We start from the raw sequence: 56538 nt of genomic DNA on the forward strand, positions 1-56538 counted from the left end.
GAGGATCTCGCAGCGTGCGATGTGATCGTGCTCATGCTGCCGACCAGTCAGATTGTGCGGAGCCTGCTCGTCACCGGCGACGGCGACGATGCACGAATCGCGCTGCCACTGCGCCCGGGCACGGTCGTCGTTGACATGAGCTCGTCGAATCCGAACGACACCGTCGAAACCGGCCGGATCCTCGCGCAGAGCGACGTGCACCTCGTCGATGCCCCGGTATCGGGAGCGCGGGAACGTGCGATCTCGGGCACGCTATCGATCATGCTCGGCGGGGATTACGAGGCGGCGGTACAGCGCGCTATCCCGGTCATCGAATCGATGAGCGAGCGCATTTACCGAACCGGCAAGCTCGGCACCGGACACGCGATGAAGGCACTGAACAACTTCGTCGCCGCGGCCGCCTACACCGCCGCGAGCGAGGCGCTCATCTCTGGCGAACGATTCGGACTCGACCGGCGCACCATGGTCGACATTTTCAACACCTCGACGGGGCAGAGCTTCGTGACGCTGAACGTGCTCGGCCCACACATCGTCGACGAGCAGTTCGCTTCGGGATTCTCGCTCCCGCTCATGACGAAGGACGTCAAGATCGCCGAGGACCTACAGGCATCGGTGTCGCATGCGGCACCCGTCTGCAGCGCGGTCGTCGCCGCGCTCGACGGCGCGCTCACCGAGCTCGGAAACGTCGACCACACCGAGGCGTACAAGTTCTGGAATCTCCAGTAGCACATCCACCACCCCTTCCCTCTCGCTGAGACCACGGTGAATCACCGGTGATTCGTCGTGCGCTTCGCCACCCCGAAAGGAACCCCACATGTCCCACACACGCACACGAAACCCGCTGCGCGCGACCGCTCTCGCGGCCGGCGTGATCGGTTCGCTCTTGCTCGCAGGATGCTCCGGTGTCGCTGACGACTCGGGCGCGGAATTCACGTTCACGCTCGCGACTGCCGCGACCGCGGGCACCCCGAACGCCGCCGCTCAGGACTGGTATCTCGACCGCATCGAGGAGGCGAGCGATGGGCGCATCTCGATCGAGCGCACGACGGCGGAAGCTATCTGCGCCGCGCCCGAGGTTGTCGAATGTCTGCGCGACGGCCGAGCTGACATTGGCGTCACCATTCCCGACTACACCCCGCAGTATTTCCCGACGCTCAGCGTGGTCGGAATCCCCTTCATCAACCAAAACTCGCAGGCAGTCACGGCGGCCCTCTACGACCTGCACACGACGAACGACACCGCGATTGCGAGCATGGAGTCGACGGGGCTGCACTACGTCTCGGCCTGGCCGGTCGGTCGCCTCATCGTGGGCACGAAAACCGAGGTGAACACCGTCGCCGACCTCGCGGGGCTGCAGGCGCGCGCATCCGGTCCCGTGATTCAGGCGGTGCTGCAGGACGCGGGCATCAACATCAACGCGATCACCGCGAGCGAGAGCTACGAGGCGGTCGAGCGAGGCGTCATTGACTCTGCCGCGGGCGCGATCGACTTCCCGGTGAACTACCGGCTCATGGAGCTGCTGCCGTACTGGACCGACCCGGGAATCGGGCAGTACTCGACGTTCGGTATGTGGTTCTCGGCGAGCGCCTACGACAGCCTGCCCGACGACCTGAAGCAGGTCGTCGACGAGGTCACTGCCGAGTTCAACGGCGGCGAGGCGATCGTGGCGTTCAATGACTCCGCGGCGAACCAGTGCCAGGAAATGCTCGACTCGCCCGACGTTGATTCGTTCGACGCGTGGGATGCCGACTCGACCGAGGCATGGCAGGACGAGGTCGGCGATTCGGCCGAGTCAGCTTGGCAGGAGATCGCCGAGGGCTACGGGCTCGACGACGCCCCGTCGTTCCTCGAGGCCTACAAGGCCGCGTATGCCGAGCACGAAGACGCCGAGTACAACGACGCGACGCTCGACTGCGTTGACCAGTTCGCCAACCAGTAGTCGCTGACGGAGTGACCCACGGGCATAGGATTTGTCCGTGGGTACTCCGATCACAAGGCTGCGCGCCCTCGCGAAGATTGAGCGCGAGAGCGCGATCGAACGGCGCGTGCGCGCGGGGGAGGACCCGGCGCACGTCGTCGCCGAAGAGCCCGACATCGACGAGCTGACCGTGCTCATGCTTCGTGACGAGGCGCTCGAAGACGAGGACCTGCACGCCGAATACCAGCTCGCGCGGCTCGCGTCGCGCTCGCGGCAGTCGGGAGCGGCCGACCTCCGCGCGACGGCCGACGAGATCGATGCCCGCCTGTTCCGACAGATCGCCCAGCGGCATCCGAGCCTCTCCCGCGCCGTGTGGACCATGCTCGGCGACGTCGACCATCGGGGCGCACCGGCGGGCTCCTGACCCGGCAATTCCGCCGACAGCGATCTTGGAATGCGAACCCAGATATTTGGGTTGCCCTTCACGACAGAACGAAGCGCGTTCTTGAAGGAGATTTCGTATGACCATTGCCATTTTCGGAGCCACGGGTGAGCTTGGTGCTCACGTCATCGATGCCCTGCTCGACCGGGGCCTCACTCCCACCGACATCGTCGCGCTCGGCCGCAACGAGGAACGGCTCGCAGCCCTCGAGTCGCGGGGCGTGCGCACGGCCCGCGTCGACCTCGATGAGCCGGCCACCATCGACCCGGCGCTCGAGGGTGTCGACAAGGCGCTGCTCATCTCGACGAACATCCCCGGCCAGCGACTCCCGCAGCACCGCGCCGCGATCGAGGCGATGGGCCGCGCGGGCGTGACGCACCTCGCGTACACCTCGCTGCTGCACGCCGACTCGTCGCCGCTCGCGCTCGCTGAGGAGCACCGCGGCACCGAGCAGCTCATCGCCGAGTCGGGCATCCCCGCCACGCTGCTGCGCAACGGCTGGTACACCGAGAACCACGGCGACGACTTCGCGGCCGGCCGCAGCGGCGTCATCACGAACGCCGCGGGCGACGGTGTGCTCGCGACGGCGGCCCGCCGCGACTACGCCGAGGCCGCCGCGGCCGTGCTCACCGAAACTGGGCACGAGGGCAAGACGTACGAGCTCGCTGGCTCGGATGCGTGGACCTTCGCCGACTTCGCGGCCGCCGCATCCGAGGTGCTTGGCGCGCCGGTGGAGTACCGGGCGATTTCGCAGGAGGAGCAGGCCGAGCAGCTGCGCGGCTTCGGCGTCGACGAGGGCACGGCCCAGTTCGTCGCCGGCATGTACGCCGACATGGCGAAGGGCGCGCTCGAGGGTGACTCGGCCGACTTCACGCGACTGATCGGCCGCGAGACCACGCCGCTCGCCGAGGTGCTGCGCGGCTGGAAGTAGTCGCGCACTCGCGAACGCAGGTTCCGTCGAGCGCAGCTCTCGTCGGAAGCAGGGGGCGCGGTTGGATGCCCGGGGCAAGTATGCCCACGGCATCCGGCCGCGCCCCCTGCGTATTGACACGACGAAGCGCGCTCGGATACTTTGGACCGGTCCAGACAGATTGTCAGCGCAGCGTCGCGCGCGGATGCCGGCGCTCGAAACCAGACTCCAAATCAGAGGAAAGCGCCTATGACCGCCACCCCCACACGTCGCCTCGGCGTCGGCCTCGTCAGCGTTGGCTGGATGGGCCAGCTGCACAGCCGCGCGTACACGCGAATTCCGCAGGTGTATCCCGAGCTCGGGGTGACGCCGCGGCTCGTCGTCGCGGCCGACACGGCCGAGGCCGGCCGCAAGCACGCGACTGACGTGCTCGGGTTTGAGCGCGCCGTCGCCGACTTCCACGAGGTCATCAACGACCCCGAGGTCGACGTCGTCTCGGTGTGCGCCCCGAACTTCCTCCACGCCGAGGTCGGCATCGCGGCAGCAAAGGCCGGCAAGCACGTCTGGCTCGAGAAGCCCGTCGGCCGCGGCGCCGACGAGACGGCCGCGATTCGCGACGCCGTGGTCGAGGCGGGCGTCGTCTCGACGATCGGCTTCAACTACCGCCAGCCGCCCGCGATCCAGCGCGCGCGCCAGCTCATCACCGACGGCACGATCGGCGAGATCACGAACGTGCGCGGTCGCTTCTTCGGCGGCTTCAGCTCCGACCCGCAGTCGCCCCGCGCCTGGCGCTTCGTGCGCGAGCTGAGCGGCTCGGGCGTACTCGGCGACCTCATGGGCCACCTCGTCGACCTCGTGCACTTCCTGCTCGGCCCGGTCTCGGAGATCACGGCGACGACCGGCACTTACATCACCGAGCGCCCCGGCGTGCCCGGCAGCCCCGATGAGGGCAAGACCCTCCCTGTCGAGAACGAGGACTACGCGAACATGCTGCTGCGCTTCGACGACAGCGCCGTCGCGAAGGGTGCGCTCGGCGTGCTCGACGCCTCGTGGCTTGCGGTCGGACCCAAGGCCGAGTACGCCATCGAGGTGTTCGGCACGAAGGGCTCGCTGCGCTGGGACTTCGAGCGGCTCAACGAGCTCGAGCTCGCGGTGCGCCGGCCGGGCGAGGGCCTCGGCTACACGCGCCTCATCGCTGACGACACGTTCCCCGAGTTCTCACGGTTCCAGCCGAGCTCGGGCACGCCGATGGGCTACGACGACCTCAAGGTGATCGAGGGCAAGAAGTTCATCGAGGCGATCCTCGGCCAGGGCGCCGAGAACTCGAACATTCACGACGCACTTGCCTCGGCGCAGGTGCTCACCGCAGCAGAGGCGTCGGCCGAATCCGGTGCCTGGGTCTCGACGCCCATCGTCGAAGGACACACGGGGAACATCCGATGACCGCACGTATTGCCACCGCACCGATCAGCTGGGGAGTCAGCGAAGTCGCCGACTGGGGCTACCAGTTCGCACCCGAGCGGGTGCTCGCCGAAATGGGCTCGATCGGGTTCACCGCGACCGAACTCGGGCCCGACGGCTTCCTCCCGCCGGCACCCGCCGACAAGGCGGCCGAGCTCGCGAAGCACGGCATGACCGCCGTCGGCAGCTTCGTGCCCGTCGTGCTCCACGACGAGGCCGTCGACCCGCTGCCGCGCATCGCCCGCGAGCTCGACGACTACGCCGCGACGGGCGCCGACGTGCTCGTCGTCGCCGCAGTGACGGGCAAGGACGGCTACGACGACGTGCGCGAGCCGCTCACCGACGCACAGTGGCCGACGCTGTTCCGCAACCTCGACGCGATTCGCGAGCTCGCCGCATCCCGTGGCGTGACCGCCGCGATCCACCCCCATGTCGGCACCGTCGTCGAGACCGACGACGAGGTCGAGCGCGTCGTGCAGGGCTCGTCGACGCTGTTCTGCTTCGACACGGGGCACCTCATGATCGGCGGCACCGACCCCGTCGAGTTCGCCCGCAAGTACGCCTCGCGCATCGCGCACACGCATCTCAAGGACGTCGCGATCGACGGCATGGAGCGCGTGAAGTCGGGCGCCTCGACGTACTTCGACGAGATCAACGCCGACGGCCTCTACCGCCCGCTCGGGCAGGGCGACGTCGACGTGCGCGCGATCGTCGCGAGCCTGCTCGGGGCCGGATACACGGGCTGGTTCGTGCTCGAACAAGACAAGGTCGTGCACGGCGAGCCCGCCGAGGGCGAGGGCCCCATCGAGGACGCGCGCGCGAGTTACGAGTTCCTGCAGGGCTGCCTCGCAGAGATCGAGGGCTGACATGCGCATCGGCATCGCGGGACTCGGGCGCATCGGCACGATGCACGCCCGCAACCTCGTCGCGCTCGACGAGGTCTCGGAGCTCGTGCTCATCGGCCGCGACCGCGGCCGACTCGAGACGCGCCGCGACGAGATCGCGGCGGCGACCGACCTCGGCTCGACCCGCCTCGTGATCGGGGAGGGCTGGGAGGAAGAGCTCCCGACCCTCGACGGCGCGGTCGTCGCAACGACGAGCGCGACGCATCCGGCCATGGCCCTCGACGCGGCGAAGGCGGGCGTCACGGCCCTCGTCGAGAAGCCGCTCGCGCTCAAGGTGACCGAACTCGAGGCCCTCGCCGACGAGCTCGAGGGCACGGGCGCCGAGACGATGGTCGCCTTCCACCGCCGCTACGACCCGGCGCACCAGGAGCTGCGCCGGCTCGTCGCGGCGGGTGAGCTCGGCGCGCTGCGCGTCGTCACCGCGACCGGGCACGACCACTACCCGCTGCCGGCCCACTACATTCCGGTGTCGGGCGGCATCTGGCACGACATGCTCGTGCACGACTTCGACACGATTCCCTGGGTGACGGGGGAGCGCGTCGTCGCCGTGCAAGCGAGCGGCACGGTGCTCGACGAGCCCGCGCACGCGGAGTACGACGACGTCGACACGGCGCTCGCGGTGCTCGAGCTCGAATCGGGCGCGATCGCGACGGTCACGGGGATGCGCCACAACGGCGCGGGGCAAGACGTGCGGCTCGAGCTGTTCGGCACGACCGCCTCGTACGCCGCGGGCCTCGACGACCGAAACCCCATGGTCTCGGCGGAGCCCGGGCAGCCCGGCGTGCCGCATCCGTACGACGACTATGCCGACCGCTTCGCACCGGCGTTCCGCGCCGAAATGCGTGCCTTCATCGACCTCGTCGCCGGTCGCGGCGAGAATCTCACGCCGCCGCGCGCGGGCATCCAAGCCATTCAGATCGCCGACGCCGCGGCCGAGTCGCTGCGCACCGGCGAACGGATTCACCTCTCGTAGCTCCCTCTTAGAGAAAGACCCGACATGACGTCGAACCCCACCCTCCGTATCGGCCTCATCGGCACCGGGCGCATCGGCCAGGTGCACGCCGCGAGCGTCGCGGCGCTTCCCGGCGTCAGCCTCGACTGGGTCGCCGACCCGTTCATCGACGGCGCGACCCGCACCGCCGAGGCCTACGGCGTGCCGAACGTGACGGCCGACCCGCTCGAGGTGATCTCGTCGGGCTCGGTCGACGGCGTCATCATCGCCGCCCCGACACCGACGCACGTCGGCCTCATCGAGGCGTCGATCGACGCGGGCGTGCCGGTGCTCTGCGAAAAGCCGATCGACCTCGACATCGCGCGCGTCGACGCGCTGCGGGCGAAGGCCGAGGCCACCTCGACGCCCGTGCAGATCGGCTTCAACCGCCGCTTCGACCCGCACTTCGCCGAGCTGCGCCGGCGGGTCGCCGCGGGCGAGATTGGCGCGCTCGAGCAGCTCGCGATCACGAGCCGCGACCCCGAGCCGCCGGCCGCCGAGTACGTCGCCGTCTCGGGCGGCATCTTCCGCGACATGACGATTCACGACTTTGACATGGCGCGGTTCTTCGTGCCCGACATCGTCGAGGTGACGGCGCGCGGCGCCCGCCAGTTCGACTCGGCGATTGCCGCGGCGGGCGACTACGACGCGGTCGTCGTGACGCTCCGCGGCGCGAACGACGAGCTCATCACCATCACGAACTCGCGTCACAGCTCGTACGGCTACGACCAGCGCATCGAGGCGTTCGGCGCCGGCGGTCTGCTGCAGGTGAGCAACATCCCCGTGACGAACGTGCGTGCCTTCACCGGCACGAGCGTCGAGGGGCTCGCGCCGTACCGCAACTTCTTCCTCGAGCGCTACGCCGACGCGTACCGCCTCGAACTCGAGGCGTTCGCCGAGTGGATTCGCGGCGGCATGGCGAACGCGCCGGGCTTCGACGACGGGCGGGCCGCGCTCGTGCTCGCCGACGCCGCCGTGCGCTCGGCCGCCGAGGGTGTCTCGGTCGCGGTGGACCTCCGCGCATGAGCGAAAACGAGGCCCCCGCGCTCGTCGCAACCTGCTGGACGAGCGCGGGCACAGCTGCGCCGCTCGATAACGAGCTGAGCCCGATTCCGATCCTCGAGCGCGTGCGCGCCGCAGCGGCGACCGGATGGGCCGGCCTCGGCTTCGGCCAAGACGACCTGCGCGAGGCCCGCGACACGATCGGCTTCGAGGCCGTGCGCGCGGCGATCGACGAGGCCGGGCTCACGCACGTCGAGGTCGAGCTGCTCTCGGACTGGTGGCTGCCCGACGGCTCGTGGCGCCCGACCTGGGAGCTGCTGGTCGAGGCGGCGACGGCCCTCGGCGCGGCGTTCATCAAGCTCGGCCCCGGTATGGGGGAGCCGCTGCCCGAGGTCGCGCCCTTCGTCGAGCCGCTGCGCGCCCTCGCCGACGAGGCGCGGGCCGCGGGCATCCGACTCGCGCTCGAGCCGTTCCCCTTCGGCCTGATCGCGACCATTCCGCAAGGCGCCGAGCTCGTGCGCGCGGTCGACCGCACGAACGTCGGGCTCGTCGTCGACTCGTGGCACGTGTTCCGACCCGGCACATCGTTCGCCGAACTGCGCGACTGCCTCGACCGCGACCTCATCTTCGGCGTCGAACTCAGCGATACCGACGCCGAGGTGCGCGGCACCCTGTTCGAAGACACGCGCGACAACCGCCGCTACGTCGGCGACGGGGTGCAGGACGTCGCCGGCTTTGTGCGCACGATGCGCGAGCTCGGCTTCGACGGGCCGTGGGGCGTCGAGGTTCTCTCGAACGAGCACCGGGCTCGCGACCTCGCCGACGGGCTGCGCCACGCCCGCGCGACGGCGCTCACGGCCTTCTAGATCGTCAGAACGAAGCCGGGGCGCGTATCCAATTCGGATACGCGCCCCGGCTTCGTCGTGCGTGGCTAGTTCTTGCCGAGCGGCAGTCGCGAGTCGAGCGGCTGCGACTCGAGATCGCTGCGCACCCACTCGTGGGCGGGGTCGTTCGCGACGATCCAGGTGCGGGCCGTGCCGGGGCCGGCCATGACGTTGAGGTAGTAGAGGTGGTAGCCGGGCGCGGCGGCGGCCGGGCCGTGGTAACCACGCGCGACCGTGGCGACGTCGCCCGAGCGCACGACCTCGTCGATCGGGTCGTCGCCCTCGGCGCCGGGATACGTGTGGAACAGGCCGATCGCGTCGGCGTCGCGCGGGGTCTCGGTGTCGCGGGCCGCCTCGAAGTAGTAGATCTCCTCGAGGATCGCCTCTTCGCCGGGACGGTCGGTGTCGTGCTTGTGCGGCGGGTACGACGACCAGTTGCCGGCGGGCGTGATGACTTCGCACACGAGCAGCTTCGCGGCCTCGGGCAGCGCCGCGGGCATCCCGAAGCTGTGCACCTCACGCGAGGTGACGCCGTTGCCGCGCAGCTCGATCTCGGTGTCGGAGGCGGGCACGTAACGGGCCGCGGCGCGCTGCTCGGTGGGCGCCTCGGTGACGGCGACGCGGCCGTTACCCGTGAGGGTCGCGGCGGTGCCGGCGCCGAGGAACAGCACGTCGGTCGGGCCCGAGAAGACGGTCGCGCGGCCGGCGAGCTCCTGCGTGACGGCGGCGGCGTCGGGCTCGGTGTAGGTCACGCTGAACGAGCCGGCGAGCGGCACGATGATGCGCTCGATGTCGCCGGCGGGGAGCTCGGCGGTCTCGCCGTCGAGGTCGGCGACGCGCAGGCCGGTGTGCTCCCAGCTCTCGAGCGAGTCGTCGATGACGGTCTCCCACGGGCCGCTCGCGAGGTCGCCCTTGCGGTGGAACCATTCTGGGGTGCTGGAGGTCATGCAAATGCCTTTCGTGCGTGGATGTTCGGTACTAGTGCGCGTCAAGGCGCAGGTCGAGCGGTGGAGTGCCGACGCGAACGCCGTTCGGAATGGGGAACGTGGTCGCGACGGCGTCGACCGTGCTCACGGTCTGCGCGCCCCAGGCGACCGCGCGGCGGAGCGCCCGGACGGGGCTCGAACCGGTGCCGTCGCGGCGGCTGTCGGCGAGGAATCCGGCGAGCGCGGCGTCGCCCGCGCCGGTCGTGTTCACGACCTCGACGCGCGGGGAGTCGGCCCACGCGACGTCGTGCTGCGTCACGAGCACGGCGCCGGCGGCACCGAGGCTCGCGAGCACGGCCCGGGCGCCGCGCGCGACGAGGTCGCGCGCCGCGTCGACCGCGTCGCCGACCGTGACGAGCTCGCGCCCGGTCGCGTCGGCGAGCTCGAGCACGTTCGGCTTTACGAGGTCGGGGGAGTACCCGGCGTCGAGCCACTCCGCGATCGCCGCGCCGCCCGAGTCGAGCGTGATGCGGGCACCGAGCGCGCGGGCGCGGGCGATGAGGCTCGCGGGCGAGAGCGCGGCGCCGTCCTCGGCGCGCCGCGGGATGCTTCCGGCCACGACGAGCCAGTCGGCGTCGAGCTCGCGCAGGGCGGCGATCGTTTCGTCGCCGAGGCGCGCCCACTCCGCGTGGGAGAGCGGGCGCGGCGCCTCGTTGAAGTTCGTGGTCGCGCCGTCGTCGGCGATCACGACGGTGTTCACCCGTGCCGGTTGGTTCGCGGCGACGATGCGGTAGAGCCCCGCCTCGACCGCGAGGTGGCGATCGGTCTCGGAGAGCGTCGTCACCGCCGCCGTGCGGGCGCCAGCGTTGCGGAGGTTCCGCGCAACGTTGACGCCCTTGCCCGCGAGGAACGAGCGCACGTGCCGGGCGCGGTTCACGGTTTCGGTGCGCATCGCGTCGATCATGTACACGCGATCGATCGCCGGCGACGGCGTGAGCGTGACGACCCGGGCGCGGAGCGGATCCCCGCCCGGTGCGTGCGTTCCAGCTGCGGTTGCGGCTGCGGTTACGGCGGTCATGGTTACTCCACGGTTGCGCGTTGGGTGGCGAGGACGGCCTCGGCGACGCGTTCGGGCGAGAGGCCGTACTTGTCGAGGAGGAAGTCGTTCGGGGCGGATTCCGACCAGCGGTCTTCGAGGCCGATGCGCTGCACGCGGGTCGTGCCGCGCTCGGCGAGCACCTCGGCGATGAGCCCGCCGAGGCCACCGATGCGGGAGTGCTCCTCGACCGTGATGACCTCGTCGGCGTCGCCGATGAGGTCGAGGAGCGCGTCGACGTCGAGGGGCTTCAGCGTCGGCAGGTGAATGAGCTTCGCGCTCACGCCTTGCTCGGCGAGGAGGCGCACGGTCTCCCGCACGCGCGAGGTCTGCACGCCGGTCGAGATGAGCGTGACGTCGGTGCCGTTGGCGATGAGGCGCGGCGTGCCGAGCGAGAACTCGTAGCCCTCGTCGAACACCGGCTCGACCGCGTCGCGCGCGACGCGCACGTAGAGCGGGCCATCCCACTCTGCTGCCCAGCGGAAGATCGCCTCGGCCTCGAACTCGTCGGCGGGCGCGAGCACCGTCATGTTCGGCATCGCGCGCATGATCGCGAGGTCTTCGATGTCCTGGTGCGTCTTGCCGCTCGACCCGTTGAGCAGGCCGCTGTATGCACCGGCGATGCGCACGGGCGCCTTCGTCTGCGAGACGTGCATGCGAATCTGGTCGAGTGCTCGGTGGGTGAGGAACACCCCGAACGTCGAGAGCCAGGGGCGGTAGCCGACCGTCGAGAGCCCGAACGCCATGCCCACGAGGTTCTGTTCGGCGATGCCGACCTCGATGAACGCGTTCGGCACCTTCTCGGCGACGATGTCGGCGCGCGTCGAGGTGGCGAGGTCACCGTCGAGCACGATCACGCGGTCGTCGGATGCTGCGAGGTCGGCGAGCGTTTCGCCCCAGACCAGTCGTTGTGCCTTCATTAGTTGTTCCCTTCCGCACCGATGAGCTCGCCGCGCGCGGTCGCGAGCTGTTCGGGGCTCGCAACGCCGTTGTGCCACTTGTAGGTTCCTTCGGTGAAGGAGATGCCCTTGCCCTTCGTGGTGTTCGCAATGATCACCGTGGGCTTGCCGGCCGAGCCGCGCTTCGCCGTCACGTCGTCGAAGGTCGTGAGAATCTCGTCGAAGTCGTGTCCGTCGATCGACACCGCGTTCCAGCCGAAGCCGGTGAACACGCGCTCGAGGTCGACGTGGCCGACCGGCTCGCTGCGATCGAAGCGGTCGGTCTCGGCCGCGGGCCAGCCGTACTGCTGGAGGCCGTTGAGATCGATGATGAGCGTGAGGTTATCGAGCCCGAACCGCGAGGCCGACAGCACCGTCTCCCAGATCATGCCCTCCTCGAGCTCGCCGTCGCCGACCATGACCCAGGTGTGGAAGTCCTTGCCGAGGCGCTTCGCGCCGAGCGCCATGCCGGCACCGGCCGCGAGGCCCTGGCCGAGCGAGCCCGAGGAGGCGTCGATGCCCGGCGTGACGAGCATGTCGGGGTGCCCCTGCAGGCGCGAGTCGCCGTGGTCGAACGTCGCGAGCTCTTCGCGGGGGAAGTAGCCGCGCAGCGCGAGCACCGAGTAGAGGCCGATGGCCGAGTGCCCCTTCGAGAGGATGAACCGGTCGCGGTCGGGGTTCTGCGGGTCGGCGGGGTCGACGTTGAGCTTCGCGAAGTAGAGCGAGATGAGCAGGTCGGTGGCCGACAGGGGGCCGCCAATGTGGCCCGCCTTGCTCGCGGTGACGGTGTCGATGATCGACCAGCGAGCCTGTCGGGACAGGGCCGCGAGCTCTTCGCGGGATGGTCGGGTGGAGGTATCGGGCATTGCGACTCCTTTGGTTGGCAACAGCTAGGTCATTTCTATCACGCATCGAACAGCTAGTCCAGTATGTGAGATGTGTGAGATGATTCACGTACGGTTGTCCACCCCGTGAGAGAGTTGTTCCCGTGACTAGCACCGATGCCAGCCCCGCGCGCCTCGAGATCATCGATAAAGCCGACGCGCTCATTCGCCTGCTCGCCGACGAGGGCGAGCGCAGCGCCACCGACATTGCCACGGAGTTGGGTGAACCGACGAGCTCTGTCTACCGGCTGCTCACGAGCCTGACGGCGCTCGACTTTGTCGAGCCGGGCGTGCGGCGCGGCACCTACCGCCTCGGCATCGACCTCATGCGGCTCGGCGGCGTCGTCGAAGACCGGCTCAACCTGCGCGACGCGGTTGCGCCCGAGCTGCGCGGCCTGCTTGAGGCGACCGGGCTCACCGTGTTCCTCTGCATTCGCGCCGGCGAACGAGCCGTGTGTATTGAGCGCCTCGAGGGCCGCAACGTCCGCTCGCTCGCGCTCGTGCTCGGTCAGTCGCTGCCGCTGCACCGGGGTGCCGCACCCCGGGCGATTCTCGCGAACCTGCCAGCGGGGGAGCGAGCCACGGTGTGTGAGCTGCTCCGCGACGACCCCGAGTATCCGCCCACGCCCGACGACGCGCCCGATAGTGAGGCGTTCGCGCAGGTGCGGGCCGACGGATACGCGCTGTCGGACGGCGATGTGACGCCCGGCATTGCCTCGCTCGGCGCGCCCGTGCGCAACCATCGCGGCGAGGTCGTCGCCGCAATCTCGGTGAGTGGGCTGCGGGCGCACACGCTCGATCCGGAGCTTGCCGTCGTCGATCTCGTTCGGGCCGCAACCCTGCGCGCGAGCGAATCGCTCGGATTCCGGGAGGGGGAGCACTAATGGCCACGATTCGCGTACTGGCGAATGCCCGGCAGCTCATCGACGCGCTCGCCGAGCACGGGCCGCTGAGCCCGGCCGAGGCGGCGAAGCTGCTCGAGATTCCGCGGCCGACCGTGTATCGCCTCGCCGAGGCGCTCGCGGCGGTCGACCTCGTCGAGCCGCTGCCCGACTCCCGTCTCGCGCTGTCGCACCGCTGGCTGCGGCTCGCCGAGTCGGCTCGGCTTGGGCTGACCGAGTGGGAGGGTGCGGGGGAGATTCTCGATCGCCTCGCCGAGAGCACCCGGCAAACCGCGTTCCTCAGCGTGCCGCGCCGAACGGGCGCCGTCTGTGTCGCCTGGGCGCAGGGGTACGACGTGGGGATCCTGCTGCTGCGGCCCGGCCGCTCGCTGCCATACCACGCCGGGGCCGCCGGCCGGGTGCTGCTCGCGCTCGCGCATCCGAACCCCGACGAGTTTCTCGAGGGCGCGCCCTTCGAATCGTTCACGGCCGAGACGATGACCGAGGCGGCCTCACTCAGTCGCGATCTCGATGAGATTCGCGCGCGCGGCTACTCAGTGTCCGATGAAGACGTCACGGTCGGCGTCGGCGCCGTCGGCATGCCGGTGCGGGATGCGAGCGGGCAGGTGATCGCGGCCCTCTCGCTCAGTGGCTTCGCGGGAGAAATCGCCGCGAAGCGCGACGAGTATGTCGCGGCGACGTTCGAGGCGGTCGCCGAGCTCGAGGTGCTGAATTCCTGAAAGTCTTCCACCTGGTGGACGCCGTGTCCGTATCTCGATAGAGTGGACGCACCAACTCATCGAGAAAGCGAGCTGCAATGACGCAATCGACCGAAACCGTCCGCCTCACCGTGGGCCAGGCGGTCATCCGTTTCTTGAACGCCCAGTACGTTGAGCGCGACGGCACCGTCGAGAAGTTCTTCGGCGGCGCGTTCGGCATCTTCGGGCACGGCAACGTCGCCGGCATCGGCCAGGCGATGCTGCAGTACCAAGACGAATTCCCCTATTACCAGGGCCGCAACGAGCAGGGCATGGTGCACATCGCCACCGGCTACGCGAAGATGCGCAACCGCCTCGGTGCGCTCGCCGTGAGCACCTCGATCGGCCCCGGCGCGACGAACATGGTGACCGGCGCCGGTACCGCGACGGTGAACCACCTGCCCGTGCTGCTGCTGCCCTCGGACGTGTTCGCGACGCGCAGCACGGGCGCCGTGCTGCAGCAGCAGGAGCACCCGTACGCGCAGGACATCACCGCGAACGACGCGTTCCGTGCCGTGAGCCGGTACTTCGACCGCATTTGGCGACCCGAGCAGCTCGCGCCCGCCCTGCTCGAGGCGATGCGCGTGCTCACGAGCCCGGCCGACACGGGCGCCGTGACGATCGCCCTGCCGCAGGACGTGCAGGCAGAGGCCTACGATTTCCCGGCAGACCTGTTCCGCGAGCGCACCTGGTACGTCGCGCGCAACCGCGCCGACCGCGCCGCGATCGCCCGCGCCGCCGAGATCATCCGCTCGGCGAAGAAGGCCGTCATCATCGCGGGCGGCGGCGTCATCTACTCCGACGCGTCGGAGAAGCTCGTCGAGTTCGCCGAGTCGACCGGCATCGGCGTCGGCGTGACCCAGGCCGGCAAGGCCTCGTTCCCGCACACCCACGACCTCGCGCTCGGCGCGCTCGGCGCGAGCGGCTCGGTGTACGCGAACGGCCCCGCGAGTGAGGCCGACGTCGTGATCGGCATCGGCACGCGCTACACCGACTTCACGACCGCCTCGAACACGCTCTTCAAGAACCCTGACGTGCAGTTCGTGAACATCAACGTGGCCGAGGTTGACGTGCACAAGGAGGCGGCGACGCCGCTGCTCGGCGACGCGCGCGAGACGCTCGACGAGCTGCTCGCGGCCCTCGACGGCTGGTCGATCAGCGACGACAGCCGCGCGGCGGCCGTACGGTCGGCGGCCGACTGGCGCGCCGAGATCGACCACATCATCGAGCTCGACGGCAGCCCGACGCTCTCGCAGGCGCAGATGCTCGGCATCCTCAACGACGCCGCGGGGGAGCGCGACGTCATCGTCAACGCGGCCGGCTCGATGCCCGGCGACCTGCACCGCCTCTGGCGGCCGGGCTCGCTCAAGGGGTATGACATCGAGTACGGCAACTCGTGCATGGGCTACGAGATCCCCGGCGCGATCGGCAACGCCCTTGCCGACCGCACGCGGCGCGTGTTCGGCCTCATCGGTGACGGCACCTACCTCATGCTCTCGCAGGAGATCATGACGGCGGTGCAGGAGCACCTCGCGATCACCTTCGTCGTCGTCGACAACTACGGCTACGGCTCGATCGCGGCTCTCTCGGAGACCCGCGGCTCGCAGGGATTCGGCACGCGGTTCAACGAGCGCGGCGACGCGCTGCGGCACGACGGCAGCCGCATCGAGGTCGACTTCGCGGCGAACGCCGCGAGCTACGGCGCGAAGGTGTGGAAGGCCGACACCGCCGATGGGTTCCGCGAGGCGCTCGAGGGCGCGACCGCCTACGACGGCACGAGTGTCGTCTACGTGCAGGTCGACGCGCAGGGCCGCTTCGGTGGCTCGGGCGCGTGGTGGGATGTTCCCGTCGCCGAGGTCTCGGAGCTTGAGTCCTCGAAGCAGGCGCGCGTCGAGTACGACGAGGAGAAGTCGCACCAGCGCCTCTACCTGTAACCCAGTAACCCAGTAACCCAGTCTGCCCGCCCCTCGCATCCACACCTCCCGCCCCGCAATTCCACCGCGAATTGGCCCGATTCCGGCTTCGTGATTAACCGGTCCAATAGGGAAATGCGGGACACTCCGTCGCAGTGAGTGACAATGGTGTGCGATTGAGAGGGGCGGGCAATGGTGACGCAGCAGCCGAAACGGCCGACGATTCGCGATGTCGCCCGCGAGGCTGGCGTCTCGAAGTCGCTCGTGTCGATGGTGTTCAACGACAGCGACCAGGTGAGCGAGGCGCGTCGCGAGGCCGTTCTCGAGGCCGCGGCGCGCCTCGGCTACGTGCCGAACCGGGTCGCGAAATCGCTCTCGTCGGCGGGCGGCGACTTCGTTTCGGTGCTCGTGGCCGACCACGTGAACCCGATGTTCGGCGAGGTGCTCACCACCATGCGCCGCACCCTGCAAGAGGCGGGCGTGCGCATGCTCATGTCGAGCTTCGCGTTCAACGCCGACACCGACGCCTCGACGCTCGACCTCGACGCGCTCGCAACGGTGCGCGATCTGCGCCCGCGCGGCGTGATCGTGCTCGGGTCGTTCAGTGGCCAGGGGCTCTTCGAGCAACTCCCGCACGGCGTGCCGGTCGTGCTTGTCAACTCACTCGACGCGCCGCTCGAGAAGATCAACACGGTCGTGCGCACCGACGATCAGATCGGTATCGGGCTCGTGGTCGGCCACCTCGTGTCAATCGGCCGGCGCCGGCTCACCTTCGTCGGCGGTGTCGGCGGCGCCGTGGCGCAGTCGCGCGCGCGCACGTTCCGGGCGGCGTGTTCGGCCGCGGGCGTGACTGACTTCGAGATCGAACCCGCCCGCTTCACGTTCGAGGCGGGTGCCGAGGCGGCGCGGCGGATGCTCGACGCGGGACGGGTGCCCGAGGCGGTCGTCGCGGCGAACGACCTCGTCGCGCTCGGCGTCATCGAAACCCTCGAGGGCGCCGGCGTTGCGGTGCCCGGCGACTGCGCCGTGACGGGCTACGACGACATTTTCGTGTCGCGCCTGCACCGCGTCGCGCTCACGTCGGTGAACCCCGACAACGCCGAGGTCGGGCGGCAGGCGGCGCACGCGCTCATGCGGCTCACGAACGGTGAGCAGGTCGACGCGGAGTACCTCGTGCGGCCCGTGCTCGCGATTCGGGCGACCACGGTGCCGACCGAACATTGACCTGACAAATGCATCGCCACTGAGCATTGACACTCGGCTCAGGGGTGTGTGAGACTCTTCACGCACGCTCTTGGACCGGTCCAACGGTGGACTGGTGAGTGCGCACCACCCCTCGTCGAACCCTGACGAACACGAACTCGCACGAATCGATCGCCCGACACTCGTCGGGTTCTCGAATTCGACGCGTCGTTCATTCAACTCACAAAGAGGTGATGAAATGTCCACTCGGAATTTCCTGCAACGTATTCGACGCGGCGCCTTCGTCGCGGCCGCGACCGCCGCGGCCCTCGTGCTCGCGGCCTGTTCGGGCCCGGCCGGCGTCAACGGCGAACTGAACCAGAACTCGGGCGGCACGCAGCAGGCGGCCGGCATCGACACGCCGCCGCTCAAGGTCGCCCTGATCACCCACGCCGTGCCCGGTGACACGTTCTGGGACGTCGTGCGCAAGGGTGCTGAGACGGCCGCGGCGAAGGACAACGTCGAGTTGCTCTACAGCTCCGACCCCGACGGTGCGCGCCAGGCGCAGCTCGTGCAGCAGGCGGTCGACCAGAACGTCGACGGCATCATCGTGACCCTCGCGAAGCCCGACGCGATGAGCTCGGCCGTCGAGAGTGCGGTCGACGCGGGCATCCCCGTCATCACGATCAACGCCGGAGAGAACGAGTACGAGGCGATGGGCGCGCTCGCACACTTTGGCCAGAACGAGACCGTGGCCGGTGAGGCCGCGGGCACCCAGCTCAACGAGCTCGGGGCGAAAAACATCATCTGCGTCATTCAGGAGCAGGGGCAGATTGCGCTCGAGCAGCGCTGTGAGGGCGTCGAGAGCACCTTCGAGGGCAAGAGCGAGATTCTCTACGTGAACAGCGCCGACATGTCGAGCGTCGCGTCGAACATCACCGCGAAGCTGCAGACCTCGACCGACATCGACTACGTCATGACGCTCGGCGCGCCGATCGCGATGACCGCGATCGACTCGATCGCCGACGCCGGTTCGAGCGCGAAGCTCGCGACCTTCGACATGAACGCCGAGGCGATCAAGGAACTGCAAGACGGCAACATTCAGTTCATCGTCGACCAGCAGCCGTACCTGCAGGGCTACGAGGCCGTCGACGGCATCTGGCTCTACGCGACGAACGGCAACGTGCAGGGTGGCGGCGCCCCCGTCTACACCGGCCCGCAGATCGTCACGCAGGAGAACGCCGACGCCGTGGCCGAGTACGCCGCGAACGGCACGCGCTAGACGCCCGGCTCCATGACCTCGAAAGACGAGAACCACACATGACCACCGCCACCGCAACGCCCGTGAGCGACGAACGCGTCGCCCAGGGCAACCTCTTCACGAGAGCCTTCTCGAAGCCCGAGGCCGGTTCGATCGCCGCCGCGATCGTGCTGTTCATCATCTTCGCGATCGCCTCGACCCAGTTCACCCAGCCGTCGTCGCTCGCGACGATCCTCTACGGGGCCTCGACCGTCGGCATCGTCACGGTCGGCGTCTCGCTGCTCATGATCGGCGGCGAGGTCGACCTGTCTGCCGGCGTCGGCGTCACCTCGGCCTCGCTCGCCTCGGCGCTCAGCATCTACTGGTTCGGGTCGAACGTGTGGGTCGGCGTCGTGATCTCGCTCGTGTTCTCGCTCTGCGTCGGCGCCCTGAACGGGTGGCTGCTCACGAAGACGAGGCTCGCGAGCTTCATCGTCACCCTCGCGACGTTCTTCATGCTGACGGGCCTCAACCTCGGCATCACCCGCCTCATCACGGGCGGCGTCGCGACCCCGTCGATCGGCTCGGGCACAGGATTCGAATCGGCCGAGGCCGTCTTCGCCTCCGACATCCCGATCTTCGGCGTCAACGTGAAGATCACGGTGTTCTACTGGATCATCCTCGTCATCGTCGCGACCTGGATTCTCAGCCGCACCCGCGCTGGCAACTGGATCTTCGCATCCGGTGGCGCCCCCGAGGCTGCTCGCGCGGTCGGCGTGCCCGTCGTGCGCACGAAGATCGGCCTCTACATGGGCGTCGCGTTCTGCACGTGGCTGCTCGGCATGCACCAGCTGTTCGCGTTCAAGACCGTGCAATCGGGTGAGGGTATCGGCAACGAGTTCCTCTACATCATCGCCGCGGTCGTCGGTGGCTGCCTCATGACGGGCGGCGCCGGCAGCGCGATCGGTGGCGCGATCGGTGCGCTCATCTACGGCATGGCGCTCAAGGGCGTCGTCTACGCCGAGTGGAACCCCGACTGGCTGAAGTTCTTCCTCGGCGCGATGCTGCTCGCCGCGACCGTACTCAACTACACGCTGCAACGGCGTGCCGCAAAGGGAGGCCGCAAATGACCAACGCACCAGAGACCCAGGCCGAGGCGACTCCGGAGACGGATGCGTCGCCGCTCGTCGACCTGCTCGGCGTCGGCAAGCGCTACGGCAACATCATCGCCCTGCGCGACATCGACCTCGAGGTGAGCGCGGGGGAGGTCACCTGCGTGCTCGGCGACAACGGCGCCGGCAAGTCGACGCTGATCAAGGTCATCGCCGGCCTCCACCAGCACGACGAGGGCACGTTCACCGTCGAGGGCGACGAGGTGAAGTTCGCCTCGCCGCGACAGGCGCTCGACGCCGGCATCGCGACGGTGTACCAAGACCTCGCGGTGGCGCCGCTCATGCCGGTGTGGCGCAACTTCTTCCTCGGCTCTGAGGTGTCGAAGGGCGTTGGGCCGTTCAAGCGGCTCGACGTCGACTTCATGCGCAAGACGACGAAGAAGGAGCTCCTCGACATGGGCATCGACCTTCGCGACGTCGACCAGCCGATTGGCACCCTCTCGGGCGGTGAGCGACAGTGCGTCGCGATCGCCCGGGCCGTGTACTTCGGCGCGAAGGTGCTGATTCTCGACGAGCCGACCGCCGCCCTCGGTGTCAAGCAGTCGGGCGTCGTGCTCCGCTACATCATTCAGGCGCGCGACCGCGGGCTCGGCGTGATCTTCATCACGCACAACCCGCACCACGCGTATCCGGTCGGCGATCGATTTCTGCTGCTGAAGCGGGGCCAGAGCATCGGCTACTTCGAGAAAGACGAGATCGCGCTCGAAGAACTCACGTCGATGATGGCCGGCGGCGCCGAACTCGAGCTGCTCGTGCACGAGCTCGAGCAGTCGGGTGCCGACACCGCCACCGTGCGGACGATTCGCGACGACATTGCCGAAGACGAGGCGGCGAATGTTGGGCGGGTGCCCGTCACCGAGGCGATTCAGACGCGCAGGCCGAGTGACGACTGACGTGCGGGCACTCAAGATTGGCGTGCTCGGGGCGTCGCGGATCGCCGAGAAGGCGATCACGCAGGCGAGTCGCGAGACTGGCGATCGACGGTACGCGGTCGCGGCGAGCAGCCGCGACCGCGCCGTCGCGTACGCCGAGCAGTACGGCTACGAGCGCGTGCACGAAGACTACGACGCGCTCGTGCGCGACCCCGAGATCGACCTCGTCTATATCGGGCTCGTCAACGGGCTGCACGCGGAGTGGACCTCGCGGGCGCTCCGCGCGGGTCGCAACGTGCTCGTCGAGAAGCCGTTTGCGGCGAACCTCGGCGAGTTCGAGGGCATCGCGGCCCAGCTCGAGTCGAGCGCGGGCTGGGTGTGGGAGGGGTTCCACTATCGGCATCATCCGGTAATGCGCCGGATGCTCGACGCCGTCGCGACGGGGGAGCTCGGCGAGCTGCGGCGGGTCGAGGTGCGAATGTGCATGCCAAATCCCGGCGACGCCGACCCGCGGTGGTCGTTCGGCCTTGCCGGCGGCGCAATGATGGACGTCGGGTGCTACGCGCTGCACGCGGTGCGCGAGGTTGGCGACGTGCTCGGGCTTCGGGCGCGAGTGCTCGGCGCCACTGCCGAGGGTTGGGGCGCCGACGAGCGGGTGGATGCGCGGGTCACGGCGAACCTCGCGCTCGGCGAGGTGCCGGTGCGGCTCGAGGCGAGCATGACCGCGCCCGAATTCGACTTTGGCCTGCGGATCGTGGGGGAGCGCGGGTCGGTGTTCGCGCCGTCGTTCGTGTTGCCCGTTGAGGACGACCGCGTCGTCGTCACGGTCGACGGGCGCGAGCGCACCGAGCGCCTCGGCACGTCGTCGACGTACACGCACCAGCTTCAGGTTGTCGGCCAGGCGCTGCGCGAGGGCGAGCGGTCACTCGTGGAGCTCGAGCGATCGCGCACGAACGCGCGCCTCATCGACGAGGTCTATCGCGCGGCCGGAATGCCGCTGCGGCAATCGGTCACGGGCTCGCATATGTGATTTTGACACGACATACAAATCGCCGTACTATGGACTCACTGTCCGATCAGTGAGATTCAGGGTCGTAATGACGCGGCGAATCACACAGCTCCTCACGAGGGATGCGACGGGCGGGACACGCGCCGGGGAGGCCGGTGCGTCCATTCCCTGACCGTGCGCAGTGCTGCGCCGAAAGGACCCGTCATGAGCGACGCAATTTTGCGGTTCGACGGCATCACGAAGAGCTTTCCCGGCGTGCGGGTGCTCGACGGTGTGACCTTCGAGCTGCGCCCCGGCGAGGTGCACGCACTCATGGGCGAGAACGGCGCCGGCAAATCGACGCTCATGAAGATCCTCATGGGGATCTACCACGCCGACCAGGGCGAGGTGCTGCTCGCGGGCGAGCCCGCGCGCATCAGCGGGCCGAGCGACGCGCTGAACCAGGGCGTCTCGATGATTCACCAGGAACTCAACCCGGTGCTCGACATGCAGGTGTTCGAGAACGTGTTCCTCGGCCGCGAGCTGCGAACCCGCGTTGGCCTCGCCGACGCGAAGCGCATGAAGGCCGAGACGACGCGGATTCTCGAGGAGCTCGACATCTCGGTGTCGGCGACGCGAGAAATGCGCACGCTCTCGGTGGCGCAGATGCAGCTCATCGAGATCGCGAAGGCGATCGCGTTCGAGAGCAAGGTCGTCGTCATGGACGAGCCGACCTCGGCGATCACCGAGGCCGACGTCGAGACCCTCTTCGGGCACATCGAGCGGCTGCGGGCCTCGGGTGTCGCGATCATCTACATCTCGCACAAGATGGAGGAGATCTTCCGCATCTCCGACACGATCTCGGTGCTGCGCGACGGGCAGCTCGTGCACACGGCCCCCGCCGCGGAGCTCGACGAGCCGACCCTCATCCGTTACATGGTCGGGCGCACGCTCGACGAGAATTTCCCGAAGCGCGAGGTGCCGATCGGCGATCCCGTGCTCGCCGTCACCGACTGGTCGAGCCCGCCCCTCGTGCGCGACGTCAGCATCGAGCTGCGCCAGGGCGAAGTGCTCGGCATTGGCGGCCTCGTCGGCGCCGGCCGCAGCGAGTTCGTCGAGTCGCTCTTCGGCATTCGGCCCGGTTCATCGCCCGAACCCGTTCGCGTTCGCGGCGAGGCGGTGCGCATTCGCCGGCCGCAGGACGCGATCAAGCTCGGCATCGCGCTCGTCACCGAAGACCGCAAGGTCACGGGGCTCAATCTCGAGGGCTCCGTGAGCGAAAACATCACGCTCGTCGGGCTCGGCAGCCTGTTCCCGAAGGGGATTCTGCACCGGAAGACCGAGACGAAGATCGCGAACGACTACATCGAGCGCCTGCGCATCCGTACGCCGAACAGCCAGCAGATCGTGTCGCGCCTGTCGGGCGGCAACCAGCAGAAGATCGTCCTCGCGAAGTGGCTCCTCACCGAGCCCGACATCATCATCTTCGATGACCCCACGCGCGGCATCGATATCGGTGCGAAGCGCGACATCTACCACCTCATCGGCGACCTCGTCGAGCGCGGCAAATCGGTCGTGCTCATCTCCTCCGAGATGACAGAACTCATCGGCCTCAGCGACCGCATTCACGTCTTCGCCGAGGGCCGGGTGACCGGCACCCTCGACCGTCCCGATTTCTCGCAAGAACGCATCCTCGAGCTCGCCTCGCAATTCGAAAGTTGACCATGATGACCTCGGCACCTCCCACCGCAGCAGCAGCCGGCACGAAGCGTCGGTTCTCGAGCGGTTCGCTCCTCAAGGACGCGGGCCTCGCGATCATCTTCGTCGCGCTCGTGATCGGCCTCACGCTCGCCTCGCCCAACCACTCGTTCCTCAGCCTGAACAACATCTTCCTGATCCTCGTGCAGACGTCGATCAACGGCATCCTCGCGATGGGCATGATGTACGTCATCATCTCGGGCCACATCGACCTCTCGGTCGGATCGACCGTCGGCCTCGCCGGTGTCGCGGCCGCGCTCGTCGCGATGCCCGGTGAATATCCGCTCATCGTGCCGATCCTCGTCGGCCTCGCGGTCGGCGTCGGCGTCGGCCTCATCAACGGCATCGGCGTCGCGTACGGCGGCATTCCCTCGTTCATCATCACGCTGGGAACGCTGACCGCGGTGCGCGGTATCGCCCTCATCGTCTCGGGAGGCGCCCCGGTTTCGGGCCTCAGCCCCGAGTTCCAGGGGCTCGCCTCGGGCCGCGTGTTCGGCATCCCCGTGCTCGCGATCTACTTCGTCGTCATCGCGGTCATCGCCGCGTTCGTGCTCCGCAAGACCGTGTTCGGGCGCCGCATCTACGCGCTCGGTGGGAACCCGCAGGCGGCCGCTGTCTCGGGCATCAACGTCAAGCGGCTGACGGTCATGCCCTTCATCATCGCGGGGCTCCTCGCAGGCCTGTGTGGCGTGCTGCTCGCCTCGCGCACGTTCACGGGCTCGCCGACGGCGGGCGAGTCGTACGAGCTCGACGCGATCGCCGCGGTCGTCATCGGTGGCGTGAGCATGACCGGCGGTCGCGGGAAGGCGTTCGGCGTCGTCATCGGCGCGCTCATGATCGCCGTCATCGCGAACGGCCTCGACATCCTCGGCATCAACTCGAACATGCAGATGGTCATCAAGGGCGCGATCATCGCCCTCGCCGTGCTCATCGATGTGAAGACCCGTCGCGACTGACCCGGTTGCGCAGCCACATTCAACCAACCCGAATCACCACATTTCGTTCGAAGGAGAACACCATGGCAAAGAAGCTCACCAAGCTCGTGACGCTCGCCGCGGCCGCGGCGCTGCTGCTCACGGGCTGCGCCGAGGGCGGCGGCGCCGGCGAGACCGGCGGCGCGAGCGACGGCAAGATCGCGCTCATCATGAGCCACATGACCAACGAGTTCACGACCACCGTGGCGAGCGCGGCCGAGGCGAAGGGCGAGGAGCTCGGCTACGAGGTCACCGTGTTCGACAGCGGCCAGGATGCGTCGACGCAGGTCTCGCAGATCGAGCAGGCCGTGTCGCAGGGCTACGACGGCATTCTCGTCGAGCCCGTTTCGACCGACGGTGTCGTGCCCGGCCTCTCTGCGGCGAACGAGGCCGGCGTGCCGATCGCGACGATCGTGCAGAAGGCCTCGCAGCAGGACCTCGCGGCTGCCTACATCGGCGGCGACGAGGTCGCGGCCGGCAAGCTCCAGATGGAGCAGGCGATCGAGGCGATCGGCGGCGAGGGCAAGATCGCCGTGCTCTACGGCCCGATGGGCAGCGACGCGCAGATCGCCCGCAATGACGGCTACGAGCAGGCGCTCGCCGACTACCCCGACGTCGAGGTCGTCTTCGACAAGACCGCGAACTGGGTCACGGCCGAGGCGCTCACGCTCGTCGAGAACTGGTTCTCGACCGGCACCGAGATCGACGCGATCGTCGCGCAGAACGACGCGATGGCGGTCGGCGCCGTGCAGGCGGCCGAGAACGCCGGCAAGAGCGACGTGCAGGTCTTCGGCATCGACGCGACGTCCGACGGCATCGACTCGATCAACGCTGACGGAATGGTCGGCACGGTGTCGCAGGACACGGCCGGCATCGGCGAGCTCGGAGTCGAGACGATGGTGCAGCTGATTGACGGCGAAGAGGTTGAGGCCGAGGTGCTCACCGAAGCGGTGTGGATCACGAAGGAGAACGTCGACACGCTCTCCGAGTAGTCACTCGCCAGCACTCGCGCGCCGCCGTGCTCCTCGCGACCTCCTAGTCGTCGAGGAGCGCGGCGGCGAACATTGGCCGCGCGACATCCCAGCCCGACGGGTGGAACATCCCCGCGAGCGCGTCGCGATACAGCCGGTTCAGCTCAGTGCCATTGTCGAAGCCGCGGCCGCCCACACAGCGGTACGCGGCTTCGACGCTGTCTCGGGCCGCCTCGGTCGCGCTGAGCTTCGCGCTCACGAACTTTCGCGGCCAGGCGCTGCCGTGGTCGACGAGCTCGTCGAACTCGCGCGTGTAGGTCTCGAGCTGCGCAGCCACGGGTTCGAGCCGCATCGCGGCGTCGGCGAGGCGCACCCGAAACTCGGGGATCTCGGCGAACGTCGACTCCGCCTTGCGTGAGGTCTTCGCGCGCAGCGCCTCGGCCGCCACGGTGAGCGACCGCTCGGCGAGGCCGGCGTAGACCGACGCGATGAGCAGCTGAAAGTTCGCGTTGATCGCGAAGGGCAGCGAGTCGGGGTTCAGCCCGTCGGGGAGTCGGCGCACGACCCGGTCGCCCGGCAGCCGTGCCCCGTCGAGCTTCGTCGAGCGGCTCTGCGTCGCGCGCATCCCCATCGGGTCCCAGTGGGGCGACGACGAGATGCCGTCGGTCTCGCGGTCGAGCACGCCGTACACGACGGTCGGATGCTCGGGGTCGCTCGCGTCGAGCCCGTGGGCGATGAGGCGGGTCCAGACCGGCGTGAGCGAGGTGAAGATCTTCGTGCCGGTGAGGCGGTAGCCGTCGCCGTTGGGCGCGGCCTCGGTCGTCGAGCTGTAGAGCACCCAGTCGTTGCCGGCCTCGCTGATGCCGAAGGCGTACACCTCGTCGGCGGCCGCGTCGTCGAGCACGAACCGCAGTGAGTCGTCACCGCGTTCGAGCAGCGCCCGCGCGACGCCCGTGCACACGAGGTGCATATTGATGCCGAGCGCCGTCGCGGGCGCGGCCGTCGCGAGCCGCCGCTGCAGCCGCGACACCTCGTTCAGCGTCAGGCCCGGGCCACCGAGCTCGGTCGGCACGAACAGCCGCAGGTAGCCCGCGTCGCGGAGCTCCTCGAAGTCCTCGGAAAAGAACCGGTTGTTGAGGTCGTAGCCGTCGGCGCGCTCGCGGAATCGCGCGAGGCGCGCGTCGGGCAGGTACGTTTCGGCGAGTTCGCGGTGGCGGGCTTCGCGGTCAGACAATGCGGCTCCTCGGCTGGGTGGGCGGTCGGCTCGCGCAGTTCTTAGACCGTGCGCAAGAGCACCGCACCATTGTGCCCCCCGAAGCCGAACGAATTCGAGAGCACGCTCGACACGCGCGCCGATCGCGCCTCGGTCACGACGTCGAGGTCGGGGAACGCCGGGTCGGTGAGGTTCAGGGTTGGCGGTAGTACGCCGTCGCGGAGGGTCAGGGCGGCGAGCATCGCCTCGAGCACGCCGGATGCGCCGAGCAGGTGCCCGGTCGACGACTTCGTTGCGCTCACGGGCACTTCACCGAGGCGGCCGCCGAACACGCGCTCGAGCGCGAGCGCCTCGGTCTCGTCGTTCAGCTTCGTGCTCGTGCCGTGGGCGTTGATGTGGCCCACCTCGTCGGGACGCATCCGGGCGTCGGCGAGGCAGGCCTGCATCGCCGCGATAGCGCCGCGGCCCTCGGGATGCGGCGCGGTCGGGTGGTGCGCGTCGCTCGCGGCGCCGAACCCGGCGAGCTCGGCAATTGGCGTGCCACCCCGCGCGAGCACCGCATCCTTCGCCTCGAGCAGGATTGCGGACGCGCCCTGCGACATGACGAATCCGCTTCGCGCCGCGTCGAAGGGGCGGCTCGCGGCGGTGGGGTCGTCGTCGAAGCCGCTCGCGAGGGCGCGCAGGTTCGCGTTCGATAAGAGGTTGACGGCGCCGAGGCAGTCTTCGTAGCCGACGACGAGCACGGTGTCGGCGTAGCCGTGGCGAATGCGCCGCAGCCCCTCGCCGAGCGCGACGGCGCCGCTCGCGCAGGTCGCCGAGACCGCGCCGGCCGCGCCGAGCGCGCCGTAGCGCTGGCTCAGCAGCGCGGCCGCGGCGTCGGGGGCCCCGTGCATCGCGAGGGCCGCGGGCACGGCGCGCGGGCCGAGGTCGTCGAGCGCGCGGGTCGCGTCCTGCATCGCGCGCACGGGGCCGGAGCCGGTTGCCGCGATGATCGAGAACCCGTATTCGGCACCGGAGGGCATCGGCGGGTCGCCCTGCGCCATTGCCTCGTCGCCCGCGGCGATCGCCCACAGCAACACGTCGGCGAGGCGCCGTGACTCGCGTTCGGGGAGGAGCCCAGCGTCAATGAAGCCGCGCACCTGGCCGCCGATGCGCACGCGCAGGTCGGCGAATTCGGCGCCCTCGAGCCGCGAGATCGCGCTGCGGCCCTCGCGCACCGACTGCCACGTCGACTGGGCGTCGAGCCCGCTCGGGGTGACGGCGCCGAGGCCCGTGATGACGACCTCGCGGCGGTCGGGCGACTGCGCTCGGCGCGCGCGGCGCGACGAATGCGACTGGGGAACCGAGTGCGTCACAGGCGCACCGCCCCGTCGAGGAGGTCGGCGGTCGCGCCGCGGCGCACCTTGCCGCCGACCGTGCGGGGGAGCTCGGGCAGCCGATAGAAGCGGCGCGGCACGAACTGCGGTGCGAGCCGGCCGCGCGCGTGCTCGAGCAGCACCGACTTCGCGGGCGAATCGCCCTCGACGACGAGCGCGACAACGCTGCCGAGCGACGCGTCGGCGACCGGCACGGCACACACCTCGCCGAGGCCGGCGACCGCGTCGAACGCCCGCTCGATCTCGGGCAGCGAGACCTTGTGCCCGCCCGTGACGACGATGTCGCCCGCGCGGCCGAGCAGTTCGAGCCGCCGCCCGCGCAGCCGCGCCTGGTCGTGCACGGTCGCCCAGCCGCGCGCGTCGCGCAGCCGCTCGTCGGTCGTCGCGGGCAGGTAGCCATCAGAGGTCGCGTCGGCGCGGATCCACAGCTCGCCGATCTCGCCGTCGGGCAGTGGCACACCGTCGGCGTCGCGCACCTCGGCGTCGATGCCGTCGTAGAGGGCGATCTCGCCGTCGTCGGTGCGGCTATCGCCGATGAATCCGATCTCGGCGGCGCCGTAGTAGCTGATGAGTCGGGCGTTCGGCAGTGCGCGGGCCGCTGCGGCCCGGATGCGCGGCGGCAGGTTCGCGCCCCCGGCAACGAGCAGGTTCACGCCGGCGAAGCGTTCGGGCGCGCGCTGCGCCGCGAGTGCCAGCGCCTCGATGACGGCGGGGACCGCGACGACGCGGGTAATGCCCTCGGCCTCGATACGGCGGCCGGCCTCGAGTGGGTCGAACCGGTCGCCGACGTGGCAGGTGCCGCCTGAGGCGAGGCACTCGATGAGGGCGTAGAGGGTGAGGCTGTAGCTGAGTGGGCCGGGCGCGAGCGTCGCGGTGCCGGGAGTGGGCTCGAGGTGGGCGCTCGAGACGGCGAAGTTTGCTCGGTATTGGGCGCGCGTCTTGTAGAACGCCTTTGGGTCGCTCGTCGTGCCCGACGAGAACAGCATGAGGAACGGCTCGGCGCTGTCGCGCACGGTCGGCGCCGCCGTCGGCTCGACCCGGGCCTCGAGGGCTCGGAACTCATCGAGGCTGATCACCCGGCCTGCCCAGTCGGCGTCGGCGAGTGCCGCGGCGAGGTCGGCCGAGTCGGTAATGACGAGGGTCACGCCCGTGCCGGCGGCGACTCGCACGCGATGGGGGAGCGGCCACCGCGGGTCGATCGTCGCGACGGTCGCGTCGTATCCCGCGAGGCCGGCGACGAAGCGGGCCGTGTGCACGGCGTCGGTGCTGCTCACGGCGACGACGGGCCGCGTGGAGTGGTCGAGCTCGGTCACGGCGGCCCAGATGCGTGCGGCGTCGCCGGGCAGTTCGCCAAACGTGATGCGGGCACCGGGCCCGACGATCGCGGGGAGTTCGGGGTCGCGCGCCGCGACCTCCAGAATCTTGCCCGTGATCGGCACGTTTCCCTCCCGTAGACGGTGCACCTCGGCGTCGGCGCGCAAACAAATACTCTAACCGCGGCCGGCCCGGAGTCTTCGAGATTCGCGGCGAACTCTCCGGAACCTCACCCCCACGGTTCGTACCGTTGGGGCGTGAGTGAGTGCGAAGCATGACGGGGCACCGGGACGACCTCGGTCGTCGCATCGCCGCCGAGGGAATTCTGCTCGCGGGCGGCGGCGCGGCAATCCTGCTGCAGCTCGCGCATCCGCTCGTCGCCCGCGGGGTCGCGGGCTACTCCGACTTCACGAACGCGCCGCTGCGGCGCCTCGAAGGCACCCTCAACTACGTCACTGCGGTCGTGCACGGCGACGACGATGACCGGCGCGCGCTGCGACGAATCGTGAACCGACGGCACGCGAGGGTCCCCGGCGCGTTCGATCCCGAGGCGCAGCTCTGGGTCGCGGCGACGCTGTTGCGCTCGGCCGAGTCGTCGTACGCACGGGCGTTCGGCCGACTCACGCTCGCCGAGCGCGAGGCGCTGCGGGCGACGTTCGAAACGATCGGCACTGAATTGCAAATGCCGCCCGGCGCCTGGCCCGCGAGCGTCGCGGAATTCGACGCCTGGTGGGCGGCGAGAATTGCCGAATCGCACGTGAGTGACAACGCGAAGAAGGTATTTGCCGAGCTTTGTCGGCCCGCATCCGCGCCGCGCTGGTTACGGGTGGTGCTCCCGATAGTGTGGCGCGTCGCGTTGGCGCAGCTCCCGGCGAGGCTTCGACGCGAGTTTGCCCCGAATTGGCGACGGCGAGATCGCTTTATCGCCGAGCTATTTTGGGTGATTGTCGTTCCGGGATATCGGATGCTGCCGTGGCACGTGCGCAGCTGGCCGATGCGACGCCAATTACGAGCATTGCAGCGAATGATCGCCACCGCGCCATAATCCCGCGTCACGACACAAATCGGGGCGCATCAGTGATGCGCCCCGATTTGGATATGCGTTGAGGGAACGGCGTTAGTTGTTCGCCTCGTCGTACGCGTCGAGCACGTCTTGCGGAACTCGGCCGCGGTTGGCGACGGTGTAGCCATTTGCGGTCGCCCACTTGCGAACGGCCGAAAGGTCGCGCTTCGGGCCTGCAGTGGGGAGCAGGGTGCGGGTGCCACGCTGGGCGCGGCCGCCGACGCGACGCGCCGACTTGACGTAGCTGCTCAGCGTTTCGCGAAGGCCCTCGGCGTTCGCGTCGCTGAGGTCGATTTCGTATTCAACACCGTCGAGACCGAACTTCACGGTTTCGCCCTGGCCCTCGGTGAGCTGGGTGCCGTCGAGATCATCGATCAGCTGGTAGACAACTTTGCGTGCCACGGATGCACTCCTTGAGATATTCGAGCTGTACTCTGCAATTGTGGAGCGCATCCGTGGCATTTCGCAAATCAGAATGCTGAATTCACAGAATTCTCATTACCACGCGTGTTGTCAATTTGAATTGCCGCCGCGAATCACGCTCGGGCGAGTGCCTGCGCGGGCGGGATACGCGAGGCCAGCCACGACGGGCGCGCACCGGCAATTACTCCGAGTGCCACCGCGGCGGCAATGACGACGCCGATACCCAACCACGGAACGCTAATGGCAATCGGGCCGCCATCGGCAATCATCGTCGGGACTGCGCTGACGCCGAGCGGAATTCCGATGACAATCGAGAACAGTGCACCGACGAGCGCGAGCGCGACCGCTTCGAGGAGCACCATGAGCCGCACGCGTCCGCGGGTCACGCCGAGGGCCCGCAGCAGGGCGAGCTCGCGGCGGCGCTCGGCGACGGCGAGCGCGACGACGCTCGCGAGGCCAATCACCGAGATGACCACAGTGAGGCCGAGCATCGCGAGCACGAACGCGACGACGAGGTTCACGATCTGCTCGTAGACCTGCTGTTCGGCGATCGGGCCGAGCACCTGCAGCTCGGGGTTGTCGTTCTGCACCTGGGTGATCGCGTCGGCGAGCGTGCCGATCTGCCCGTCGGCGGCGTAGAGCCAGAGCATCGCGTCGGGCTGCACCGCCGAGAACTCGTCGAGCGTCGACGACGAGACCGCGCCGACCGACGTGCCGGCCATCAGGTTCGTGAGGCCGTCGACGAGGTCGTCGACCACGACGGTGAGTTCGATCGACGTGCCATCGGTGTCGGTGAACGTTGCCGTGGCGCCGTCGTCGACCTCGAGCATCGCGGCGTTCGTCTCGGAGAGCACGACCTCGCCGTCCTCGATCGGCGACTTCAGGTCGGCCGCGGTCGGCTCCGGCAGGGTCGTGAGGGTCGTCAGGCTCGACGGGGAGTCGGCGCTCGACTCGAGTTCGACCCGCGAGGTTGCCTCCGACGCCTCGAGCCCGCGGGAATCGAGCACCGGCGCGAGCGCCGACGAGTCGAGCGATTCGCCCGACTGCGAGGTGATGACCGCGTCGTACGAGAACTTCGCGTCGAGGCGCTCGCCCAGCGTCGCGTTCACCGACTGCACGCCCGTGAGCATCGCAAGAATCAGGCTGCCGCCGAGCGAGATCGCGAGCACGACCGTGCCGGAGCGGCGCGAGGTGCGCACGAGATTCTCGCCCGCGAGCTTCGCGATGGGGCCGAACGCCCCGAGCAGGCGGCCGATCACCGGCATGAGCACGCGCACGAGCAGCGGCACGAGCACGATGAGCCCGATCGCGAGTACGACGCCCGCGCCGATGAGCACGAGGGGATTCCGGAGCGCGACGGCACCGACGAGTCCGGCGATACCGAGCGCGGTCACGAGGCCGCCGAAGACCCAGGCGAACACGCTGCGGCGACGCTGGTCGGCGCCGGTCGCGTTCGCCTCCGAGAGCGCCGCGATGGGGGAGAGCCCGCGCAGACGAGCGGCTGGGGCCCACGCCGCGAACAGCGTCACGGCGACCGTGACGACGAGCGCGGCGATCGCCCAGCCCACCGCGAAGCTCGGGCCGCCGCCCGCGAGATCGGCGACCACCGCGAGCATCCACCCGAGGCCGAAGCCGATCGCGATGCCGACAACGGCACCCGCGACACCGATGAGGAGCGCCTCGGCGAGCACCGTGCGCTGCACCTGGGCGCCCGTCGCGCCGACGAGCCGCAGCAGGCCGTTCTCGCGCAGGCGCTGCGCGAGCAGCACCTCGAAGGTGTTGCGAATCACCATCGCGGCGGCGAGCAGCGCGATGAGCACGAAGATGAGGAACATTGTCGCGAGCGCGTCGGTGCCGCCCGTGAGCCCGTCGATGAGCTGCTGGGTGTACGCATCGACCGTGACCGCCTCGGGTGCGTCGTCGCCCGTGCCGAACTGCTCGGCGAACACCGCGTTAAGCGAGTCGATCGTCGCCGCGATGTCGCTGCCCGGGGTGGCCTGAATGATGAGCGACTCGACCTGCGCGTCGTCCATCGAGAACATGCCGCTCCCCGCAAACAGCTGGGTGATGCCCGCGCTCGCGTTCGCGGGCACCGTGACGACGCCGACGACGGTCACGGCGCTGCCGGCCTCGCCGTAGCTCGCGAGCTCGAACTCGTCGCCGAGCTCGAGGTGGAGCCGGTCGAGGGTCGACTGGGTCGCGACGATCTCGTTGTCGCCCGACGGCCACTCGCCCTCGGCGAGGTCCATCCAGCGCAGCGAGGGCTCGTCGGCGACGCCGTACACGTTCACGTCGGAGCGGGCGCCCTCGACGATCGACTGGGCGTACGCGACGTAGCTCGGCTCGATCGTCTCGACGCCGGGCACCTGCGCGGCCGCGTCAAGCGTGGCCTGCGGGTCGGCCGTTTGCACGACGATGTCTGAGGACGAGTACGGCGCCGCAACCGCGAGGTTGAGCGACGCCTGCATCGTCGTAATGAAGGTGCCCGTCGCCATGAGCGCCATCGCGCTGAGCAGGGCGGCCATGACGATCGCGGCGACCCGGCGCGGGCCGCGGCGAATCTGCTTGGTGGCGAGGTTCAGCGTTGCGCTCATGCTCCGACTCCCGCCATCACCGAGCTGATCTGCTCGTAGTCGGCACCCGTGAGCTCGTGGGCGATGCGCCCGTCGACGAGGATCAGCACGCGGTCGGCGTAGGCGGCCGCGGCCGGGTCGTGCGTCACCATGACGATCGTCTGGCGGCGCTCGCGGGCGGCGCGCTGCATGCTCTCGAGCAGCTCGCGGCCCGTGCGCAGGTCGAGCGCGCCCGTCGGCTCGTCGGCAAAGACGACGGCGGGTTCGGTGATGAGCGCCCGCGCGACCGCGACGCGCTGCTGCTGACCGCCCGAGAGCTCGTGCGGCAGGTGGCTCAGGCGGCCGAGAATCCCGAGCTGCGACGCGAGGCGCTCGAGGGCGCCGACGTCGACGCGCCCGCCCGCGAGCCGCACGGGCAGCTCGATGTTCTCACGCGCCGAGAGCGTCGGCACGAGGTTGAACGACTGGAACACGAACCCGAGCCGGTCGCGACGCAGCTGCGTGAGGCGCGCATCCGGCATGCCGAGAATCGAGGCGCCGTCGATCGCGACGTCGCCGCTCGTCGGGGTGTCGAGGCCGGCGAGCAGGTGCATGAGGGTCGACTTGCCCGAGCCCGAGGGGCCCATGATCGCGGTGAACTCGCCGCGGGCGAAGTCGATATCGACGCCGGCGACCGCGTGCACCGCGGCGTCGGCTTGTCCGTAGGTCTTCGTGAGGCCTCGGCAGAGAACTGCCGGCTGCTGCTGGTTCATGAGGGCTCCTTCGCGGGGCGGTTGCTGGATGCTTCGAAGCTATTTGCGCGCCGGCTCGGGCGGCATGGTGCGCAAGTCTCGTTCGAGAGGACCATGCCCTCCCGACGGATGTATACCTGCGGACGATGGGGCGGCTCCTAGGCTGGAACGCATGCTCGACACCTTTATCGCGACGCGCGAGCGACCCATGCGGGTCGTCGTCACCGACTGCATCGGTGCGCTCGTCGTTGGTGCGTTCGCGCTGCTCGTCGGCGGGGTCGGGATGGGCTTTGGCGGCGCGCAGCAGGTGCTCTACATTCCGCTCGTCGTGCTCATGTGCGTGCGCCGCAGCGCCCCGATCGTGTTCCTGTTTGGCACGACGATGCTCTCGGGCCTCAACTACCTCACCTCGTCGTTCTACTTCGACGGCGTCGTCTACGGCGCGACCCTCGTCGGGGTGTACGGGGCGGCGGCGTTCGGCCGCAAGCGCGACCGGCCGCTCTGCCTCGTGCCGCCGGTGCTCGCGATCACGATCGTCGGGCTGCAGCTGTTCACGCCCTGGTTCGAGGTGTGGCCGTTTGGCGGGCAGTGGGATACGGAGGCGACGCTCGTCGACCGGGCGGAGTCGTTCCTGCTGCTCGCGGTGCCGATCGCGCTCGCGTTCATCGCGGCGTGGGCGCTCGGCATGCTGCGCCGCCAGCAGCTCGTGGAGGTCGTGCGTGCGCAGGAGCGGGCCGAGCTGCTGCGCCGCGACGCGCATCGTCTCGCCGAGCTCGCGGTGTCGGACGAGCGCAACCGAATCTCGCGCGAGATGCACGACATCATCGCCCACTCTCTCGCGTCGATCGTGACGCTCGCCGAGGGCGGCCGGCTCGCGGCACACGAGCGGCCCGAGCTCGCGACCGAGATTTTCGGCAAGATCGGCGACACGGGCCGCGGCGCCCTCGGCGACGTGAAGCTGCTGCTGCGGAACGTCGACTCGACGCAAGACGACGTGCCGGCGCGGGGCGTGGGGGAAATCCCCGATCTCGTCGAGGGTGTGCGCGTCGGTGACGGCGCCGAGGCCGCGATCGAGTTCCGCGAGTCGGGCACCCCGGTGGAGCTCCCGGCCGGGATGCAGCTCGCGATGTACCGCGTCGCGCAGGAGTCGCTCACGAACATGCTCAAGCACGCGCCCGGTGCTCGCGGCGAGGTCGCGCTCGAGTGGGGTGACGGGGCCGTGCGGCTGCGGGCTATTAACTCGCTCGTGCCGGGTGCCGCGCCGCCGTCGAGCGATCGGCGCGGCCTCGCCGGTATGCGGGAGCGGGTCGAGCTGTTCGACGGCTCGCTCGACGTGACGACGACGGCGAGTAGTTTTGAGGTGTTGGCGACCTGGCCGCTGCCGGGCACGAACGCCCCGATCACGAAGGACGAATCATGACCATCCGCGTGCTCATCGTCGACGACCAGTCGCTCGTGCGGGAGGGGCTCGCGCTCATCGCCTCGTCGGCGCCCGACCTCGAGGTGGTCGGCAAGGCCGAGAACGGCCGCGAGGGCGTCGACCTCGCCCTGAAGCTGCGGCCCGACGTCGTGCTCATGGACGTGCGGATGCCCGAAATGGACGGCATCGAGGCGACGACGCGGCTGCTGCGCCACGGCGCCGAGCAGTCGGAGCTGCGCGTGCTCGCGCTCACCACCTACGACTCCGAAGACTTCGCGGTGCGGATGCTCGCGGCTGGCGCCTCGGGGTTCCTGCTCAAGGACGCGCCGGGCGAAGACCTGATCCGCGCAATTCGCACGGTGTACGAGGGCAACGCGATCATCGACCCGAGCATGACCCGCACGCTGCTGCACCGCTTCACGAGCCCGGGCCGCGTCACGAGCGAGCCCGTCGATCGGGATACGCTGGTCGCGAACCTCACCGAGCGCGAGCGCGAGGTGCTCGCGCAACTCGTGCGGGGGGTCTCGAACGCCCAGATTGCCCGCGAACTGTTCCTCGCCGAGGTCACCGTGAAGACCCACGTCGGGAGAATTCTCGACAAGCTTGACCTGCCAGATCGTGTGCATGTCGTGATTTGGGCCTACGAAAGCGGTTATATAGACCGGGAATTATGAGCGAGGGAGCAGGCATGGCGCAGCGCAAGACGGTGACCGATCTCGAGGTTGCCGGCGTCGAGGAGTGGGGTCGCGTGATGACCCAGCTGTTGCTGCCGATGGCGGTGACGGCGCCCGACCCCGAGGCGTACCGTGCGCGCATCCGTGCCGTCACCGTTGGCGGCATCCGCTTCTTCACGATCACCTCGACCCCGCACTCGTCAGGCCGGAGCTCGCGCCTGTTCGCTGAGGGCGGCGACCCGTTCTACGCGGTCGTGAACCAGATCGACGGTGAGTCGCGGCTGCGCCAGCTCGGCCGCGAGTCGAAGCTCACGGCGGGCGACTTCGCGATCTATGACACGGCGCTGCCGTACGACCGTGAGTTTGCCGACGGCACCTACCTCGTGATCATGATTCCGCAGCAGCTGCTCACCCTGCCGCCGCGCGCGTTCATCGAGATCGCCGGCATGAATGTGCCCGCGAACGAGGGCATCGGCGCCGTCGCGGGGCCAATGCTCGCGGCCGTGGCGGGCGACATGTCGGTGCTACTCGGCCAGGGCGGGCTCGCGCTCGCGCACAGCGTCGTCGACATCATCGCAGCGGCGGTCGCCGAACGCCTCGGTATCGAGGCCCCGACGCGCGCGAACGCACAGCTCGGGCAGCTCATGGAGGTGCGCGACTACATCATGGCGAACCTCTCGAAGCACGAGCTCACGCCGCAGACGATCGCCGACGCGCACTTCATCTCGGTGCGCACGCTCCACTCGCTGTTCAAGGAGCAGGGCACGTCGGTGTCGACCTGGATTCGCGAGCGTCGCCTCGAGATGGCGCGCCGCGACCTCGTCGACCCGGGCCTCACCGACGCGATTCGCGCGGTCGGGGAGCGCTGGGGGTTCGCCGACGCGACCCACTTCTCGAATGCGTTTAAGCTTGCCTACGGTGTTTCGCCTCGCCAGTACCGAAAGACGGCCCTCGACGAGTTGCGGCGCAGTGATCTGACACGGGAATCTGATTCGTAGGAGTGGTTGATGGCGGGAGTCTTTCAAGGCTTCGCCGTCATCGCCGTCATCATCCTCGTCGGGTTCATCATGCAGCGCGTGCACCTGCTCGGTGACCGCGGCCGCGAACAACTGAACAAGCTCGCGTTCAACGTGGCAACGCCGGCCCTGCTGTTCGTGCTGATGTACCACGCCGATCTCGGGGTGCTGTTTAGCGGGCAGTTCATCGTGACCGCGATCTGCATGGTCGTCATGGCGGCGATCTTCGTCGCGCTCGCGGCGATCTTTCGCTGGGGCGCGGGCAACGCCGCGGTCGGCGCGCTTGCCTCGAGCTTCGTGAACTCGGGAAACCTCGGCATCCCCATCGCGGTGTACGTGCTCGGCGACGGCACGCTCGTCGCACCGGTCATGCTCGTGCAGCAGCTCATCATCGCGCCGGTCATGCTCTCGGTGCTCGACATCGTGAGCCGCGACCCGCAGGCGCCGAAGCTGCGCTGGTGGCAGATGCTCTACCGCCCGTTCACGAACCCCGTCGTCATCGGCGCGCTGCTCGGGCTCATCCTCAACTTCGCGAACGTCGAGGTTCCGCAGTTCCTGTTCGACCCGATCGACCTCATCGGCGGCATCAGCGTGCCGGCCGTGCTCATGGCGTTCGGCATGTCGCTCCACGACAACGCCGTGCCGCTGCGGGGGCGCAACCGCTGGCAGGTCGCGACCGCGACCGTGCTGAAGGCGGTCGTGCATCCCATCGTCGCCTGGCTCGTCGCGGCGTTCGTGTTCGGCCTGAGCCCCGACATGGTGCTCGTTGTCGTCGTGACGGCGGCGCTGCCGGCCGCGCAGAACATCTACAACTACGCGGCGAACTATCACGTGGGGGAGTCGCTCGCGCGCGAGACGATCCTGCTCACGACCGTGCTCTCGGTGCCCGCGATACTCGTGGTGACGCTGCTGCTCCACCCGTGACGGCGGCGCGCCGAGGCGCGCGTACGATGGGAAATCCGTGCGGTCGTCTGGCCGCTCGCGCCGAACCGAGGGGAATGCGATGTCCGAAACCGACAAGATGATCAGCGCGAACGAGTCGTACGCGTCGACGTACCCTGGCCCCCTCGACCTGCGACCGAAGCGAAAGGTCGCCGTTGTTGCGTGCATGGACTCGCGTCTGCAGATCTTCCCGCTGCTCGGACTCGACCTCGGTGAGGCGCACATCATTCGAAACGCGGGTGGCATCATCACCGACGACATGATTCGTTCGATCACGATCTCGCAGCGCATGCTCGGCACCGAAGAGGTCGTGCTGATTCACCACACGAACTGCGGGCTCTCGACCTTTAGCGAAGACGAGTTCGACGACCTGCTCATGCACGAGACAGGCGCACGCGCGCACTGGAAGGCCGAGTCGTTTAAGGACGTCGACGCGTCGGTGCGCGAGTCGATTCGCCGCATCATGCACTCGCCGTTCATTCAGCACAAGAACGTGCGCGGCTTTGTCGCCGACGTCGACACCGGCCGGCTGCGCGAGGTCACGGCCGAGTAATGCTCGCGGCGCGCGAAGTCGACACGCCGCTTGGCGTCGTCGGGGTCGAGGCGACGGATGCGGGGGTCGCGCGGGTTTGGCTGCCCGGCTCCGCGCCCCTCGGGTTCGGCCCCGCACCCGGTGACGCCGCGGCCGAGGCCGTGCTCGACCGGGCGGTCGCGGAGCTCGAGGAGTACTTCGCGGGCGACCGGCGCGACTTCGACCTGCCGATCGACTGGGCGCAGACCGCCGACGGGTTTGCGGGCGAGGTGCAGCGGGCGATTCACGAGATCTCGTTCGGCGAGACCGCGAGCTACGGCGAGGTCGCCGATCGCCTCGACCGGCCGCGCGCCGCTCGGGCGGTCGGCACCGCCTGCGCGCACAACCCGCTGCCGATCATCGGCGGCTGCCACCGCGTGATCCGCTCCGACGGGTCGACGGGGCTCTACGGCGGCGGCGAGTGGATGAAGCAGTGGCTGCTCGACCACGAGGCGCGGCTCGTCGCGGTCGTGCCAGAGCGGCGGAGCTGAGCCGTGGTGAGGTGGGCGCGCCGGCTGCGGTGGGCGCGGCTGAAGACTATCGCGAGCGTGCTCGACAGCGTGTTCTGGGGCATGCGGCAGATCGACGGGGCATTCGGCATGCGCGAGTGGCTTACGACGTCGCGGCTGCGCACCCACTACTCGCCCCGCTCGACCGGCTGGCGCAGCGGAGGCCCCGTCGTGCTCGTGCTCGCCGGGCTCGCGACGCCGTGGCGGTTCATGCGGCCCGTGCTGAACGCGCTGAGCGACCGCGGGTATCGGGTCGTCGTGCTGCCGCAGCTCGGCTGGAACCTGCGGCCGGTCGCCGAGCTCGCGGCGACCGTCGAGCGCTACCTTGACGCGCATCCCGAACTCGGGCGCGTGCTCATCGTCGGGCACTCGAAGGGCGGGCTCATTGCGAAGCAGGTGCTGCTCGACGACCTCGCGGGCGACCGCACGATCGGCGCAGTCGCCGTCGCGGCCCCCTTCGGCGGCGCGCGGGCGGCGCGCTTCGTGCACGGCTCGCATCCCATCACCCGCGAGATGATCGGCCTGCGTGCCGGAACGCCGATGCAGCTCGCGTTCGCGATGCGCGACGGCGCGGATGCGCGGATTGCGTCGATCATGCCGCTCTACGATCAGATTGTCGGCATTCCCGGCAAGTTGCGCGCTGGCCGCAACCTCACGGTGCGGGCCCTCGGCCACAACCTGCTGCTCGCCGACCGGCGCGTGCACGACATTCTCGACCGAGAGCTACGCGCGCTGATCGAGCATGACACCGTCGTCAGGAGCTCGTGAGCGCCGCAGCGCGCTGTACTCCTCCCACGCCCGCTTCAGGTCGCGCGCCGACTCAGCCTGCAGCGACACGCCGCGCTCGCCGGTGCGCCGCACCGTGCCGTGGATCAGCAGCAGCGGGGTGCCGAACAGCACGTCGCCGCTGCGCTGCTGCGCCTCTTCGAAGAACGCGGCGTCGGCGCAGCCCGTGCCGTCGTCGACCGAGATGAACACGACCCGCTTGCCGCTGCGCATCGGCGGGGTCTGCGTTGCGACCCGCACGCCCGCGACGATCACCTCGGCGCCGCCGCGCAGGTTCACGAGCTGCTCGGCCGGCGTCACCCCGAGCTCGTCGAGGAGCGGCCGGTACCCGTCGATCACGTGCTCCGAGAGGTCGAGCGCGAGCACCTCGAGCTCGGCCTGCACGCGCTCGCGCGAGTCGAGTTCTGCTGCGCCCGTCGCCGCGACCGGCGCGTGGGCGCCGTGGAGCCGCAGCGGCAGCTCCACCGCATCCGCCGCCCGCTTCGGCCGCGCCCGAGTTCGGGGCGCGCGCCGCACGGCCGCGAGCAGCTCGCCGCGGGTGAGCGTGCTCGACTCGAGCGAGTCGAGCGCCCCGATGAGCGCGAGCCGTTCGGCGAGCGGGCGCGAGGGGCGGGCCCGCGCGAGGAAATCGCCGAGCGAGTCGAACGGGCGCTCGGCGAGGATGCGCGCGAGCTCGGCCTCGGTGATGCCGCGAATGTCGCTGAGCGCGAGGCGGATGCCGAGGTCGCCCGCCCGGGTCGGCACGCCCGGCGGGGTGTCGCGTACCCGCTCGACGACGAACTCGCGCGTCGACGCGTTCACGTCGACGGGGAGGATCGGCACGCCCAGGCGGCGCGCGTCGCCGAGCAGCAGCCGCTTCGGATACATGCCGGGGTCGTGCGTGAGCAGCCCCGCGAAGAACTCGGCGGGGTAGTGGGTCTTCAGCCACGCGCTCTGCCACGTCGGCAGCGCGAACGCGGCCGCGTGCGCCTTGCAGAACCCGAACGAACCGAAGCCGCGCAGCACCGCCCAGATCGCGTCGATCTGCGCGTCGGTGAACCGGCGTCGGCCCCGCTCGTCGACGTTGCGGCGGGTGCGGTCGCGAAACTGCCGCTCGATGTCTTCGCCGCGCTTCTCCATGCGCCGCCGGAGTTCGTCGGCGTCGGCGAGCGAGATGCCCATGCAGAGGTGGAGCATGCGCAACACCTGCTCGTGATAGACGACGACGCCGTACGTTTCGCGCAGGAACGGACGGAACGACGGATGCAGCCAGTCGGGGCTCGCGAACCCGTGCTTCACCTCGAGGAACGGGGTGACCATATTGCCCTTCATGGGGCCGGGCCGAAACAGCGAGATGTCGGCGATGAGGTCGTCGTAGACGTCGGGCTGCATCTTGCCGACGAGCTCGCGCTGCCCGGGCGACTCGATCTGGAACATGCCGAGCGTGTGCGTCGTGCGAATCTGCTCGAACGTCGTCTCGTCGTCTTTCGGAATCTCGTCGAGCACGAGCCGCCCCTGCGCCGACACGTACGGGGCGTCGGGCGGTAGGCCGCCGCGCACCGCCGCCTGCGGTCCGTGTAGCCGCTCGACCTCGCGCACGGCGTACGCGAGCGTCGACTGCATGCGCACCCCGAGCACGTCGAGCTTGAGCAGACCGAGGTCGTCGATGTCGTCTTTGTCGAACTGGCTCATCGGCAGGCCGATGCCGCTCGGCTGCACGGGCGTAGTCGAGAGCAGCGTCGAGTCGCCGAGCAGCACCCCGCACGGATGCATCGAGAGGTGTCGCGGCAGCCGGTCGAGCCGCTCGGCGAGGTCGATGAGCAGGTTGAGGTCGCGGTCACTGCGCGCCTCGTCGGCGAGCCGCGCGAGCTCGGGTTTCTCGTCGAGCACGGCCCGAAACTCGCGCGAGTTGAAGCGCCACAGCGACTTCGCGATCTCGTCGATGCGGGCCTCATCGAGCCCGAGCGCGAGCCCCGCGTCGCGGGCGGCGCCGCGGGCCCGGTAGGTCGAGTGCATCGAGAGCAGCGTCACGCGGCTCGAGCCGTACCGCTCGAAGATCGCGCGGTAGATCTCGTGCCGGCGGGCCGACTCGACGTCGATATCGATGTCGGGCAGCGTCGAGCGCTTGCGGCCGAGGAACCGCTCGAACACGAGGTCGTGCTCGATGGGGTTCACGTTCGAGACGCGCAGCAGAAAGTTCACGAGGCTCGAGGCACCCGACCCGCGGGCCTGGGCACGGATGCCGCGCTCGCGAATCAGCTCGGCGACGTCGGCCACCGTGAGGAAGTAGGTCGCGTAGCCGAACCCTTCGATCGTGCCGAGCTCGTCGCGCAGCCGCACGTCGAGGGCACGCCGCGCCTCGCCCGTGGCGTCGGGGAACCGCTCGGTGAGCGCCGCCTCGCAGCGCCGCCGCAGCACGACGTTCGGCTCGTCGCGAAGGCCGAGCACCTCGGGCTCGGGCGTCTTCGGCTGCCGCCAGCGCAGATCTTCGTCGGGGTCGAGCTCGCAGCGTTCGGCGAGCTCGCGCGTCGTCGCGAGCAGCCGCTCGCGCGCGTGGCCGCCGAGGCCCGTGCGCGAGACGATGAGGTCGGCGAGCGCGTGCATCCGCGTCGGTGGCTTGAGCCACGCCTGCCCGTTCGGCTGCGCCGCGAGCTCGTCGAGCGGGCGCAGCGCGCCCGCGGCGTCGAGCACGTCGCCCGTGAGCGCGTCGTCGGGGTCGAGGTAGCGCACCTGGTTGCTCAGCACGCAGGGGAGTCGCAGGTCGGTCGCGAGCTCGAGCATCGCGGCCGCGTGGCTCAGGGAGGCGGGGGCGCCGGGCTCGGTGAGGTGGCACACGAGCTCGACCGCGATCGCGCCCGGCAGCAGGTGCTGCCAGCGCTGCAGCCGGGCGCGCGCGACGTCGGCGCGCCCGCGGGTGAGGGCGCGCCCGACGTCGGAGTTCGGGCCGAGCAGCAGCGTGCCCTGCACCTCGTGTTCGCCGAGCAGGAACGGCGCGAAGCGGCCGGGCGGCAGCTGCGGCTGGTGTTCCCGCGTGGCCGGGGTGCCGCGCGGGGGCGTGTGTGCCGCCGAGACGAGCCGGCTGAGGCTCGCCCAGCCGGCGCCCCCGAGGCGGCCGTGCGCGAGCACCGTGGCACGGGGGAGCGGACCAGGGAGCGGGCCGGCGGGCGCCGGTTTCGCGCCCTCGGCGGCGGGCTGCGGCGCGAGCGCGAGGTCGACCCCGACGATCGGCGCGATGCCCTCGGCGATGCAGGCCCGAACGTGTCGCACCGCCCCGTAGAGGCCGTCGCGGTCGGTGATGGCCGCCGAGGGTGCCTCCCAGCTCGCCGCGCGGGCGACGAGCTGTTCGGGGGAGTTGGTGCCGTGGTGATTCGAGTGTGCCGAGGCCACGTGCAGGTGCACGAACGGAGACATGTTATGCGAACAGACGTTCGTCAAGCTCGCCGCTCCAGGCCTGCTCAAGCAGCCAGGTGCCGTCGGCGGTGCGGCAGAGGTCGAAGCTCGTGTCGGCGGGCTGCGGCATTGCGCGCAGCGGCACGGCGTCGACGCGCCACATCTCGCGCTCGAGTGCGATGCCCGAGCCGCGGGCGGCCCGGCTCGCGGTGTGCCACCAGGCCTCGCGGGCGAGCCAGGGCTCGGGAGTGCTGACGACCCCGTAGCGGGTGCCGCGCCAGAGAAACCGCACGGGTGCGCCGCCGGGGGAGAGCTCAACTTCGACGGGTTCGCCGATCAGCATGGGGTCCTCCAAAATTGAGTCAATCAAACAAATGTTCGAAAAGCACCATACGAGAAGCCTACGACACAGCCCCGCGCACCACCACCGGCATCACGTCGGCATGGGCCCGGCATAGGCGGCGCATAGGTTCGCGGGGCTTACTGACAACGTCGCATTCCGCACCGAAGAAAGGATGCGCCCCATGTTCTCGCTGCTCCTGCTCGCCGCCGACCTCGTCGCGGTCGGCGTGCTCGCCTTCGCCCTCTTCCCGCGGCGCCGTCACCGCATCGAGCTGATCCTCGTGCTCCTCGCCGCGAACGTGCTCGCCTTCGCGGTCACCGCGATGCTCGGCGTCGCGACGCTCGCCGATGGCGTGCGCATCGGCGCCGCCCTCGCCGCAACCCTCGCCGGCGGGCTCGGCCTCTACCACCTCCAGCTCGGCACGCTCACGCTGCGCGACACGACCTACGCCGGCGCCGCCACCGCGCTCGGCTTCGCGGCGGGCCTCACCACGGTCGTTCCCGCGGCGCAGCTCGCCGCAATCCTCGCCATCACGGGCGCCCTCGGGCTCGTCGACCGGGCCCTCGCGGCCCGCGCCACCGAGCGCGAGGTGCCCACCGATACCGCGCCGCTCACGATGCCGCCCGAGCTGCTGCCCGACGCGCATCCCACGACCGCGCCGATCCCGGCACCCGCGCCGAAACAGCACCGACCGGCCGCGCCGGTCTACCTTCCGCCCATCCTCGCTCCCGAACGGGTTAAATAATGACCATGGTTGACCCCACCGCCCGCCAGCAGCTCGTGCGCCCCGACGGCACGCCCGCCCGCGCCGTCGTCGCCGACGACGAGGAATACCTCGCCGACCTGCTGCGCATGACGCTGCAGGCCGAGGGGCTCGAGGTGCGCGTCGCCGCGACGGGCCGCCAGGCGCTCGACGCGATTCAGGACTTCACCCCCGACATCGTCGTGCTCGACATCATGATGCCCGGCCTCGACGGCATGGAGGTCATGCGGCGCGTGCGCGACCGCGGCAACACCGTGCCGATCCTCTTCCTCACGGCAAAGGATGCGCTCGCCGACCGCGTCGCGGGCATCGGCGAGGGCGGCGACGACTACGTCACGAAGCCGTTCAGCCTCGAGGAGCTCGTCGTGCGGGTCCGCGCGCTGCTGCGCCGCAGCCTCGGTACGACGCCGGTCGACGAGGAGCCCGTGCTGCGCGTCGCCGACCTCGAGCTCAACGAGCAGACTCACGACGTCACGCGCGCGGGCGAGCGCATCGCGCTCACCGGCACCGAGTTCGAGCTGCTGCGGTTCCTCATGCAGAACCAGCGCCGCGTGCTCTCGAAGGCACAGCTGCTCGACGAGGTGTGGGGCTACGACTTCGGCGGGAAGACGAGCGTCGTCGAGCTCTACATCTCGTACCTGCGCAAGAAGATCGACGCGGGCCGCGACCCGCTCATCCACACCCTCCGCGGCGTCGGGTACACGATTCGCGAGGACGCGTGATCGGGGCGCCGCGCACCCTGCGGCGCCGACTTGTGCTCAGCATCGTCGGCCTCGTGACCCTGTTTGCGGTCGCGGTCGGCGTGCTCTCGGTCTCCCAGCTCCACCGCGACCTCAGCGACCGCCTCGACGACCGCGTCGTGCAGCTCGTGAAGTCGCCGTACCTCAACGACGCCGATGACCACGGCGCCCAGTTCGAGACGCTCGCGATACAGCTGCTGCCCGACGGCACGATCGTGCGCGCCGAGTTCACCGACGCCGAGGGCACGAGCACCGACCTCACGGCCGATCAGGTGCGCGAGGTGCTCGCCGCGGTCGTCAACCTCGACCTCGGCGAATGCGCGACGGCGAACGTCGACGACATCGGCGAGGTGCGGGTCGTCGCGGCGCACACGCCGTCCGACACGGTCGCGATCGCGGGCATTCCGACGACCGAGATCGTCACGACCACGTGGGGCCTCGCGCTCATCTACGGCCTCGTTGCGCTCATCGCGATCGTGCTCGTCGGCGCGGGGGCTTCGGCGCTCGTCGCGCGCCAGTTGCGGCCGCTCGAGCGGGTTGCGAGCACGGCCGTGCGCGTGTCGCAGAAGGAGCTCGCGGCCGGCGAGGTCGCGATTCCCGAGCGAGTGCCGACCGAATACACCGACCCCGAGACCGAGGTCGGCCGCGTCGGTGCCTCCCTCAACCGGCTGCTCGCGAGCGTCGAGGGCGCGCTCGCCTCGCGCGAGGCGAGCGAGGCGAAACTGCGGCAGTTTGTCGCCGACGCGAGCCACGAGCTGCGCACGCCCCTCGCGGCGGTGAGCGGATACGCGGAGCTCGCGGCGCGCGAGCCCGAGCGCCTCAGCGAGCAGCAGCGCACGAGCCTCACGCGCATCCGCGGCGCCTCGCAGCGCATGACGACCCTCGTCGAAGACCTGCTGCAGCTCGCGCGCCTCGACGCGGGGCAGGAGCAGCGGCGCGTGCCGCTCGACGTCAACGAGCTTGCGCTCGGCTGCTTCGAAGACGCGCTCGCCGCGTATCCCACCCACGAGTGGTCGTTCGACGCGGCCGCGGCAGACGACGAGCCCGAGCGGCTCGAGGTGCTCGGCGACCCGGGCACGCTCACGCAGGTGCTCGGCAACCTGCTGCGGAACGCCGCCGTGCACACCGAGGCGGGCACGAGCGTGACGCTCGCGACCGGGCGGGATGCGCAGGGTCGTGTCTGCCTCACGGTCGCCGACACGGGCGGCGGCATCGACCCCGAGGTCGCGCCGCACATCTTCGAGCGCTTCGTGCGCGGCGACACGTCGCGCACCGGCTCGCTGAGCCAGGGGTCGAGCGGCCTCGGCCTCGCGATTTCGCAGGCGATCGTGCAGGCCCACGGCGGCACGCTCGAGGTCGCGAGCAGCCCCGGCAGCACCGTGTTCACGGTGACGCTGCCGGCCGCGTAGCCGCTACAGCTCGTCTTCGGGGCGCCGGATGAGCGGGCGCGCGACGCGCTTGTCGGCGAGCGACTTCGAGAGGTCGACGAGGTCGGCGGCCTGCGGGTCGTGGTCGATGATGCCGTACTTCGCGAGTTCTTCGACGAGCGTCGCGCCGCTCGGCCCGTGCACCCACGGCACGCGCACGCGCTGCCGCCACCGCGCCGAGCTGCCGGCCCGGCCGCCCGCGAGCACCGACTCGGTGTTCGAGAGCTGCCGAATGACGACCGCGGCAACGTGGCCCGGGTGCGTCGTCGCGAACTCGCCGTAGATCGACTCGTCGTGCTGGCCGTCGTCGCCGATGAGAATCCACTTCACGTCGGGAAACTGCTCGGCGAGCGCGCGCAGGCTCGTGCGCTTGTGCTCGGTGCCCGAACGGAACAGCCGCTTCGTCGTCGGCCCCCAGTCGGTGAGCAGCAGCGGCCCAAACGGGAACAGGTTGCGGCCGAGGAATCGGCTCAGCGTCGGCGCGACGTTCCACGACCCCGTCGAGAGGTAGAAGAACGGTGTGGTGTCGGCGCCGAACTTGTCGACGAGGCGCTGGTAGAGCACGTTCATGCCGGGCACCGACATGCGGGCGTGCTCGTCGAGCACGAACGTGTTCCAGGCCGCGAGCAGGGGGCGCGGGAGCGAGGTCACCATGACGGTGTCGTCGATGTCCGAAATAATGCCGATCTGCTGGTCGTCGGGCGTGATGAACACCTGCGACGTCGAGTACTGGTCGTCGATCGTGGCGAACTCGATCTCGTGCCAGCCGGGCTCGAGGGCGATGTCGAAGGTCGCGTCGAGTATGCCCCCGCGGTCGGCCTTCACCTCGAAGCGGCGGTCGCCGATGCGCACCCGCACGGTCGAGTTCGGCACCGCGACGCGCACGAAGCTGCGCCAGCCGCGCACCGAGCGCTCTTTGCCGCGGGGCAGGTTGAGAATCGAGAACTTCCGCAGCCCGTAGCGTCGCACGGCCTCGGGCACCATCTGCACGCGGCCGAGCACGCGCACCTGCGACGTCGAACCGTAGCCGGTGTAGGCCTCGACCTGCTCGACCTCACCGCGGCGCCTGGCGCGTCGCATCCGCCAGTGCTTCAGCGAGTCTTCGAGCCGGAACGCGTTGCTCACCGCGAGCTCGGCGAACGGGATGCGCAGGGCCAGAGAACCGAGGGTTCGGGGCTGCTTGGCGGGAGTCACTGCGTCATCTTTGCACGGTCGGGCAAACGACCGAAATCACTCCGCGACCTCGACCTCGTCGATGAGGTGCTCGTCGTTCTCGCGCACGTTGCCGACGCGGCGGTCGACGGGCCGCAGCTCGAGGCCGCCCGACACTGCGAGGGCGCGATCGGCGAAGTCGTCGACGAGGGCCGCGTCGCCGGTCGTTGCGGGGTCGAGCCACTCGTCGACGTCGCCGCGGTCGAGAAACACGGGCGTGCGGTCGTGCAGCCATTCGAGGTTCTCGGTCGCCGACTGGCGGGTGAGGATCGTCGCCGAGAGCAGCCACGCGCTGCCGTCGTCGGCGGGCTCGGGGCGTTTCCACCACTCGTAGAGGGCCGCGAACAGCAGCGAGCCGCCGCCCGACGGATGCACGTAGTACGGCTGCTTTGAGCCGTCGGCCCGCTTGTGCCACTCGTAGTAGCCGTCGACGGGGATCACGCCGCGGCGCTGCTTCACCGCGGCGCGGAACGTCGGTTTCGATACCGCCGTCTCGCTGCGGGCGTTGAACGCGCGCACGCCGACCGACTCGTCTTTCGCCCAGCCGGGCACGAGCCCCCACTTCGCCGACTCGAGGCGGCGCGCTTCGGGGGTGTCGACGACGAGGCGAATCTGCGTGGTCGGCGCGACGTTGTAGGAGGCACCCGGGAGGTCGGGCGCCTCGTGGTCGATGTCGAGCTCGGCGGTGAGCTCACCGGTGGCGCGGGCCACTACGAATCTGCCGCACATGCGAACGAGCCTAGGGCACCCGGGTGGGTGGCGAGTCGGTGCCGGTCGCGCCCGACGCGAGCTGCGCATCCACCCGCTTCGTGAGCCAGCGCTTGACGAGCCACACGACGACGACGAACACGACGATGATCGCCGCGAACACGAAGCCCGCCCAGTGGAGTTGCGAGCTCAGCTGCTGATAGCTCGCGGTCGCGAACGCGCCGACCGAGACGTAGGCGACGGCCCAGACGGTGCAGGCGGGGAGGGTCCACGCGAGGAACTTGCGGTAGCGCATGCGCGCCATGCCGGCCGTCACCGGCACGAGGGAGTGGAGCACGGGGAGGAACCGCGAGACGAACACCGCGACGCCGCCGCGCTTCGCGAGGTAGGTTTCGGCCTGCTCCCAGTTCGCCAGGCCAATTCGCCGCCCGAGCCACGAGCGCTTGATGGCGGGCCCGAGCCAGCGGCCGAGGGCGAAGCCGATCGACTCGCCCGCGAACGCTCCGAGAATCGCGGCGAGCACGATGAGCACCCACTGCTGCGGGGTGGTCACGCTCGTCGCGGTGACGAGCAGGGTCGCGTCGCCGGGCACGAGGAACCCGATGAAGAGGCTCGTCTCGAGCAGGAGCCCGACGAAGGCGATGGTCGCGACGAGCCAGGGGTCGAGCTGCTGCACGGTCTGGATGACGGTGTCGAGCAGGTCGGAGAGCATCCAGGAATCCTAATCGGGCGCGCTGGGTGTTGGTCTTGAGCCGTCGAAATTAACGCTACAATTTGTAGAGTTCTTAGCAAGCCGTGCCTAGCTTCTGGAGCCGCTCATGGACGCGTTACTCGACCCACTCATTCTCTCTCGGTGGCAGTTCGGGCTGACCACCCTCTACCACTTCCTCTTCGTGCCGATCACGCTCGGCCTCGTGCTCTGCGTCGCCATCTGGCAGACCGCCTGGCACCGCACCGGCAAGGTGCAGTACCTGCAGCTCACGAAGTTCTTCGGCAACATCTTCCTCATTAACTTCGCGATGGGTGTCGTCACCGGCATCGTGCAGGAGTTCCAGTTCGGCATGAACTGGTCGAACTACTCGCGCTTCGTCGGCGACATTTTCGGTGCGCCGCTCGCGTTCGAGGGTCTCGTCGCGTTCTTCATGGAGGCGACGTTCATCGGCCTGTGGATCTTCGGATGGGATCGCATCAAGCCCGCCGCCCACCTCGCGTGCATCTGGATGACCATGATCGGCACGTGGGCCTCGGCCTACTTCATCCTCGCCGCGAACGCGTTCATGCAGAACCCGGTCGGGTTCGAGTTCAGCGCCGAAAACGGTCGCGCCGAGCTCGTCGACTTCGGCGCCGTGCTGCTGAACCCCGTCGCGCTCACGCAGCTGCCGCACACGCTCGCCGCCTCGGTCATGCTCGCCGGCACGATCATCGTCGGCGTCGCCGCTTGGCACCTGCGCCGCGGCCAGCACTTCGATGTGTTCCGCCCGGCGATGCGGTTCGGGCTGTGGACCGTGCTCATTTCGGGCTTCGCCGTCATGCTCTCGGGCCACGAGCTCGGCCTCGCGATGACCGCGACGCAGCCCATGAAGATGGCGGCGGCCGAGGCCATGTGGAACACGTCGAGCGGCGCCGACGCGTCGTTCTCGCTGTTCTCGATCGGCACCCCCGACGGCACCGAGGAGGTGTGGTCGCTGCGTGTGCCCTATGTCTCCGCGTTCCTCGCGAGCAACTCGTTTAGCGGCACGGTCGAGGGCATCAACGACCTGCAGGCGCAGTACGAACAGCTCTACGGCGCCGACCAGATCTACTACCCAGTGATCTGGGTCACGTACTGGTCGTTCCGCTGGATGATGTTCTTCGGTATGGCCTCGATGGCGATCGCGCTCGTGGGCCTCTGGGTGACCCGCAAGGGCGCCGAGCCGCGTGGTTGGCACTACCAAATCGCGATCTGGACGGCGACGTTCCCGCTCTGGGGCATCCTCGTCGGCTGGGTCTTCACCGAGATGGGTCGACAACCGTGGCTCGTGTTCGGGCTGATGCCCACCGAGGCTGGCGTCTCGCCGAACGTCTCGGGAGTGAACGTGCTCATCTCACTCATCGCCTTCACGCTCATCTACGGCATCCTCGCCGTGGTTGAGGTGAAGCTCATCCTCAAGGCCGCGCAGTCCGACCCGATTCAGGTGCCGGGCGCGAACGACGACGGTGTCGTCGAGAACATCGATGACGTCAAGGTGAAAGCGAGCGTGTACTGATGGAACTCGAGATCCTCTTCTTCTGGATCATCGCCTTCATGTTCATCGGGTATTTCGTGCTCGATGGCTTCGACTTCGGCGTCGGCATCGCGCTGCCGATTATCGGCCGCGATGACACCGACCGGCGCATCCTCATCAACACGATTGGGCCGATCTGGGACCTCAACGAGACGTGGGTGATCGTCGGCGGCGCGCTCATGTTCGCCGCGTTCCCCGAGTGGTACGCCACCGTGTTCTCGGGCGCCTACCTCGTGCTGCTGATCATCCTGCTCGCGCTCATCGCCCGCGGTGTCTCGTTCGAGTACCGGCACCAGGGCAAGGGCGTGCGCTGGACGCGCTCGTTCGACTGGATGATCTTCTTCGGCTCGGCGATTCCGGCCCTGCTGTGGGGCGCCGCGTTCGCGAACATTGTGCGCGGCATGCCGATGGAGTCGCACACGCAGACGGTCGGCGATCTCACGTTCGTGAGCGAGTTCAACTACACGGGCTCGCTGCTCGACCTGCTCAACCCGTACGCGCTGCTCGGCGGCCTCACGACGCTCGCGCTGTTCTTCTACCACGGCCTCACGTTCATCTCGCGAAAGACCGACGGTGACCTACGTGAGCGCGCGCACAAGCTCGCGATCTGGGTCGGCGTCGCGGTCGCCGTGCTCGCGCTCGCGTTCCTCGGCTGGACCGTCGCGGCGTACTTCTCGCTCGTGGGCCTCGTGCTCTCGGCGGTCGCGGTCGTCGCGTTCCTCGCCTCGTGGGTCGCGCACCTGCGCCGCCGCGACGGCGTCGCCTTCGCCTTCGGCTGCGCGACCGTGATCGCGGCCGTGTGGTCGCTGTTCGCGGCGCTCTACCCGGCGCTCATGCGCAACCTGTCGGGCGGGGAGGACCTCACGATCTGGAACGGTGCCGCGAGCGAGACGACCCTCACGATCATGGCGTGGGCGTTCCTCGTGATCATGCCGCTCGTCATCGGCTACCAGGCGTGGAGCTTCTGGACCTTCCGCAAGCGCCTGCGCCGCGAAGATTTCGAGTCGCACGCCGATGCCCCAGCGATCGCCGAGGTGCGTTCGGCAGGATAGGCGGGGTCACGAAGCCTCGAACGCCCAAGCCTCGAACGAAGGAGCATTTCCATGGCAGCCAACACGTACGGATCGATCTCCGCGGCCCCCGACCTCGCGGTGTCGTCGCCCGACTTCGCCGACGGTGCGCGGCTGCCCGACCCGCAGGTGAGCGCAGGTGCGCTCGCGGCGGGGGAGGACCGCTCGCCCGCACTCGAGTGGGGCCCCGCGCCCGAGGGGACGAAGAGCTTCGCGGTGACGTGCTGGGACCCGGATGCCCCGACCGGTTCGGGCTTCTGGCACTGGGCCGTCTACAACATCCCGGCTGACGTGACCTCGCTGCCGGCCGGCGCCGGCACGCCCGACTCGGACGACCTGCCGATCGACGCGCGCACCCTGCGCAACGACGGCGGCGTCGCGGGATACGCGGGTGCGGCCCCGCCCGTTGGCCACGGCGAGCACCGCTACATCTTCGCCGTGCACGCGCTCGACACGACCCTCGACCTGCCCGAGGGTGCGACTCCCGCCGCGCTCGGCTTCAACATGTTCGGCCACACGCTCGGCCGCGGGCTCGTCACCGGCGTCTGGGATCGCTAGAACGGCTCCTGCCGCCCCGGCCTACTTCGCGACGAGTGTGGTCTCGAAGCTATACATGTCGGGGCGGTAGCAGTGGCGGCCGACCTCGATTGCCCGGCCTGACGCGTCAAACGCGACGCGCTCCATCGTGAGTAGGGGGCTGCCGCTGTCGACGTCGAGCAGGCGAGCCTCGTCGCCGCGCTCGCGACGGGCACCGATGCGCTGCTTCGCCACTCGAATCGTGACGCCGCGCGAGCGGAGCACCTGGTAGAGGCCCTGCTGTTCGAGCAGGGTCTCGGTGATGTCGTCGAAGTCGGCGGGGAGCCAGTTCTCGAGCACCGCGACCGGCACACCCTCGGTGAGGCGCAGGCGGCGCAGGTGCAGAACCTCGCTGCCCGGCTCGATGCCGAGCCGTTCTGCGACGTCGTCGGGCGCGCCGACGAGCTCGCGGCCGAGGATGCGCGTCGTCGGAATGTGCTTGCTGCTCTGGAGGTCTTCCCAGAGGCTCGTGAGCTCGACCTCGCGGGTGACCTGGCCCTGCACGACCTGCGTGCCGATGCCGCGGCGGCGTACGAGGAGCCCCTTGTCGACGAGCTCCTGGATCGCCCGGCGCACGGTAGGGCGGGAGAGTCCGAGTCGACGGCCGATCTCGATCTCGTTTTCGAGTCGCGCGCCGGTCGCGATCTCGCCCGAGCGGATCGCCGCCTCGAGTCGGCTCGACACCTGGTAGTACAGGGGCACGGGGCCGGTTCGGTCGAGGTCGGTAAACAGTTCGTCGGGCCAGACTGCCGGTTCGACTGCCATAACTCGCTCCCTCCGTTGCGCGCGGTTCGGCCTAATGTCCCGACAATGTTACCGCGCCCAAAGCGGGTCGACTTTCCTGGCCAATTCCTGGCTTGCACCCGGTCTTGCTTGTGATATTGTCCTGACATACATGCACGAGTGCGGCTCGGCCGAGACCCGGCTGGCCGCCAAGTCAAGACAATGGAGTTTGACGATGACCATCTCACCGGATGTGCTCGCCATCGGCCGCCTCGGCGTCGATATCTATCCCCTGCAAGACGGGGTGGGGCTCGAAGAGGTCGAGACCTTCGGCAAGTACCTCGGTGGCACCGCCGCGAACCTCAGCGTCGCGGTCGCGCGCTACGGCCACGCGCCGGCCCTCATCTCCCGCGTCGGCGACGACCCGTTCGGTCGCTACCTGCTGAACGAGCTCGCCCGCCTCGGGGTCGACAACCGCTTCGTCGCGACCGATCCCGATCTGAAGACGCCCGTCACGTTCTGCGAGATCTTCCCGCCCGACGACTTCCCGCTCTACTTCTACCGCGAGCCAAAGGCGCCCGACCACAACGTCGACACGGCGCAGCTCGACCTCGACGCGGTCGAGGCCGCGCGAATCCTCTGGATTACGACGACCGGTCTCGCCGAAGAGCCGAGCCGGGCCACGCACCACGAGATACTCGGCCGCCGCGGCCGCCGCGAGCACACAATTCTCGACCTCGACTACCGGCCGATGTTCTGGGAGTCGCGCGAGGCGGCCTCGGCCGAGGTTGGCAGCGTGCTTGAGCAGGTGACGGTCGCGGTCGGCAACCGCGAAGAGTGCGAGGTCGCGGTCGGCGAGACCGAACCGAGCCGGGCGGCGGATGCACTGCTCGAGCGGGGCCTCGAGCTCGCGATCGTGAAGCAGGGCCCCCGCGGCGTGCTCGCGAAGACGCGCGACGAGACGGTCGAAGTGCCCGTGCACGCCGTCGACGTCATCAATGGCCTTGGCGCCGGCGACGCGTTCGGCGGCGCCCTCTGCCACGGGCTGCTGGAAGGCTGGGGCCTCGAGCGCGCGCTCCGCTTCGCAAACGTCGCCGGCGCGCTCGTCGCGTCGCGCCGCGAATGTTCCACCGCAATGCCGACGGCCGACGAGGTCGAACGACTCCTCCAGGAAGCCTGAGATGCCGACACTCACTGAGACCCAGTTCGCCGAGCTCCGCGAGGTGCGCGCGCTGCGGCCCGACGCGATCGCCGAGACGTTCGCGCGCCGCCGCCGCCGCGATCTGCTGCGCGGCGACCGGCGCCTGTTCATCATCGCCGCCGACCACCCGGCCCGCGGCGCCCTCGCGGTCGGGCAGAACCCCACCGCAATGGCCGACCGCTACGAGCTGCTCGACCGGCTCGCGACCGCGCTCGCGCACCCGGGCGTCGACGGAGTGCTCGGCACGCCCGACATCATCGATGACCTCGCCGCCCTCGGCCTGCTCGACGACAAGCTCATCGTCGGCTCGATGAACCGCGGCGGCCTGCGCGGCGCCGCTTTCGAGATGGACGACCGCTACGGCGCCTACGACATCGACGCGATCGCCGACCGTGGGATCGACTTCGCGAAGACCCTCGTGCGCGTCAACCTCGCCGACGCCGGCACCGCCGCGACGCTCGAAGCGACCGCCCGCGCCGTCAGCGAGGCCGCGGCCGCGCGCATCCCGATCATGCTCGAGCCGTTCCTTAGCGAGTGGCGTGACGGCCGCATCGTGAACGACCTCTCGACCGATGCCGTGATCCTCTCGATCGCGATCGCCCAGGGCCTCGGCGCCGACAGCGCCTACACCTGGATGAAGCTCCCCGTTGTCGACGACATGGAGCGCGTCATGGCCGCGACGACGATGCCGACGCTGCTGCTCGGCGGCGACTCCGGCGCCGACCCCGATGAGACCTTCGCCGCCTGGGACCGCGCCCTCGCGCTGCCCGGCGTCATGGGCCTCACTGTCGGCCGCACCCTGCTCTACCCTCCCGACGGTGACGTCGCGGGCGCCGTCGACACGGCCGCCCGCCTCGTGCACCGCGACCTCACCACGATTTCTGGGAGATAGGCAACATGACTGAACAGCGCTGGTTCCACCCCCGCGGCGCCCTCGCGCGCGACGGCTGGGAGACGGTTGTCGACGGCTCGCTCGACGGCTGGCAGCACACGGGGCTGCGCGTCGCGACCCTCGCGGCCGGCGAGCAGCTCATTCTCAAGGGCGGCACCGAGAAACTCGTCGTGCCGCTCGCGGGTTCGTTCCGCGTGCACGTCGCCGAGGGCGACGTCGGTGAGCACTACGATCTCGCTGGCCGCGCCTCGGTGTTCGACGGGCCGACCGACGTGCTCTACGTCTCGACCGAGGGGCACCTCGTGCTCCGCGGTGAGGGGCGCGTCGCGATCGCCGAGTCGCCGACCGAGGTCGCGCATCCCACCCGATATCTCGCCGCGAGCGAGTATCCCGTTGAGCTGCGAGGCGCCGGCGCCTCGAGCCGCCAGGTGCACAACTACGGCACCCCCGCGGCGCTCGAGGCTGAGCGTTTCATCGTCTGCGAGGTCATCACGCCCGCCGAGAACTGGTCGTCGTACCCGCCGCACAAGCACGACGAGGCGAAGCCCGGCCACGAGTCGCGCCTCGAGGAGATCTACTACTTCGAGACCGCGCCCGCGCGCGTCGGCGGCGACGCCGGCACGCAGGAAGCGTCGTTCGGCATGTTCAGCACGTACTCGTCGCCCGCCGGCGAGATCGACATCAACGCGCAGGTGCGCACGGGCGATGTCGCCCTCGTGCCATACGGCTACCACGGCCCGGCGGTCGCGGCCCCCGGCTACGACATGTACTACCTCAACGTCATGGCCGGCCCCGACGCCGAGCGCGTCTGGCACATCAGCGACGACCCGCACCACGCCTGGGTGCGCGAGACCTGGGAGGGGCAGGAGTTCGACACCCGCCTGCCGTACGAGCCCACCTCGGGCGCGAAGGAGCAGTAGGGATGGCCGAGACGAAGCGCATGACGGTGGGCCAGGCCCTCGTCGAGTTCCTCGCACACCAGTACACCGTCGACGGCGACGTGCGTGAGCGCACGGTCGCGGGCATGTTCGGCATCTTCGGCCACGGCAACGTCGCCGGTGTCGGGCAGGCGCTGCGGCAGTTCAACGAAGAGCAGCCCGACCTCATGCCGTACTACCAGGCCCGCAACGAGCAGGCGATGGTGCACCAGGCGGTCGGTTACGCGCGGATGCACCGGCGTCGCGCGACGCTCGCCGCGGCCGCGTCGGTCGGCCCCGGCGCCGCGAACATGCTCACGGGCGCGGCCCTCGCGACCTCGAACCGCCTGCCGGCGCTGCTGCTGCCGAGCGACACGTTTGCGACTCGCGTTGCCGACCCCGTGCTGCAGCAGCTCGAGCACCCGCACGACACGAGCGTGCAGGTCACCGACGCCTTCCGCCCCGTCTCGAAGTTCTTCGACCGCGTCGAGCGCCCCGAGCAGCTATTCTCGATCGCGCTCGCCGCGATGCGCGTGCTCACCGACCCGGTCGAGACCGGCGCCGTGACGATCGCGCTGCCCGAGGACGTGCAGGCCGAGGCGATCGACGTGCCGCTCGAGTTCCTTCAAGACCGTGAGTGGCGCATCAACCGCCCG

General features: G+C 69.5%; 54 protein-coding genes (2 of these 54 running past the window's edge). 38 read left to right on the forward strand and 16 right to left on the reverse strand.

Annotated elements, in window-relative coordinates; translation table 11 throughout:
• From G328_RS0106680 to G328_RS0106720, 9 genes are all read left to right on the forward strand, one after another.
• Nucleotides 1-726 carry the 3' portion of an NAD(P)-dependent oxidoreductase gene (locus G328_RS0106680; protein ID WP_040904966.1) on the forward strand. Its footprint begins 177 nt before the window's first position, so only the last 726 of its 903 coding nucleotides appear in the window; its start codon lies beyond the left edge, outside the window; its stop codon occupies nt 724-726.
• Nucleotides 727-814: 88 nt separating this feature from the next.
• On the forward strand, nt 815-1939 hold the full coding sequence (gene dctP, locus G328_RS0106685; RefSeq protein WP_019618571.1) for a TRAP transporter substrate-binding protein DctP: 1125 nt from the start codon (nt 815-817) through the stop codon (nt 1937-1939).
• Between the two features lie 37 nt (nt 1940-1976).
• Nucleotides 1977-2342 carry a hypothetical protein gene (locus tag G328_RS14545; protein ID WP_019618572.1) on the forward strand — a complete coding sequence of 122 codons (366 nt, stop codon included), beginning with the start codon at nt 1977-1979 and terminating at the stop codon, nt 2340-2342.
• 97 nt (nt 2343-2439) lie between these two features.
• Nucleotides 2440-3291: an SDR family oxidoreductase gene (locus tag G328_RS0106695; RefSeq protein ID WP_019618573.1), complete on the forward strand. Its 852-nt coding sequence runs from the start codon at nt 2440-2442 to the stop codon at nt 3289-3291.
• 228 nt (nt 3292-3519) lie between these two features.
• Nucleotides 3520-4713, forward strand: a complete 1194-nt coding sequence (locus G328_RS0106700) for a Gfo/Idh/MocA family protein (RefSeq protein WP_019618574.1) — start codon at nt 3520-3522, stop codon at nt 4711-4713.
• A complete protein-coding gene (locus G328_RS0106705) occupies nt 4710-5597 on the forward strand; it encodes a sugar phosphate isomerase/epimerase family protein (RefSeq protein ID WP_019618575.1) in 888 nt (295 codons plus the stop codon). The genes G328_RS0106700 and G328_RS0106705 overlap by 4 nt, the downstream gene beginning before the upstream one ends.
• A gap of 1 nt (nt 5598) precedes the next feature.
• Complete coding sequence (locus G328_RS14550; protein ID WP_019618576.1) at nt 5599-6609, forward strand: Gfo/Idh/MocA family protein; 1011 nt, start codon at nt 5599-5601, stop codon at nt 6607-6609.
• Nucleotides 6610-6633: 24 nt separating this feature from the next.
• Nucleotides 6634-7653 carry an inositol 2-dehydrogenase gene (iolG, locus tag G328_RS0106715; protein WP_019618577.1) on the forward strand — a complete coding sequence of 340 codons (1020 nt, stop codon included), beginning with the start codon at nt 6634-6636 and terminating at the stop codon, nt 7651-7653.
• Nucleotides 7650-8495 (forward strand): sugar phosphate isomerase/epimerase family protein, encoded by an 846-nt coding sequence (locus tag G328_RS0106720; RefSeq protein ID WP_019618578.1) that lies wholly within the window; start codon nt 7650-7652, stop codon nt 8493-8495. Before iolG ends, G328_RS0106720 begins: the two co-directional genes overlap by 4 nt.
• 65 nt (nt 8496-8560) lie before the next feature.
• Here the strand turns inward: G328_RS0106720 and iolB (G328_RS0106725) are convergent, their stop codons facing one another.
• From iolB (G328_RS0106725) to G328_RS0106740, 4 genes are read right to left on the reverse strand one after another with little or no spacing between them, the layout of a single operon-like run.
• Nucleotides 8561-9460 carry a 5-deoxy-glucuronate isomerase gene (iolB, locus tag G328_RS0106725; protein ID WP_019618579.1) on the reverse strand — a complete coding sequence of 300 codons (900 nt, stop codon included), beginning with the start codon at nt 9458-9460 and terminating at the stop codon, nt 8561-8563.
• A 31-nt stretch (nt 9461-9491) separates the two neighbouring features.
• Nucleotides 9492-10517 (reverse strand): 1-phosphofructokinase family hexose kinase, encoded by a 1026-nt coding sequence (locus G328_RS14555; protein WP_019618580.1) that lies wholly within the window; start codon nt 10515-10517, stop codon nt 9492-9494.
• Between the two features lie 2 nt (nt 10518-10519).
• Complete coding sequence (locus tag G328_RS0106735; protein WP_019618581.1) at nt 10520-11455, reverse strand: transketolase family protein; 936 nt, start codon at nt 11453-11455, stop codon at nt 10520-10522.
• Entirely contained in the window at nt 11455-12339 is an 885-nt protein-coding gene (locus G328_RS0106740; RefSeq protein ID WP_019618582.1) for a transketolase, read from the reverse strand. Before G328_RS0106740 ends, G328_RS0106735 begins: the two co-directional genes overlap by 1 nt.
• 122 nt (nt 12340-12461) lie before the next feature.
• Between G328_RS0106740 and G328_RS0106745 the strand changes: the two genes are divergently transcribed.
• The 11 genes from G328_RS0106745 (at nt 12462) to G328_RS0106795 (ending at nt 25087) form a co-directional block, all read left to right on the forward strand.
• A complete protein-coding gene (locus tag G328_RS0106745) occupies nt 12462-13241 on the forward strand; it encodes an IclR family transcriptional regulator (protein ID WP_019618583.1) in 780 nt (259 codons plus the stop codon).
• Nucleotides 13241-13978 (forward strand): IclR family transcriptional regulator, encoded by a 738-nt coding sequence (locus tag G328_RS0106750; RefSeq protein WP_019618584.1) that lies wholly within the window; start codon nt 13241-13243, stop codon nt 13976-13978. The genes G328_RS0106745 and G328_RS0106750 overlap by 1 nt, the downstream gene beginning before the upstream one ends.
• A 77-nt stretch (nt 13979-14055) precedes the next feature.
• Entirely contained in the window at nt 14056-15930 is a 1875-nt protein-coding gene (gene iolD / locus G328_RS0106755) for a 3D-(3,5/4)-trihydroxycyclohexane-1,2-dione acylhydrolase (decyclizing) (RefSeq protein WP_019618585.1), read from the forward strand.
• A 171-nt stretch (nt 15931-16101) separates the two neighbouring features.
• Nucleotides 16102-17133, forward strand: a complete 1032-nt coding sequence (locus G328_RS0106760) for a LacI family DNA-binding transcriptional regulator (RefSeq protein WP_019618586.1) — start codon at nt 16102-16104, stop codon at nt 17131-17133.
• Nucleotides 17134-17350: 217 nt separating this feature from the next.
• Nucleotides 17351-18373 (forward strand): sugar ABC transporter substrate-binding protein, encoded by a 1023-nt coding sequence (locus tag G328_RS0106765; protein WP_019618587.1) that lies wholly within the window; start codon nt 17351-17353, stop codon nt 18371-18373.
• Nucleotides 18374-18411: 38 nt separating this feature from the next.
• On the forward strand, nt 18412-19461 hold the full coding sequence (locus tag G328_RS0106770) for an ABC transporter permease (protein ID WP_019618588.1): 1050 nt from the start codon (nt 18412-18414) through the stop codon (nt 19459-19461).
• Nucleotides 19458-20396 carry an ATP-binding cassette domain-containing protein gene (locus G328_RS14560; protein WP_019618589.1) on the forward strand — a complete coding sequence of 313 codons (939 nt, stop codon included), beginning with the start codon at nt 19458-19460 and terminating at the stop codon, nt 20394-20396. Before G328_RS0106770 ends, G328_RS14560 begins: the two co-directional genes overlap by 4 nt.
• Entirely contained in the window at nt 20386-21405 is a 1020-nt protein-coding gene (locus G328_RS0106780) for a Gfo/Idh/MocA family protein (RefSeq protein ID WP_019618590.1), read from the forward strand. The genes G328_RS14560 and G328_RS0106780 overlap by 11 nt, the downstream gene beginning before the upstream one ends.
• A 183-nt stretch (nt 21406-21588) precedes the next feature.
• The gene (locus G328_RS0106785; protein ID WP_019618591.1) at nt 21589-23085 is read left to right on the forward strand and encodes a sugar ABC transporter ATP-binding protein; all 1497 of its coding nucleotides are present in this window, start codon (nt 21589-21591) and stop codon (nt 23083-23085) included.
• A 5-nt stretch (nt 23086-23090) separates the two neighbouring features.
• Nucleotides 23091-24077: an ABC transporter permease gene (locus G328_RS0106790; RefSeq protein WP_110463808.1), complete on the forward strand. Its 987-nt coding sequence runs from the start codon at nt 23091-23093 to the stop codon at nt 24075-24077.
• 62 nt (nt 24078-24139) lie between these two features.
• Entirely contained in the window at nt 24140-25087 is a 948-nt protein-coding gene (locus G328_RS0106795; RefSeq protein ID WP_019618593.1) for a sugar ABC transporter substrate-binding protein, read from the forward strand.
• A 43-nt stretch (nt 25088-25130) separates the two neighbouring features.
• Here the strand turns inward: G328_RS0106795 and G328_RS0106800 are convergent, their stop codons facing one another.
• The 3 genes from G328_RS0106800 to G328_RS0106810 are packed head-to-tail and all read right to left on the reverse strand — an operon-like array spanning nt 25131 to nt 29136.
• On the reverse strand, nt 25131-26300 hold the full coding sequence (locus G328_RS0106800; RefSeq protein ID WP_019618594.1) for an acyl-CoA dehydrogenase family protein: 1170 nt from the start codon (nt 26298-26300) through the stop codon (nt 25131-25133).
• Between the two features lie 41 nt (nt 26301-26341).
• Complete coding sequence (locus G328_RS0106805; protein ID WP_019618595.1) at nt 26342-27634, reverse strand: beta-ketoacyl-[acyl-carrier-protein] synthase family protein; 1293 nt, start codon at nt 27632-27634, stop codon at nt 26342-26344.
• Nucleotides 27631-29136 carry a class I adenylate-forming enzyme family protein gene (locus G328_RS0106810; protein WP_235619854.1) on the reverse strand — a complete coding sequence of 502 codons (1506 nt, stop codon included), beginning with the start codon at nt 29134-29136 and terminating at the stop codon, nt 27631-27633. The genes G328_RS0106805 and G328_RS0106810 overlap by 4 nt, the downstream gene beginning before the upstream one ends.
• A gap of 107 nt (nt 29137-29243) precedes the next feature.
• Here G328_RS0106810 and G328_RS14565 point away from each other — a divergent pair, with 107 nt between their 5' ends.
• Nucleotides 29244-30014, forward strand: coding sequence for an oxygenase MpaB family protein (locus G328_RS14565; protein WP_019618597.1), 771 nt, complete (start codon nt 29244-29246; stop codon nt 30012-30014).
• A gap of 72 nt (nt 30015-30086) precedes the next feature.
• Here the strand turns inward: G328_RS14565 and G328_RS0106820 are convergent, their stop codons facing one another.
• The 3 genes from G328_RS0106820 to G328_RS0106830 all read right to left on the reverse strand — a co-directional run bounded on the left by G328_RS0106820 (nt 30087) and on the right by G328_RS0106830 (nt 33780).
• Complete coding sequence (locus tag G328_RS0106820; RefSeq protein ID WP_019618598.1) at nt 30087-30434, reverse strand: histone-like nucleoid-structuring protein Lsr2; 348 nt, start codon at nt 30432-30434, stop codon at nt 30087-30089.
• Nucleotides 30435-30568: 134 nt separating this feature from the next.
• Nucleotides 30569-33049, reverse strand: a complete 2481-nt coding sequence (locus G328_RS0106825) for an ABC transporter permease (RefSeq protein WP_019618599.1) — start codon at nt 33047-33049, stop codon at nt 30569-30571.
• Nucleotides 33046-33780, reverse strand: a complete 735-nt coding sequence (locus G328_RS0106830; protein WP_019618600.1) for an ABC transporter ATP-binding protein — start codon at nt 33778-33780, stop codon at nt 33046-33048. The genes G328_RS0106825 and G328_RS0106830 overlap by 4 nt, the downstream gene beginning before the upstream one ends.
• A gap of 151 nt (nt 33781-33931) precedes the next feature.
• Between G328_RS0106830 and G328_RS15830 the strand changes: the two genes are divergently transcribed.
• From G328_RS15830 to G328_RS15835, 7 genes are all read left to right on the forward strand, one after another.
• Nucleotides 33932-35179 (forward strand): sensor histidine kinase, encoded by a 1248-nt coding sequence (locus G328_RS15830; protein WP_019618601.1) that lies wholly within the window; start codon nt 33932-33934, stop codon nt 35177-35179.
• Nucleotides 35176-35853, forward strand: coding sequence for a response regulator (locus tag G328_RS0106840; protein ID WP_019618602.1), 678 nt, complete (start codon nt 35176-35178; stop codon nt 35851-35853). The genes G328_RS15830 and G328_RS0106840 overlap by 4 nt, the downstream gene beginning before the upstream one ends.
• A 14-nt stretch (nt 35854-35867) precedes the next feature.
• Entirely contained in the window at nt 35868-36851 is a 984-nt protein-coding gene (locus tag G328_RS14575) for an AraC-like ligand-binding domain-containing protein (protein WP_019618603.1), read from the forward strand.
• Between the two features lie 9 nt (nt 36852-36860).
• Nucleotides 36861-37793 (forward strand): AEC family transporter, encoded by a 933-nt coding sequence (locus G328_RS0106850; RefSeq protein WP_019618604.1) that lies wholly within the window; start codon nt 36861-36863, stop codon nt 37791-37793.
• Nucleotides 37794-37872: 79 nt separating this feature from the next.
• Nucleotides 37873-38364: a beta-class carbonic anhydrase gene (locus G328_RS0106855; RefSeq protein ID WP_019618605.1), complete on the forward strand. Its 492-nt coding sequence runs from the start codon at nt 37873-37875 to the stop codon at nt 38362-38364.
• On the forward strand, nt 38364-38873 hold the full coding sequence (locus tag G328_RS14580; protein WP_019618606.1) for a methylated-DNA--[protein]-cysteine S-methyltransferase: 510 nt from the start codon (nt 38364-38366) through the stop codon (nt 38871-38873). The genes G328_RS0106855 and G328_RS14580 overlap by 1 nt, the downstream gene beginning before the upstream one ends.
• 3 nt (nt 38874-38876) lie before the next feature.
• The gene (locus G328_RS15835) at nt 38877-39659 is read left to right on the forward strand and encodes an esterase/lipase family protein (protein ID WP_019618607.1); all 783 of its coding nucleotides are present in this window, start codon (nt 38877-38879) and stop codon (nt 39657-39659) included.
• On the opposite strand, the gene G328_RS0106870 is transcribed toward G328_RS15835, so the two are convergent.
• Both G328_RS0106870 and G328_RS0106875 read right to left on the reverse strand, forming a co-directional pair.
• Complete coding sequence (locus tag G328_RS0106870; RefSeq protein ID WP_019618608.1) at nt 39615-43067, reverse strand: DNA polymerase III subunit alpha; 3453 nt, start codon at nt 43065-43067, stop codon at nt 39615-39617. The two genes, G328_RS15835 and G328_RS0106870, sit on opposite strands and share 45 nt — an antisense overlap.
• Nucleotide 43068: 1 nt before the next feature.
• Nucleotides 43069-43389: a DUF6504 family protein gene (locus G328_RS0106875; RefSeq protein ID WP_019618609.1), complete on the reverse strand. Its 321-nt coding sequence runs from the start codon at nt 43387-43389 to the stop codon at nt 43069-43071.
• A gap of 181 nt (nt 43390-43570) precedes the next feature.
• Between G328_RS0106875 and G328_RS15840 the strand changes: the two genes are divergently transcribed.
• From G328_RS15840 to G328_RS0106890, 3 genes are read left to right on the forward strand one after another with little or no spacing between them, the layout of a single operon-like run.
• Entirely contained in the window at nt 43571-44134 is a 564-nt protein-coding gene (locus tag G328_RS15840; RefSeq protein WP_019618610.1) for a DUF4956 domain-containing protein, read from the forward strand.
• 5 nt (nt 44135-44139) lie between these two features.
• Complete coding sequence (locus tag G328_RS0106885; RefSeq protein WP_019618611.1) at nt 44140-44874, forward strand: response regulator transcription factor; 735 nt, start codon at nt 44140-44142, stop codon at nt 44872-44874.
• Nucleotides 44871-46301, forward strand: a complete 1431-nt coding sequence (locus tag G328_RS0106890; protein WP_019618612.1) for a sensor histidine kinase — start codon at nt 44871-44873, stop codon at nt 46299-46301. The genes G328_RS0106885 and G328_RS0106890 overlap by 4 nt, the downstream gene beginning before the upstream one ends.
• A gap of 3 nt (nt 46302-46304) precedes the next feature.
• Here G328_RS0106890 and G328_RS0106895 read toward each other — a convergent pair whose 3' ends face one another.
• Genes G328_RS0106895 through G328_RS0106905 form a run of 3 tightly spaced genes read right to left on the reverse strand, consistent with a single transcriptional unit; the run spans nt 46305 to nt 48951 of the window.
• Complete coding sequence (locus G328_RS0106895; protein WP_019618613.1) at nt 46305-47513, reverse strand: App1 family protein; 1209 nt, start codon at nt 47511-47513, stop codon at nt 46305-46307.
• 36 nt (nt 47514-47549) lie between these two features.
• A complete protein-coding gene (locus G328_RS0106900; protein ID WP_026339709.1) occupies nt 47550-48260 on the reverse strand; it encodes an SOS response-associated peptidase in 711 nt (236 codons plus the stop codon).
• A 10-nt stretch (nt 48261-48270) separates the two neighbouring features.
• Nucleotides 48271-48951 (reverse strand): DedA family protein, encoded by a 681-nt coding sequence (locus tag G328_RS0106905; protein WP_019618615.1) that lies wholly within the window; start codon nt 48949-48951, stop codon nt 48271-48273.
• Nucleotides 48952-49057: 106 nt separating this feature from the next.
• Between G328_RS0106905 and G328_RS0106910 the strand changes: the two genes are divergently transcribed.
• From G328_RS0106910 to G328_RS0106920, 3 genes are read left to right on the forward strand one after another with little or no spacing between them, the layout of a single operon-like run.
• Nucleotides 49058-50485, forward strand: a complete 1428-nt coding sequence (locus G328_RS0106910; protein WP_019618616.1) for a cytochrome ubiquinol oxidase subunit I — start codon at nt 49058-49060, stop codon at nt 50483-50485.
• The gene (gene cydB / locus G328_RS0106915; protein ID WP_019618617.1) at nt 50485-51555 is read left to right on the forward strand and encodes a cytochrome d ubiquinol oxidase subunit II; all 1071 of its coding nucleotides are present in this window, start codon (nt 50485-50487) and stop codon (nt 51553-51555) included. Before G328_RS0106910 ends, cydB begins: the two co-directional genes overlap by 1 nt.
• A gap of 51 nt (nt 51556-51606) precedes the next feature.
• Complete coding sequence (locus G328_RS0106920) at nt 51607-52131, forward strand: YbhB/YbcL family Raf kinase inhibitor-like protein (RefSeq protein WP_019618618.1); 525 nt, start codon at nt 51607-51609, stop codon at nt 52129-52131.
• Nucleotides 52132-52152: 21 nt separating this feature from the next.
• Here the strand turns inward: G328_RS0106920 and G328_RS0106925 are convergent, their stop codons facing one another.
• Entirely contained in the window at nt 52153-52914 is a 762-nt protein-coding gene (locus G328_RS0106925; protein WP_019618619.1) for a GntR family transcriptional regulator, read from the reverse strand.
• Nucleotides 52915-53107: 193 nt separating this feature from the next.
• On the opposite strand from G328_RS0106925, the gene iolC reads away from it, so the two are divergent.
• The 4 genes in view from iolC to iolD (G328_RS0106945) are tightly spaced (at most 5 nt apart) and all read left to right on the forward strand, a layout consistent with a single transcriptional unit that may run on beyond the window.
• Entirely contained in the window at nt 53108-54052 is a 945-nt protein-coding gene (gene iolC / locus G328_RS0106930) for a 5-dehydro-2-deoxygluconokinase (RefSeq protein WP_019618620.1), read from the forward strand.
• A 1-nt stretch (nt 54053) separates the two neighbouring features.
• Entirely contained in the window at nt 54054-54965 is a 912-nt protein-coding gene (locus G328_RS0106935; RefSeq protein ID WP_019618621.1) for a class I fructose-bisphosphate aldolase, read from the forward strand.
• A 5-nt stretch (nt 54966-54970) separates the two neighbouring features.
• Nucleotides 54971-55885 (forward strand): 5-deoxy-glucuronate isomerase, encoded by a 915-nt coding sequence (gene iolB / locus G328_RS0106940; protein WP_019618622.1) that lies wholly within the window; start codon nt 54971-54973, stop codon nt 55883-55885.
• A gap of 2 nt (nt 55886-55887) precedes the next feature.
• Nucleotides 55888-56538: the start of a 3D-(3,5/4)-trihydroxycyclohexane-1,2-dione acylhydrolase (decyclizing) gene (iolD, locus tag G328_RS0106945; protein WP_019618623.1), read on the forward strand. The gene runs 1263 nt beyond the window's last position; 651 of the gene's 1914 nt are visible here — the first part of the coding sequence; it begins with the start codon at nt 55888-55890; the stop codon falls past the right edge of the window.

It is taken from the genome of [Zimmermannella] faecalis ATCC 13722 (assembly GCF_000381765.1).
Taxonomy (GTDB): domain Bacteria; phylum Actinomycetota; class Actinomycetes; order Actinomycetales; family Microbacteriaceae; genus Gulosibacter; species Gulosibacter faecalis.

What these genes read in the sequence shown, in the direction of transcription:
- dctP (WP_019618571.1), top strand. Translation starts at nt 815, where the DNA reads ATGTCCCACACACGCACACGAAACCCGCTGCGCGCGACCGCTCTCGCG.
- G328_RS0106695 (WP_019618573.1), top strand. Translation starts at nt 2,440, where the DNA reads ATGACCATTGCCATTTTCGGAGCCACGGGTGAGCTTGGTGCTCACGTC.
- G328_RS0106700 (WP_019618574.1), top strand. Translation starts at nt 3,520, where the DNA reads ATGACCGCCACCCCCACACGTCGCCTCGGCGTCGGCCTCGTCAGCGTT.
- G328_RS0106705 (WP_019618575.1), top strand. Translation starts at nt 4,710, where the DNA reads ATGACCGCACGTATTGCCACCGCACCGATCAGCTGGGGAGTCAGCGAA.
- G328_RS14550 (WP_019618576.1), top strand. Translation starts at nt 5,599, where the DNA reads ATGCGCATCGGCATCGCGGGACTCGGGCGCATCGGCACGATGCACGCC.
- iolG (WP_019618577.1), top strand. Translation starts at nt 6,634, where the DNA reads ATGACGTCGAACCCCACCCTCCGTATCGGCCTCATCGGCACCGGGCGC.
- G328_RS0106720 (WP_019618578.1), top strand. Translation starts at nt 7,650, where the DNA reads ATGAGCGAAAACGAGGCCCCCGCGCTCGTCGCAACCTGCTGGACGAGC.
- iolB (WP_019618579.1), bottom strand. Translation starts at nt 9,460, where the DNA reads ATGACCTCCAGCACCCCAGAATGGTTCCACCGCAAGGGCGACCTCGCG.
- G328_RS14555 (WP_019618580.1), bottom strand. Translation starts at nt 10,517, where the DNA reads ATGACCGCCGTAACCGCAGCCGCAACCGCAGCTGGAACGCACGCACCG.
- G328_RS0106735 (WP_019618581.1), bottom strand. Translation starts at nt 11,455, where the DNA reads ATGAAGGCACAACGACTGGTCTGGGGCGAAACGCTCGCCGACCTCGCA.
- G328_RS0106740 (WP_019618582.1), bottom strand. Translation starts at nt 12,339, where the DNA reads ATGCCCGATACCTCCACCCGACCATCCCGCGAAGAGCTCGCGGCCCTG.
- G328_RS0106750 (WP_019618584.1), top strand. Translation starts at nt 13,241, where the DNA reads ATGGCCACGATTCGCGTACTGGCGAATGCCCGGCAGCTCATCGACGCG.
- iolD (WP_019618585.1), top strand. Translation starts at nt 14,056, where the DNA reads ATGACGCAATCGACCGAAACCGTCCGCCTCACCGTGGGCCAGGCGGTC.
- G328_RS0106760 (WP_019618586.1), top strand. Translation starts at nt 16,102, where the DNA reads ATGGTGACGCAGCAGCCGAAACGGCCGACGATTCGCGATGTCGCCCGC.
- G328_RS0106765 (WP_019618587.1), top strand. Translation starts at nt 17,351, where the DNA reads ATGTCCACTCGGAATTTCCTGCAACGTATTCGACGCGGCGCCTTCGTC.
- G328_RS0106770 (WP_019618588.1), top strand. Translation starts at nt 18,412, where the DNA reads ATGACCACCGCCACCGCAACGCCCGTGAGCGACGAACGCGTCGCCCAG.
- G328_RS14560 (WP_019618589.1), top strand. Translation starts at nt 19,458, where the DNA reads ATGACCAACGCACCAGAGACCCAGGCCGAGGCGACTCCGGAGACGGAT.
- G328_RS0106785 (WP_019618591.1), top strand. Translation starts at nt 21,589, where the DNA reads ATGAGCGACGCAATTTTGCGGTTCGACGGCATCACGAAGAGCTTTCCC.
- G328_RS0106790 (WP_110463808.1), top strand. Translation starts at nt 23,091, where the DNA reads ATGACCTCGGCACCTCCCACCGCAGCAGCAGCCGGCACGAAGCGTCGG.
- G328_RS0106795 (WP_019618593.1), top strand. Translation starts at nt 24,140, where the DNA reads ATGGCAAAGAAGCTCACCAAGCTCGTGACGCTCGCCGCGGCCGCGGCG.
- G328_RS14565 (WP_019618597.1), top strand. Translation starts at nt 29,244, where the DNA reads ATGACGGGGCACCGGGACGACCTCGGTCGTCGCATCGCCGCCGAGGGA.
- G328_RS0106825 (WP_019618599.1), bottom strand. Translation starts at nt 33,049, where the DNA reads ATGAGCGCAACGCTGAACCTCGCCACCAAGCAGATTCGCCGCGGCCCG.
- G328_RS0106830 (WP_019618600.1), bottom strand. Translation starts at nt 33,780, where the DNA reads ATGAACCAGCAGCAGCCGGCAGTTCTCTGCCGAGGCCTCACGAAGACC.
- G328_RS15830 (WP_019618601.1), top strand. Translation starts at nt 33,932, where the DNA reads ATGCTCGACACCTTTATCGCGACGCGCGAGCGACCCATGCGGGTCGTC.
- G328_RS0106840 (WP_019618602.1), top strand. Translation starts at nt 35,176, where the DNA reads ATGACCATCCGCGTGCTCATCGTCGACGACCAGTCGCTCGTGCGGGAG.
- G328_RS14575 (WP_019618603.1), top strand. Translation starts at nt 35,868, where the DNA reads ATGGCGCAGCGCAAGACGGTGACCGATCTCGAGGTTGCCGGCGTCGAG.
- G328_RS0106850 (WP_019618604.1), top strand. Translation starts at nt 36,861, where the DNA reads ATGGCGGGAGTCTTTCAAGGCTTCGCCGTCATCGCCGTCATCATCCTC.
- G328_RS0106855 (WP_019618605.1), top strand. Translation starts at nt 37,873, where the DNA reads ATGTCCGAAACCGACAAGATGATCAGCGCGAACGAGTCGTACGCGTCG.
- G328_RS14580 (WP_019618606.1), top strand. Translation starts at nt 38,364, where the DNA reads ATGCTCGCGGCGCGCGAAGTCGACACGCCGCTTGGCGTCGTCGGGGTC.
- G328_RS0106870 (WP_019618608.1), bottom strand. Translation starts at nt 43,067, where the DNA reads ATGTCTCCGTTCGTGCACCTGCACGTGGCCTCGGCACACTCGAATCAC.
- G328_RS0106875 (WP_019618609.1), bottom strand. Translation starts at nt 43,389, where the DNA reads ATGCTGATCGGCGAACCCGTCGAAGTTGAGCTCTCCCCCGGCGGCGCA.
- G328_RS15840 (WP_019618610.1), top strand. Translation starts at nt 43,571, where the DNA reads ATGTTCTCGCTGCTCCTGCTCGCCGCCGACCTCGTCGCGGTCGGCGTG.
- G328_RS0106885 (WP_019618611.1), top strand. Translation starts at nt 44,140, where the DNA reads ATGGTTGACCCCACCGCCCGCCAGCAGCTCGTGCGCCCCGACGGCACG.
- G328_RS0106900 (WP_026339709.1), bottom strand. Translation starts at nt 48,260, where the DNA reads ATGTGCGGCAGATTCGTAGTGGCCCGCGCCACCGGTGAGCTCACCGCC.
- G328_RS0106905 (WP_019618615.1), bottom strand. Translation starts at nt 48,951, where the DNA reads ATGCTCTCCGACCTGCTCGACACCGTCATCCAGACCGTGCAGCAGCTC.
- G328_RS0106910 (WP_019618616.1), top strand. Translation starts at nt 49,058, where the DNA reads ATGGACGCGTTACTCGACCCACTCATTCTCTCTCGGTGGCAGTTCGGG.
- cydB (WP_019618617.1), top strand. Translation starts at nt 50,485, where the DNA reads ATGGAACTCGAGATCCTCTTCTTCTGGATCATCGCCTTCATGTTCATC.
- G328_RS0106920 (WP_019618618.1), top strand. Translation starts at nt 51,607, where the DNA reads ATGGCAGCCAACACGTACGGATCGATCTCCGCGGCCCCCGACCTCGCG.
- G328_RS0106925 (WP_019618619.1), bottom strand. Translation starts at nt 52,914, where the DNA reads ATGGCAGTCGAACCGGCAGTCTGGCCCGACGAACTGTTTACCGACCTC.
- iolC (WP_019618620.1), top strand. Translation starts at nt 53,108, where the DNA reads ATGACCATCTCACCGGATGTGCTCGCCATCGGCCGCCTCGGCGTCGAT.
- G328_RS0106935 (WP_019618621.1), top strand. Translation starts at nt 54,054, where the DNA reads ATGCCGACACTCACTGAGACCCAGTTCGCCGAGCTCCGCGAGGTGCGC.
- iolB (WP_019618622.1), top strand. Translation starts at nt 54,971, where the DNA reads ATGACTGAACAGCGCTGGTTCCACCCCCGCGGCGCCCTCGCGCGCGAC.